54 protein-coding genes (1 of these 54 only partly in view) are annotated in these 55,710 nt (G+C 72.7%); 27 read left to right on the top strand and 27 right to left on the bottom strand.

The features are described from left to right. Positions 1-21: the end of a hypothetical protein gene (locus KIK05_RS38215; protein ID WP_214415752.1), read on the top strand. Its footprint begins 255 nt before the window's first position; 21 of the gene's 276 nt are visible here — the last part of the coding sequence; the start codon falls outside the window, past its left edge; the stop codon is at positions 19-21. A gap of 105 nt (positions 22-126) precedes the next feature. Here KIK05_RS38215 and KIK05_RS38210 read toward each other — a convergent pair whose 3' ends face one another. The 3 genes from KIK05_RS38210 to KIK05_RS38200 form a co-directional block, all read right to left on the bottom strand. Continuing rightward, entirely contained in the window at positions 127-549 is a 423-nt protein-coding gene (locus tag KIK05_RS38210) for a ParB/RepB/Spo0J family partition protein (protein WP_214415751.1), read from the bottom strand. A gap of 133 nt (positions 550-682) precedes the next feature. Next, positions 683-889: a hypothetical protein gene (locus KIK05_RS38205; RefSeq protein ID WP_214415750.1), complete on the bottom strand. Its 207-nt coding sequence runs from the start codon at positions 887-889 to the stop codon at positions 683-685. Further along, complete coding sequence (locus KIK05_RS38200; protein ID WP_214415749.1) at positions 886-1,146, bottom strand: nucleotidyltransferase family protein; 261 nt, start codon at positions 1,144-1,146, stop codon at positions 886-888. The genes KIK05_RS38205 and KIK05_RS38200 overlap by 4 nt, the downstream gene beginning before the upstream one ends. A gap of 31 nt (positions 1,147-1,177) precedes the next feature. Between KIK05_RS38200 and KIK05_RS38195 the strand changes: the two genes are divergently transcribed. Then, positions 1,178-1,669 (top strand): LysE family translocator, encoded by a 492-nt coding sequence (locus KIK05_RS38195; protein WP_308250292.1) that lies wholly within the window; start codon positions 1,178-1,180, stop codon positions 1,667-1,669. Between the two features lie 24 nt (positions 1,670-1,693). On the opposite strand, the gene KIK05_RS38190 is transcribed toward KIK05_RS38195, so the two are convergent. Together KIK05_RS38190 and KIK05_RS38185 are read right to left on the bottom strand one after the other, a co-directional pair. Beyond that, on the bottom strand, positions 1,694-2,617 hold the full coding sequence (locus KIK05_RS38190; RefSeq protein WP_214415747.1) for a sensor histidine kinase: 924 nt from the start codon (positions 2,615-2,617) through the stop codon (positions 1,694-1,696). A 152-nt stretch (positions 2,618-2,769) separates the two neighbouring features. After that, positions 2,770-3,768: a GlxA family transcriptional regulator gene (locus KIK05_RS38185; RefSeq protein ID WP_214415746.1), complete on the bottom strand. Its 999-nt coding sequence runs from the start codon at positions 3,766-3,768 to the stop codon at positions 2,770-2,772. 297 nt (positions 3,769-4,065) lie between these two features. Between KIK05_RS38185 and KIK05_RS38180 the strand changes: the two genes are divergently transcribed. Next, positions 4,066-4,260: a DUF5999 family protein gene (locus tag KIK05_RS38180; protein ID WP_214415813.1), complete on the top strand. Its 195-nt coding sequence runs from the start codon at positions 4,066-4,068 to the stop codon at positions 4,258-4,260. Between the two features lie 12 nt (positions 4,261-4,272). Here KIK05_RS38180 and KIK05_RS38175 read toward each other — a convergent pair whose 3' ends face one another. The 3 genes from KIK05_RS38175 to KIK05_RS38165 are packed head-to-tail and all read right to left on the bottom strand — an operon-like array spanning position 4,273 to position 6,484. Next, a complete protein-coding gene (locus KIK05_RS38175) occupies positions 4,273-5,253 on the bottom strand; it encodes an aldo/keto reductase (protein WP_214415745.1) in 981 nt (326 codons plus the stop codon). Then, a complete protein-coding gene (locus tag KIK05_RS38170; RefSeq protein WP_214415744.1) occupies positions 5,250-5,630 on the bottom strand; it encodes a MerR family transcriptional regulator in 381 nt (126 codons plus the stop codon). The genes KIK05_RS38175 and KIK05_RS38170 overlap by 4 nt, the downstream gene beginning before the upstream one ends. 50 nt (positions 5,631-5,680) lie before the next feature. Beyond that, positions 5,681-6,484 carry an SDR family NAD(P)-dependent oxidoreductase gene (locus tag KIK05_RS38165; protein ID WP_214415743.1) on the bottom strand — a complete coding sequence of 268 codons (804 nt, stop codon included), beginning with the start codon at positions 6,482-6,484 and terminating at the stop codon, positions 5,681-5,683. A gap of 94 nt (positions 6,485-6,578) precedes the next feature. Between KIK05_RS38165 and KIK05_RS38160 the strand changes: the two genes are divergently transcribed. The 3 genes from KIK05_RS38160 to KIK05_RS49195 all read left to right on the top strand — a co-directional run bounded on the left by KIK05_RS38160 (position 6,579) and on the right by KIK05_RS49195 (position 11,979). After that, complete coding sequence (locus tag KIK05_RS38160; RefSeq protein WP_214415742.1) at positions 6,579-9,779, top strand: efflux RND transporter permease subunit; 3,201 nt, start codon at positions 6,579-6,581, stop codon at positions 9,777-9,779. 45 nt (positions 9,780-9,824) lie between these two features. Next, on the top strand, positions 9,825-11,252 hold the full coding sequence (purB, locus tag KIK05_RS38155; protein ID WP_214415741.1) for an adenylosuccinate lyase: 1,428 nt from the start codon (positions 9,825-9,827) through the stop codon (positions 11,250-11,252). A gap of 61 nt (positions 11,253-11,313) precedes the next feature. Continuing rightward, positions 11,314-11,979, top strand: a complete 666-nt coding sequence (locus KIK05_RS49195; protein WP_308250289.1) for a GNAT family N-acetyltransferase — start codon at positions 11,314-11,316, stop codon at positions 11,977-11,979. Between the two features lie 45 nt (positions 11,980-12,024). On the opposite strand, the gene KIK05_RS38145 is transcribed toward KIK05_RS49195, so the two are convergent. Further along, positions 12,025-12,621 (bottom strand): TetR/AcrR family transcriptional regulator, encoded by a 597-nt coding sequence (locus tag KIK05_RS38145; protein ID WP_214415739.1) that lies wholly within the window; start codon positions 12,619-12,621, stop codon positions 12,025-12,027. Between the two features lie 307 nt (positions 12,622-12,928). On the opposite strand from KIK05_RS38145, the gene KIK05_RS38140 reads away from it, so the two are divergent. Next, the gene (locus tag KIK05_RS38140) at positions 12,929-13,975 is read left to right on the top strand and encodes a DUF4037 domain-containing protein (protein WP_308250288.1); all 1,047 of its coding nucleotides are present in this window, start codon (positions 12,929-12,931) and stop codon (positions 13,973-13,975) included. A gap of 45 nt (positions 13,976-14,020) precedes the next feature. On the opposite strand, the gene KIK05_RS38135 is transcribed toward KIK05_RS38140, so the two are convergent. Then, a complete protein-coding gene (locus tag KIK05_RS38135) occupies positions 14,021-14,689 on the bottom strand; it encodes an alpha/beta fold hydrolase (RefSeq protein WP_214415738.1) in 669 nt (222 codons plus the stop codon). 247 nt (positions 14,690-14,936) lie between these two features. Here KIK05_RS38135 and KIK05_RS48490 point away from each other — a divergent pair, with 247 nt between their 5' ends. Beyond that, positions 14,937-15,683 (top strand): AraC family transcriptional regulator, encoded by a 747-nt coding sequence (locus KIK05_RS48490; protein ID WP_214415737.1) that lies wholly within the window; start codon positions 14,937-14,939, stop codon positions 15,681-15,683. A 33-nt stretch (positions 15,684-15,716) separates the two neighbouring features. On the opposite strand, the gene KIK05_RS38125 is transcribed toward KIK05_RS48490, so the two are convergent. From KIK05_RS38125 to KIK05_RS38115, 3 genes are all read right to left on the bottom strand, one after another. Next, entirely contained in the window at positions 15,717-16,850 is a 1,134-nt protein-coding gene (locus KIK05_RS38125) for a HupE/UreJ family protein (protein ID WP_214415736.1), read from the bottom strand. Between the two features lie 62 nt (positions 16,851-16,912). Further along, positions 16,913-20,821, bottom strand: coding sequence for a metallophosphoesterase (locus tag KIK05_RS49190; protein ID WP_214415735.1), 3,909 nt, complete (start codon positions 20,819-20,821; stop codon positions 16,913-16,915). Positions 20,822-21,136: 315 nt separating this feature from the next. Continuing rightward, positions 21,137-22,114 carry an aldo/keto reductase gene (locus tag KIK05_RS38115; protein ID WP_214415734.1) on the bottom strand — a complete coding sequence of 326 codons (978 nt, stop codon included), beginning with the start codon at positions 22,112-22,114 and terminating at the stop codon, positions 21,137-21,139. Positions 22,115-22,136: 22 nt separating this feature from the next. On the opposite strand from KIK05_RS38115, the gene KIK05_RS38110 reads away from it, so the two are divergent. After that, on the top strand, positions 22,137-22,991 hold the full coding sequence (locus tag KIK05_RS38110; protein WP_308250287.1) for a MerR family transcriptional regulator: 855 nt from the start codon (positions 22,137-22,139) through the stop codon (positions 22,989-22,991). Here the strand turns inward: KIK05_RS38110 and KIK05_RS38105 are convergent. Next, positions 22,957-23,163 (bottom strand): hypothetical protein, encoded by a 207-nt coding sequence (locus KIK05_RS38105; RefSeq protein ID WP_372455646.1) that lies wholly within the window; start codon positions 23,161-23,163, stop codon positions 22,957-22,959. The two genes, KIK05_RS38110 and KIK05_RS38105, sit on opposite strands and share 35 nt — an antisense overlap. A 62-nt stretch (positions 23,164-23,225) precedes the next feature. On the opposite strand from KIK05_RS38105, the gene KIK05_RS38100 reads away from it, so the two are divergent. Then, on the top strand, positions 23,226-23,507 hold the full coding sequence (locus KIK05_RS38100; protein WP_214415733.1) for a helix-turn-helix domain-containing protein: 282 nt from the start codon (positions 23,226-23,228) through the stop codon (positions 23,505-23,507). A 261-nt stretch (positions 23,508-23,768) separates the two neighbouring features. On the opposite strand, the gene KIK05_RS38095 is transcribed toward KIK05_RS38100, so the two are convergent. Beyond that, positions 23,769-24,395: a LysE family translocator gene (locus tag KIK05_RS38095; protein ID WP_214415732.1), complete on the bottom strand. Its 627-nt coding sequence runs from the start codon at positions 24,393-24,395 to the stop codon at positions 23,769-23,771. A 199-nt stretch (positions 24,396-24,594) separates the two neighbouring features. Further along, positions 24,595-24,948 (bottom strand): ArsR/SmtB family transcription factor, encoded by a 354-nt coding sequence (locus tag KIK05_RS38090; protein ID WP_214415731.1) that lies wholly within the window; start codon positions 24,946-24,948, stop codon positions 24,595-24,597. Between the two features lie 134 nt (positions 24,949-25,082). Here KIK05_RS38090 and KIK05_RS38085 point away from each other — a divergent pair, with 134 nt between their 5' ends. Continuing rightward, complete coding sequence (locus KIK05_RS38085; protein WP_214415730.1) at positions 25,083-26,552, top strand: MFS transporter; 1,470 nt, start codon at positions 25,083-25,085, stop codon at positions 26,550-26,552. A 79-nt stretch (positions 26,553-26,631) separates the two neighbouring features. Here KIK05_RS38085 and KIK05_RS38080 read toward each other — a convergent pair whose 3' ends face one another. The 4 genes from KIK05_RS38080 to KIK05_RS38065 form a co-directional block, all read right to left on the bottom strand. Further along, a complete protein-coding gene (locus KIK05_RS38080; protein WP_214415729.1) occupies positions 26,632-28,185 on the bottom strand; it encodes a glycosyl hydrolase family 18 protein in 1,554 nt (517 codons plus the stop codon). Between the two features lie 145 nt (positions 28,186-28,330). Beyond that, on the bottom strand, positions 28,331-29,401 hold the full coding sequence (locus tag KIK05_RS38075) for a hypothetical protein (protein ID WP_250564124.1): 1,071 nt from the start codon (positions 29,399-29,401) through the stop codon (positions 28,331-28,333). A 28-nt stretch (positions 29,402-29,429) separates the two neighbouring features. Continuing rightward, the gene (locus KIK05_RS38070; protein WP_214415728.1) at positions 29,430-30,050 is read right to left on the bottom strand and encodes a hypothetical protein; all 621 of its coding nucleotides are present in this window, start codon (positions 30,048-30,050) and stop codon (positions 29,430-29,432) included. Between the two features lie 257 nt (positions 30,051-30,307). Continuing rightward, complete coding sequence (locus tag KIK05_RS38065) at positions 30,308-31,420, bottom strand: TetR/AcrR family transcriptional regulator (protein ID WP_214415727.1); 1,113 nt, start codon at positions 31,418-31,420, stop codon at positions 30,308-30,310. A 102-nt stretch (positions 31,421-31,522) separates the two neighbouring features. On the opposite strand from KIK05_RS38065, the gene KIK05_RS38060 reads away from it, so the two are divergent. Next, complete coding sequence (locus tag KIK05_RS38060; RefSeq protein ID WP_214415726.1) at positions 31,523-32,716, top strand: cytochrome P450 family protein; 1,194 nt, start codon at positions 31,523-31,525, stop codon at positions 32,714-32,716. A gap of 85 nt (positions 32,717-32,801) precedes the next feature. On the opposite strand, the gene KIK05_RS38055 is transcribed toward KIK05_RS38060, so the two are convergent. After that, positions 32,802-33,491 (bottom strand): FadR/GntR family transcriptional regulator, encoded by a 690-nt coding sequence (locus tag KIK05_RS38055; RefSeq protein WP_214415725.1) that lies wholly within the window; start codon positions 33,489-33,491, stop codon positions 32,802-32,804. Positions 33,492-33,702: 211 nt separating this feature from the next. Between KIK05_RS38055 and KIK05_RS38050 the strand changes: the two genes are divergently transcribed. After that, positions 33,703-35,586, top strand: coding sequence for a 2-isopropylmalate synthase (locus KIK05_RS38050; RefSeq protein ID WP_443729135.1), 1,884 nt, complete (start codon positions 33,703-33,705; stop codon positions 35,584-35,586). Positions 35,587-35,606: 20 nt separating this feature from the next. Here the strand turns inward: KIK05_RS38050 and KIK05_RS38045 are convergent, their stop codons facing one another. Then, a complete protein-coding gene (locus tag KIK05_RS38045) occupies positions 35,607-36,269 on the bottom strand; it encodes an SDR family NAD(P)-dependent oxidoreductase (protein WP_214415724.1) in 663 nt (220 codons plus the stop codon). Between the two features lie 91 nt (positions 36,270-36,360). Here KIK05_RS38045 and KIK05_RS38040 point away from each other — a divergent pair, with 91 nt between their 5' ends. From KIK05_RS38040 to KIK05_RS38030, 3 genes are read left to right on the top strand one after another with little or no spacing between them, the layout of a single operon-like run. Then, positions 36,361-36,741, top strand: coding sequence for a MerR family transcriptional regulator (locus KIK05_RS38040; protein WP_214415723.1), 381 nt, complete (start codon positions 36,361-36,363; stop codon positions 36,739-36,741). A gap of 26 nt (positions 36,742-36,767) precedes the next feature. Beyond that, complete coding sequence (locus KIK05_RS38035; protein WP_214415722.1) at positions 36,768-36,905, top strand: Rossmann-fold NAD(P)-binding domain-containing protein; 138 nt, start codon at positions 36,768-36,770, stop codon at positions 36,903-36,905. Next, complete coding sequence (locus tag KIK05_RS38030; RefSeq protein ID WP_214415721.1) at positions 36,905-37,057, top strand: SDR family oxidoreductase; 153 nt, start codon at positions 36,905-36,907, stop codon at positions 37,055-37,057. Before KIK05_RS38035 ends, KIK05_RS38030 begins: the two co-directional genes overlap by 1 nt. Before the next feature lie 58 nt (positions 37,058-37,115). On the opposite strand, the gene KIK05_RS38025 is transcribed toward KIK05_RS38030, so the two are convergent. Beyond that, the gene (locus KIK05_RS38025) at positions 37,116-38,444 is read right to left on the bottom strand and encodes a M64 family metallopeptidase (RefSeq protein ID WP_214415720.1); all 1,329 of its coding nucleotides are present in this window, start codon (positions 38,442-38,444) and stop codon (positions 37,116-37,118) included. A 216-nt stretch (positions 38,445-38,660) separates the two neighbouring features. Here KIK05_RS38025 and KIK05_RS38020 point away from each other — a divergent pair, with 216 nt between their 5' ends. The 7 genes from KIK05_RS38020 to KIK05_RS37990 all read left to right on the top strand — a co-directional run bounded on the left by KIK05_RS38020 (position 38,661) and on the right by KIK05_RS37990 (position 46,846). Then, a complete protein-coding gene (locus KIK05_RS38020) occupies positions 38,661-39,614 on the top strand; it encodes a LysR family transcriptional regulator (RefSeq protein ID WP_214415719.1) in 954 nt (317 codons plus the stop codon). A gap of 367 nt (positions 39,615-39,981) precedes the next feature. Continuing rightward, a complete protein-coding gene (locus tag KIK05_RS38015) occupies positions 39,982-41,541 on the top strand; it encodes an ABC transporter substrate-binding protein (RefSeq protein ID WP_214415718.1) in 1,560 nt (519 codons plus the stop codon). Next, complete coding sequence (locus KIK05_RS38010; protein ID WP_214415717.1) at positions 41,541-42,488, top strand: ABC transporter permease; 948 nt, start codon at positions 41,541-41,543, stop codon at positions 42,486-42,488. The genes KIK05_RS38015 and KIK05_RS38010 overlap by 1 nt, the downstream gene beginning before the upstream one ends. Before the next feature lie 5 nt (positions 42,489-42,493). After that, complete coding sequence (locus KIK05_RS38005; protein WP_214415807.1) at positions 42,494-43,342, top strand: ABC transporter permease; 849 nt, start codon at positions 42,494-42,496, stop codon at positions 43,340-43,342. Continuing rightward, positions 43,335-45,083: an oligopeptide/dipeptide ABC transporter ATP-binding protein gene (locus tag KIK05_RS38000; protein ID WP_214415716.1), complete on the top strand. Its 1,749-nt coding sequence runs from the start codon at positions 43,335-43,337 to the stop codon at positions 45,081-45,083. Before KIK05_RS38005 ends, KIK05_RS38000 begins: the two co-directional genes overlap by 8 nt. Positions 45,084-45,122: 39 nt before the next feature. Next, positions 45,123-46,673, top strand: a complete 1,551-nt coding sequence (locus KIK05_RS37995; RefSeq protein WP_214415715.1) for an N-acyl-D-amino-acid deacylase family protein — start codon at positions 45,123-45,125, stop codon at positions 46,671-46,673. Continuing rightward, the gene (locus tag KIK05_RS37990; protein ID WP_214415714.1) at positions 46,670-46,846 is read left to right on the top strand and encodes a hypothetical protein; all 177 of its coding nucleotides are present in this window, start codon (positions 46,670-46,672) and stop codon (positions 46,844-46,846) included. Before KIK05_RS37995 ends, KIK05_RS37990 begins: the two co-directional genes overlap by 4 nt. 72 nt (positions 46,847-46,918) lie before the next feature. Here KIK05_RS37990 and KIK05_RS37985 read toward each other — a convergent pair whose 3' ends face one another. Next, entirely contained in the window at positions 46,919-47,737 is an 819-nt protein-coding gene (locus KIK05_RS37985; RefSeq protein WP_308250286.1) for a S1 family peptidase, read from the bottom strand. Between the two features lie 232 nt (positions 47,738-47,969). Here KIK05_RS37985 and KIK05_RS37980 point away from each other — a divergent pair, with 232 nt between their 5' ends. Continuing rightward, positions 47,970-49,247: an RNA polymerase sigma factor gene (locus tag KIK05_RS37980; RefSeq protein ID WP_214415713.1), complete on the top strand. Its 1,278-nt coding sequence runs from the start codon at positions 47,970-47,972 to the stop codon at positions 49,245-49,247. A gap of 15 nt (positions 49,248-49,262) precedes the next feature. Here the strand turns inward: KIK05_RS37980 and KIK05_RS37975 are convergent, their stop codons facing one another. After that, on the bottom strand, positions 49,263-49,715 hold the full coding sequence (locus KIK05_RS37975; RefSeq protein WP_214415712.1) for a GNAT family N-acetyltransferase: 453 nt from the start codon (positions 49,713-49,715) through the stop codon (positions 49,263-49,265). 242 nt (positions 49,716-49,957) lie between these two features. Here KIK05_RS37975 and KIK05_RS37970 point away from each other — a divergent pair, with 242 nt between their 5' ends. Then, positions 49,958-50,737: a permease-like cell division protein FtsX gene (locus KIK05_RS37970; RefSeq protein ID WP_214415711.1), complete on the top strand. Its 780-nt coding sequence runs from the start codon at positions 49,958-49,960 to the stop codon at positions 50,735-50,737. Positions 50,738-50,751: 14 nt separating this feature from the next. Here KIK05_RS37970 and KIK05_RS37965 read toward each other — a convergent pair whose 3' ends face one another. Then, positions 50,752-51,450: a B3/B4 domain-containing protein gene (locus KIK05_RS37965; protein ID WP_214415710.1), complete on the bottom strand. Its 699-nt coding sequence runs from the start codon at positions 51,448-51,450 to the stop codon at positions 50,752-50,754. Positions 51,451-51,547: 97 nt separating this feature from the next. On the opposite strand from KIK05_RS37965, the gene pdxR reads away from it, so the two are divergent. Continuing rightward, the gene (pdxR, locus tag KIK05_RS37960) at positions 51,548-53,086 is read left to right on the top strand and encodes a MocR-like pyridoxine biosynthesis transcription factor PdxR (protein WP_214415709.1); all 1,539 of its coding nucleotides are present in this window, start codon (positions 51,548-51,550) and stop codon (positions 53,084-53,086) included. Positions 53,087-53,149: 63 nt separating this feature from the next. On the opposite strand, the gene KIK05_RS37955 is transcribed toward pdxR, so the two are convergent. Next, positions 53,150-53,515 carry an STAS domain-containing protein gene (locus KIK05_RS37955; RefSeq protein WP_214415708.1) on the bottom strand — a complete coding sequence of 122 codons (366 nt, stop codon included), beginning with the start codon at positions 53,513-53,515 and terminating at the stop codon, positions 53,150-53,152. Positions 53,516-53,886: 371 nt separating this feature from the next. On the opposite strand from KIK05_RS37955, the gene KIK05_RS37950 reads away from it, so the two are divergent. Beyond that, the coding region (locus tag KIK05_RS37950) for a ricin-type beta-trefoil lectin domain protein (protein WP_214415707.1) at positions 53,887-55,710 on the top strand (1,824 nt) is incomplete at its 3' end.

Genomic DNA, 55,710 nt, shown 5'->3' with positions numbered 1-55,710 from the left:
GATCGCGGCGGACTCAGATAGGCCGAGACAACATAGGTCCCCCCGTTCGCTTTGCCTGCTCACACCTGCTCGAAGGGTCTCTTCCATCGCTTCAACCAGCCACCGACGCTCGATCCACCCTTGCAACTAACATGTCGCGATCACCGCGTCAGAGCCCGATCCAGGTTCGCGCCGTTGCCGACCGGCTGGGATCACCGCGGCAATTGCGCGATCCGAGAACTGCGGCTTAGACGCAACGATGCGGGCCGCAGCCGCCCGCCGATCGGCTAGCGTGAGCGGCAGGCCATGGGCGATGTTCGCTTCCACGGCGAGTACGAACAGGTCAGCTTCATCGACGCCATCGATGAACAGGACGCGAACCCGCTCGGCTCCGCGTAGCACGGCGGCGCGGAGCCTGTGCATTCCGTCGACCACACGCATCGTCGGTCGGTGGACGACGATCGGTGGAAACTCTTCCTCGGACTCGGCGAGCAGGCGCACGTGATCCGGATTCTCCCCCTCCAATCGCGGGGAATCAGCCGGAAGCAGGTCGGAGACGGCGACCAACATGGTTCGCGCACCGTGCTCGGTCAGAACAGCGTCTCGCCGTGTTCGGGCCCCCTTGCGCCCACTTCCATGGTTTTCGATGCTCACTGTGCGCCTCCCCTAAGGCTTACGGTGGTCTGGTGTGATGGTTCACGCGTCACGCGAGCAGCTTCAAATCCGCGCCCCTGGCGATGTAGTAACGACGGACCGCTTCTTTGTAGAAGTGGGTCAGAGGTCGATGAACTGGTCGACCGGAGCCAGCGTGAAGGTCGGCTCGCCGGACGAGCAGGCGGTCTGTCAGCGACACGTTCCTGTCGTTCTTGTCACGGAAGATGTCCAGCGCGAAGTCCACGGTAAAGGTCACACGGCCTCCCGGCACGAGGCCTTCACGTAGGGCAGCAGGTTCGTGAGGTTCAACCGCCAGAATGCCTGCGTTCTCCGCGCGAATGGCACGAGCTCCTTGCCGTCCACGGACAGCTTTCCCTGCGCGAATCCGAGTGCGCGCATGACCTGGTCGATCCGCACAGCGTCCTCGGGGTGGAGCAGGATGTCGAGGTCGTTGACCGGCCGGAGCGCCTGAAAACCGTACAGGCGCTCCGCGAGGAGCAACCTCTTGCGCATCGCGTAGCCGGACGCCGGCCGCTGTTAGGGGCTGGGCCCGCGGACGAATTCCTCCGCGAGGAGCCTGTTCGGCCTGGCGGTGCTGGTCACCGCCTCGCAGATCGCCTACGAGGCGATCCGGATCGTGGGCGCGATCGTCCTGGTGGCGATGGGCGTCCAGTCGCTGTGGCAGGCCCGACGCGGCCGGGCCGTCGCGGAACGGCAGGAGGCCCCCGCCGTCCCCGGCCTGCGCCGGTCGTACCTGCTGGGTCTCGGCACGGCGGTGGCCAACCCCAAGGCGGCGGTGTTCGCGATGTCGTTCCTGCCGCAGTTCGTGCCGGACGGCGCGGACATCCCGGTCACGCTCATGCTGCTGGCGCTGATCTGGGTCCTGGTGGACACCGTGTGGTACCTCGGGATGATCTGGGTCGTCGGGCGGGCGCGCCTGGTGTTCGAACGCCCGTCGGTGCGACGACGGCTGGAGCAGATCTCCGGCGTGGTGCTCATCGGCCTCGGCCTGCGCATCGTGACCGACGCCCGCTGACGCGGCGTGTGGCCCGCGAGCCGGTCACCTTCGGCGCGCCCGGGGCTCCGCCAGGGGGATGCGCAGGAGGAACTGCGCCCCGCCGGCGGGGGAGACGCCGGCGCACAGCGTGCCGTCATGGGCGGTCGCCACGGCGTAGGCGATGGCCAGGCCGAGACCCGCGCCGCCCTGGTCGCGGCAGCGGGAGGTGTCGAGCCTGCTGAACTCCTGGAAGATCCGCTCCCACTCGCCCTCCGGGATGCCCGGGCCGTCGTCGCCGACCAGCAGCTCGGCGTAGGCGCCGTCCCGCCGCATCTCGACGTCGACCGCGCGCCAGCCGTGCCGCTGGGCGTTGTCGAGCAGGGCGTCCAGCAGCCGGGCGATGTCCAGGCGGACGACGTCGACGATCGCGCCGTACTCCAGCAGCAGCCGCACCGGCAGCCGGTCCACCCGTGCGCGTACCCGCTGCTCCACCAGGGCCGCCAGGTCGAGCGGTTCACATCCGCCCGCCCGGGCGGCCGCCACCTCGGCGAGCGTGAGCATGTCCCCGACGATCTTCTCCAGGCGGCGGACGGCGCCCAGCGCGCTGTCGAGCAGCTCATGCAGGTCGGTCTGCTCGGGGTGGAGCCGGGCCTCCTCCAGCTGGACGCGGAGCGCGGCGAGCGGTGTGCGCAGCTCGTGGGAGGCGTCGGTGGTGAACCGGCGCTGCCGCTCGCAGGCCCACTCGATCGCCTGCTGGGCCTGCTGGATGTGGTGGAGCGCGCGGTGGCCGGGCATGCCGGGCTCTTCGCCGCCCCGGCAGGCGGGCCCCTTGCCGTCGTGGCAGACCCGCACGTCCTCGGTGGGGAGCGGCCGGCCCCGCGGGCCGAGGTAGGACTCCGCGGCCGGCCCCTGCACGGGTACGGCGACCTCTTGCGGGCGGTCGACGGAGCGGGGGGCGCGCGTGCCGGTCGCGAACAGGTCATTCACGGTGTTCTCCCCGGAGCAGATGACGTCGGCGGCCGTGCGGGGAGACGACCTCGCACGGCGGTCGTGTCGGTATCCCCCATTGGTAACCCGCCTTCGTGCCGCCATTGCAGGGAGAAAAGAGACATGTACGCCTCGAATTCGGCCATGGGGCTCTACAGGCCGACGACGCGCGCCTCCCGCCACGGTCGCGTGGTCGTGCGGAACCGGGAGCGGTAGGCGCTCGGGGTGGTGCCGATGGTCCGCACGAACGCCCGGCGGAGGGTCTCCGAGCAGCCGAGCCCCACGCGGTGGGCGACCAGGTCCATGCCGTCGTCGCAGGACTCCAGCAGCGCCTGGGCGGCCTCCACGCGGGCCCGTTCCAGGTAGCGGCCCGGTGTGTCGCCGGTCTCCTGCTGGAACCTGCGGGCGAAGTGGCGGACGCTCAGGGCGGCCCGCTCGGCCATGCTCTCGACCGAGTGGTCGCCCGCGGGGTCGGCGGCCACGGCGTCCAGCACCGCCTTGACGCCGCCGCTGCGCGGGATCGGCACGCGGGCACGGGCGCTGAACTGCGACTGACCGCCGGGCCTCTGCATGAACACCACCAGGTACTTGGCCACGCGCCGGGCGACCTCCGCGCCGTAGTCCTCCTCCAGGAGGGACAGGGCCAGGTCGATCCCGGCCGTGACACCCGCCGAGGTGGCGATCTTGCCGTCCCGGACGAAGAGCGCGTCGGGGGTGACGTCGATCTGGGGGTACTGGCCGGCGAGCTTGGCGCACAGCGCCCAGTGGGTCGTCGCGCGGCGGCCGTCCAGCAGCCCGGCCGCGGCCAGGGCGAAGGCGGCGGTGCACACCGAGGTCACCCGCCGGGCCGACGGCGCGAGCCGGCGGAGCGGCGCTATGAGCTCCTGCTGCGTCGCCCACCCCCGCTTGCCGATCACCATGAGGGTGTCGACCGGCTCGTCGAACTCCTCCAGGGCGTACTGCACCTCCAGCCTGAACCCGCCGAGGGTGCTCGTGGGCAGTCCGCCGGCCGACGCGGTGACCAGGCGATAGCGGGCCCCGGTGCCGTTCGCCGCGCTGAACACCTCCAGGGGGCCGGCCAGGTCGAGAAGTGCGATCTCGTCGGAGACGATGAACAGGACCGTCGGCGCGGGATCGATGCCCACTGCCATACAGCCAGTCTGCGCCGGGTGGCCCTGGGCGGCGAACCCTGCCCCGGCTCCGGAGAGCGGGGGTTTTGCGAAGGCGGGGGCGTGGGATGGGGCGGTCGCGGCGGCGGTGGGCGCGGCGTCACCCACCGCCTGGCGAGTAGGGCCCGGAATTTGCCGTCTTCTACTGATTCTGGTGGAGATATTGAGCGTTTCGCGACCGTCGCGTGGCGCACTGGAAGCTCACCATGGAAGGGATCCGGCTGGTCCGGCTGAGGGTCCGACCGGTGTCCCGCATCGTCGATGATCGAGGTGAACGCGATGTGCCGGCACTCCCCAGCGTGCCCGTCGGCGGACGCTCCCGACCGTGAGGCGGCCCGCCTCGTGGCCTACCACCCCGAACAGGGATGGGGTCTGCTGTGCAACGGCGTGGTGGTCTTCGACGACACCGGCGAGCTCCTGCCCGACGGGCGCAGCGTCCCGCCCCACCAGGTGTGCTGCGCCCATGCCGCTTAGACGGGGCCCGCGTCAGGATCTGATCTTCGGCAGGTTGGCCGGGGCGTAGCGCTCACCGGCGACCGCGTCCCTCGGCGCCGCCTTCTCCAGCGCCGCCAGCTCCTCGGCGGTCAGCGCGATGTCGGTCGCGGCGACGTTCTGCTCCAGGTAGGAGCGGCGCTTGGTGCCCGGGATCGGCACGATGCCCTCGCCCTGGGCGAGCACCCACGCCAGGGCGAGCTGGGCGGGGGTGACGTCCTTGGCCTCGGCGAGCTTCTGGATCTCGGCGACCAGCGCCCGGTTGGCGGCGAAGTTCTCCCCTTGGAAGCGCGGGTTGGTCGCCCGGAAGTCGTCGTCGGCCAGCTGTTCGGGGCTGGTGATCGCCCCGGTCAGGAAGCCCCGGCCGAGCGGGCTGTAGGCCACCAGCCCGATTCCCAGCTCCCAGAAGGTGGCCAGGATCCCGTCCTCGACGTCGCGGGTGAACAACGAGTACTCGTACTGACCCGCGGTGATCGGGTGGACGGCGTGGGCGCGGCGCACCAGGTCCGGCGCGGCCTCGGAGATGCCGAGGTGGCGCACCTTGCCGGCGGCGACCAGCTCGGCGAGCGCGCCCCAGGTCTCCTCGATGGGGACCGACGGGTCGACGCGGTGCTGGTAGTACAGGTCGATGTGGTCGACGCCGAGCCGGCGCAGGGAGGCGTCGCAGGCCTGGCGGAGGTAGTCGGGGCGCCCGTTGATGTTCCTGGAGCCGTCAGGGCCCCGCTCGATGCCGAACTTCGTGGCCAGGACGACCTCGTCGCGGCGGCCCGCGATGGCCCGGCCCACGAGCTGCTCGTTGGTGAACGGCCCGTACATGTCGGCGGTGTCGAGGAAGGTGACGCCGAGGTCGAGGGCGCGGTGGATGGTCGCGGTCGACTCCGCCTCGTCGCCGGGCCCGTAGAACTCGCTCATGCCCATGCAGCCGAGGCCGAGGGCGGAGACGGTGAGACCGCGGCCGAGAGTGCGTTGCTTCATGCCTGATTCTCCTCGATGGCGGTACGGTAGATGTCGATCTTGTGGTCGATCACTGCCAGGTCCTTCCGCAGATGTTCGATGCGGGCCGCGACCTGGGCGCGGTGGGCGAGGAGGAGCTCCAGCCGCTCGGCCACCGACACCGAGCCGCCGGCGGCGAGCTCGGCGTAGCGGCGCATCTCGGCGATCGGCATTCCGGTGGAACGCAGCCGGGTGAGCATGACGACCCAGTCCAGGTCGCGCTTGGTGTAGAGGCGGTGGCCGTTGGACCCGCGCGGAGGCGGGGAGAGCAGCAGCCCGGCCCGCTCGTAGTAGCGCAGGGTGTGGGCCGTGAGCCCGGTACGCCGCGAGACCTCGGCGATCGTCATCCCCTCGTCCATGACGCCAGTCTCGGACTTAGAGCGCGCTCTAAGTCAAATCGGTGCCCGGTCTAGTGGACGGAGAACCCGCCGTCGACGCAGATGATCTGGCCGGTGATGTAGGCCGCGCCGTCGCCGGCCAGCAGGACGGCGGTGGCGGCGAAGTCGGCGGGCAGGCCGTTGCGTCCGGTCATGGTGCGCGCGGCGAGGGCCTCGACCCGGCCCGGGACGGCCTGGGCGGGCTCGGTGAGGGGGGTGAGCACGAATCCGGGGACGACGGTGTTGCTGCACACCCCGTGCCGCGACCAGGCCTCGGCCTGCGACCGGCTGAGCCCGGCGATCGCGGCCTTGCTGACGCCGTAGACGCCGCTGTCGCCGAAGGCGCTGATGGACTGCTGGGAGCCGATGTTGATGATGCGGCCCCAGCCGCGCCCGGCCATGCGGGGGCCGAAGTGCTGCCCAAGGAGGTAGGGGGCGGTCAGGTTGACCCGCATGGTGAGGTCGTGGTCGCCGGGGGTCAGCTCGGCCATGGGGCGGCGGATGTTGTTGCCGGCGGCGTTCACCAGGATGTCGACGTCGCCGAAGAAGGCGGGGGCCTGCTCGCACACGCGGCGGACGGCGTCGGCGTCGGCGAGGTCGGCGCTGATCGCGGCGGCGCGGACGCCGTGACCGCGGAGTTCCGCCACGGCCCCGGCGAGCTCGGGTTCGCGGCGGGCGACGAGGACGACCGCGGCCCCGGCCCGGCCGATGGCCTCGGCCATGGCGTACCCGATGCCCGAGCTGCCTCCGGTCACCAGGGCGGTGCGGCCGGACAGTGAGAACAGCCCTCGCAGGTAGGTGTCGGAGGGCTCCCGCGCCCCGTCGTCGCCGTGCATGTGCCGCAAGCTACCAGCCGACGCCGCACGGCCCACCGCCGGTGCCGGGAGCTAGCATTGCCGCAACTCCCGCTTCCCCCGGAAGGTCCGCGCCATGACCGCTCTGGCCAGGCTCAGTCTCGCCAACCGCAGTCTCGTCATCCTGGTCACGGTGGTGATCAGCGTCTTCGGGGCGCTGGCGATCCCCTCGCTCAAGCAGCAGCTGCTGCCGTCGCTGGCGTTCCCGGGGGCGTTCGTGGTCGCCCCGTACGCCGGCGCCGCGCCGGACATCGTGGAGGAGCAGGTCACCAAGCCGATCGAGAGCGGCTTCCAGGGAATCGCCGGGGTCACGGCGGTGACCTCGACCTCCCGCGAGGGCATGGCGCAGATCCAGGTGTCGTTCGAGTACGGCACCGACATCGAGTCGGCGGTGAGCAAGCTCCAGCAGGCGGTGGGCCGCCTGGGGGCGCGGCTGCCGAACGGGGTCGAGCCGACGGTGGTGGCCGGGAACACCGACGACATCCCGGTCATGGTGCTGGCGATCGACGACGGCGGCGACCGCCTGGCCATGCAGGACAAGCTGGAGCGGATCGCGGTTCCCGAGCTGCAGGGGGTCGAGGGGGTCCGCGAGGTGTCGGTGACCGGCGCGGGCAAGCAGACCGTCGTCATCACACCCGACCTGGGGAAGATGGCGTTCCTGGGGCTGTCCCCCGCGGCGATCCCCGACCTGCTGCGGGCCAACGGCACCCCGGTGCCGGCCGGGAGCCTGGTCCAGGACGGCAAGTCGCTGACGGTGCAGGTGGGGCGCCGCCTGTCGTCCCTCGACGACCTGCGCGATCTGTACCTCACGCCGCAGGCCCCGGCCGCGCAGCCGTCCCGGACCCCGGCGCGCGTCCCGGGTCAGGGGCTGCCACCGGGGGTCGCGGTCCCGAAACCGGCGCCGGTGCGGCTGGGCGATGTGGCGGCGATCGAGCAGAAACCGGCCGACGCCACGACGATCACGCGGACCAACGGCAGGCCGAGCCTCGGCATGTCGATCACGATGACCCCCGACGGGAACGCCGTGCGGATCTCCCGCGACGTCCGGGCCAAGCTGGCGGGGCTGGTGCGGGCGCTGGGGGACGCCTCGGAGATCACCGTGGTGTTCGACCAGGCCCCCTACGTCGAGCGGTCCATCGAGGACCTGTCGACCGAGGGCCTGCTGGGCCTGGTGTTCGCGGTGATCGTGATCCTGCTGTTCCTGCTGTCGCTGCGCTCCACGCTGGTGACGGCGGTGTCGATCCCGCTGTCGGTGGTGATCGCGCTGATCGCGCTGTGGGCGGGCGACTACTCGCTGAACCTCCTGACGCTCGGGGCGCTGACCATCGCGATCGGCCGGGTGGTCGACGACTCGATCGTGGTGCTGGAGAACATCAAGCGGCACCTGGGGTACGGCGAGGGCAAGCGTGAGGCGGTGCTCGCCGCCGTGCGCGAGGTGAGCGGGGCGGTGACGGCCTCGACGCTGACGACGGTGGCGGTGTTCCTGCCGATCGCGTTCGTGGGCGGCATGGTGGGGCAGCTGTTCGCGCCGTTCGCGATCACGGTGACGGTGGCGCTGCTGGCGTCGCTCCTGGTGGCGCTGACGGTGATCCCGGTGCTGGCGTACTGGTTCCTCAAGGCGCCGCGGCTGTCGCCCGCGGAGGCGGCCGAGGTGCGGGCGCGGGCGGAGGCCAAGGAACTGCGCAGCCCCCTTCAGCGGATGTACCTGCCCGTGCTGAGGTTCGCCACCCGGCGGCGGTGGGTGACGTTGCTCGCCGGAGTGCTGGTCTTCGTGGGCACGCTGGCGCTGGCGCCGGGGCTGAAGACCAACTTCATCGACTCCTCGGGCAACGACACGATCTCGGTCACCCAGAAGATGCCGGCGGGCACCGACCTCGCCACCACCGACGCGGCGGCCAAGAAGGTCGAGCAGGTGCTCTCCTCGCTCAAGGAGGTGGCGTCGTACCAGGTGAACGTGGGGTCCGGCGGCACTTTCGCGGGCGGGGTCGGAGGCTCGGCCGACAAGGCGTCGTACTCGCTGACGGTGGCCGACGGGGTGGACGCCCCGGCGCTGGAGAAGACGCTGCGCGACCGGCTGGCGGCGCTGCGCGACGTGGGCGAAGTGACCGTCGGCGGTCAGGACGGCGGCGGGTTCGCCTCCGACCGCGCAGAGGTCGTCCTTCAGGGGCCCGACCTGACGGCGCTGAAGTCCGGCGCGGACACGGTGCTCGCGGCGATGCGCGGGATCGACGGGCTGCGCGACGTGACCTCCAACCTCGAGGCGAGCGCGCCGCGCGTGGAGGTTCGGGTCGACCGAGAGAAGGCCGCGGCCAAGGGGCTGACCGAGACGGGCGTCGGCCAGATCGTGGCGCAGGCGTTCCGCGGGGCGCCGGTCGGTGAGATCACGCTGGACGGGCGGGTGAGCGACATCGTGCTGCGCGCCGGGGGCGACGCGCCCGCCGACCTGGCGGCGGTGCGGGCGCTGCGGCTGCCCACGGCGTCGGGCCTCGTGAAGCTGTCGAGCGTGGCCGAGGTGCGGCAGGTCGCCGGGCCGACGCAGATCACCCGCAAGGACGGCGGGCGGACGGCGTCGGTGTCGGCGGCCGCCACGGCGAGCGACCTGGGCGCCGTCACCGCGAAGATCACCGAGCGGATGAAGTCGCTGACGCTGCCGGCGGGCGTGACCTACAGCATCGGCGGGGTGAGCGCCGACCAGAGCAAGGCCTTCGGGCAGCTGGGCCTGGCGATGCTGGCGGCGATCGCGATCGTGTTCATGATCATGGTGGCGACGTTCCGGAGCTTCGTGCAGCCGCTGATCCTGCTGGTGTCGATCCCGCTCGCGGCGACGGGCGCCATCGGGCTGCTGCGGATGACGGACACGCCGCTGGGGGTCCCCGCGTTGATCGGCATGCTGATGCTGATCGGCATCGTGGTGACCAACGCGATCGTGCTGATCGACCTGATCAACCAGTACCGCGCCCAGGGGCTGGGCGTGGTCGAGGCGGTGATCGAGGGCGGCCGGCGGCGGCTGCGGCCGATCCTGATGACGGCGATCGCGACGATCTGCGCCCTGACGCCGATGGCGGTGGGGCTGACCGGCTCGGGCGGCTTCATCTCCCAGCCGCTGGCCATCGTGGTCATCGGCGGCCTGGTCTCCTCGACGCTGCTGACCCTGGTGCTGGTTCCCGCGCTGTACACCCTGGTGGAGCGGGTGAAGGAGCGGATGGGCGGCCGCGGGCGCCGCTCCGCCGGCACGCCCACCCGGGTGTACGACCGGGAGGCCCTCGGCGCGAAGTAGGGTCCGTGGCGGATCGTGGAGGCGGCCCCCATACACTGGGGCAACGTGACCAAGCCGCGTATCCCGAACGTTCTCGCCGCCCGCTACGCCTCGCCCGAGCTCGCCCAGGTGTGGTCGCCTGAGCACAAGGTGGTCGCCGAGCGGCAGTTGTGGCTGGCCGTGCTGCGCGCACAGGCCGATCTCGGTGTCGAGGTGCCGCCGGGGGTGATCGACGATTACGAGGCGGTGATCGGCAAGGTCGACCTGCCGTCGATCGCCGAGCGGGAGCGGCAGACCCGCCACGACGTGAAGGCGCGCATCGAGGAGTTCAACGACCTGGCGGGCCACGAGCACGTCCACAAGGGCATGACCTCCCGCGACCTCACCGAGAACGTCGAGCAGCTGCAGATCCGCGACAGCCTGCTGCTGGTGCGCGACCGCTGCGTGGCGCTGCTGGCCCGGCTGGGCGAGCTGGCCGTCCAGTACTCCGGGACGGTGATGGCGGGCCGGTCGCACAACGTCGCGGCGCAGGCGACGACGCTCGGCAAGCGGTTCGCCACGGCGGCCGACGAGCTGCTGGTGGCGTACGCCCGGCTGGAGGAGCTGATCGCCCGGTACCCCCTGCGCGGCGTCAAGGGCCCGGTGGGCACCGCGCAGGACATGCTCGACCTCCTCGGCGGCGACCAGGCGAAGCTGGCCGAGCTGGAGGAGCGGGTGGCGCGCCACCTGGGCTTCGCGGCGGGCTTCACCAGCGTCGGGCAGGTGTACCCCCGCTCGCTCGACTACGAGGTCGTGACGGCCCTGGTGCAGCTGGCGGCGGCGCCGTCCAGCCTGGCCAAGACGATCAGGCTGATGGCGGGGCACGAGCTGGTCACCGAGGGGTTCAAGCAGGGGCAGGTCGGCTCCAGCGCGATGCCGCACAAGATGAACACCCGCTCCTGCGAGCGGGTGAACGGCCTGACGGTGGTGCTGCGCGGGTACGCGTCCATGACCGGGGAGCTGGCCGGCGACCAGTGGAACGAGGGCGACGTGTCGTGCTCGGTGGTGCGCCGCGTGGCGCTGCCCGACGCGTTCTTCGCCTTCGACGGCCTGGTGGAGACGATGCTGACCGTGCTGGAGGAGTTCGGCGCGTTCCCGGCGGTGATCGGGGCCGAGCTCGACCGCTACCTGCCGTTCCTGGCGACGACCAAGATGCTCATGGCGGCGGTGCGCGCCGGGGTGGGCCGGGAGACCGCCCACGAGCTGATCAAGGAGCACGCGGTGGCGTCGGCGCTGGCCATGCGCGAGAGCGGCGCGCCGAACCTCCTGCTCGAGCGGCTCGGGGCCGACGAGCGGTTCCCGCTGGACCGGGCGGAGCTGGAGGACCTGCTCGCCGACCCGGCGCCGTTCACCGGCGCGGCCGCGGGACAGGTGGCCGAGGTGTTCTCACGGGTGGACGCCGTGGTGGCGCGGCACCCGGAGGCGGCGGCGTACCGGCCCGGCGCCATTCTGTGATCCGTGAGCTGACCGGCGCCGGCGAGGTGGCCGCGGCATCGGGCGACGACCTCATGGTCGTGTGGGCGGCGCAGGGCATGGCGCCGGGGGTGCGGGTCTTCGCCTCCGGGGAGGCGGTGGCGGTGGCGAGCCCGGATCTGTCCCGGCGCGACCGGCTGGTGGTGGCCGGTCCGCTGGACGAGGCGGTGCCGCTGGTGCGGCACGCGCTGGCGGAGGCGGGCCCCACCTTCCGGCCGATCGGCGAGGAGCCGCTGGTCCGGGGGCTCGCCGAGCGGGTCGAGGGCCTGGAGTTCGCGACGGCCTTCGACTGGATGGAGGTCACGTCCCCGGTGCCGGGCGACGCCGGGAAGGCGCGGTGGCTGGCCGAGGAGGACACCGCCGAGGTCATGGCGCTGCTCGCGGAGGCCAATCCGGACTCCTACGCGGTCCCGGGCCTGCCCGGGGTGACCCGGTGGGCGGGGGGCGCGCCGACGACGGGACGATCGCCTCGGTCGCCGCCGACGCCTGGAGCGCGCCGGGAGCGGGCTTCCTCGCGGGCGTGGCGACCGCCGCGGCCCACCGCGGCAGTGGACACGCCGCCACGGTGTGCCGCTTCGTCGTCAACGCACTGCTGGCCGAGCACGGCCGGGTGGCGCTGATGGTGGACTCCTGGAACCACGCCGCGATCGGCGTGTACGAGCGCCTGGGCATGCGCCGCCGCCGGGTGGCCGCCGCGTACGTCCCCTGACCGCCGCGGCCGCCGTCCGCGGACCCGCGGCGGCGGCCGGTGTGGTCAGGGGGAGGTGCCGGTGCCCCGGCGGACGAGGCTGAGCAGGCGGGTGGCCTGGGCGGGGGTGGCTCCGGTGAGGGCGATGCCGTTGGACAGGGTGAGCAGGTCGGTGACCTCGAGGTCGGGGCGGACGGCGCCGGCGTGCCGGGCGCGGCCGAGCAGCGCCTCGGCGGTGGAGCGCATGGCCCGGTGCCAGCCGTCGAACAGCTCGGAGCGCCGGCCGGAGCGGTCGTCGTTCAGGGACAGGGCGAGTTCGCGTTTGGTGGCGACGTGGGAGATGAAGGCCGCGAGCCAGGCGAACAGCGCGTCGCCGGGGGAGGGGGCGTCGAGCAGCGCCCGCCCGTGGGCGCACAGCTCGGTCACCTCGTCGGCGTACACGGCGATGATCAGTTCGCGGCGGGTGGGGAAGTGGCGGTACATGGTGGCGTTGCCGACCCCGGCGCGGCGGGCGACCTCGTCGAGGGGGGCGTCGGGACCCTGCTCGCCGAAGAGGTCCTTGGCGGCGGCCAGCAGCAGCTCGTAGTTGCGCCGGGCGTCGGCGCGGCGCGGCCGGACGGCGCCAGGACTTCCGCCCGGGACGGGGATGTCGCTGGTCGTCATGCTCTCCTCGCGAGGACGTGGGGTGGTCCCCGGCTCTCCTGGTGCCAGGGTCAGATTACCGGCGGGCACGAAACGGGGGGCCTTCGCGGTCGATCCGCGGGCGCGGCCCCGATCTCCGGGCTCCAGCGCCCGCGTGCCCGGTCGAACCGGCCGGGCCTTCCGGCACCGCCGAGGTCCATCGGCAGCAGGTCAGGGGGCGCCTGGAGGGGGTGAGGCCTGAGGCTGCGACGCCCTTACCCAGTCCGGGCGCGGATCATGCGGCGGAAAACCAGGTGAACGGAAACTCTGCGCCATGCACAGTAATTGAATGATGTCCGATTTCGCTCCGGGTTTCGTTCCCGGCCGTGAGTTGTCGCGCGCGTTCTACGCGGAGGTGGTCCAGCCGCTGATCGGAGAGGTGCCGCACGACGCGGCGCTGGTCGGCCCGGGGTCGGAGGTGCTGGCGTTCGACACCGAACGCTCCACCGACCACGACTGGGGCCCCCGGGTGCTGGTGTTCGTCGAGCCGTCGCGGGTGGCCGGCCTGTCCGCCCGGGTGGAGGCCGGGCTGCCCGAACGGTTCGGGGGGTACCCCACCGCGTTCGGCTCCGACCGCAACCCGGTGCGGCACGGGGTGGTGGTCGCCGGTCTCCGGCCGTGGGCGCGGGCCCGGCTCGGCTTCGACCCGCTCGGTGAGATCACCACGGCCGACTGGCTGGGGGCGTCGTGGCAGCGGCTGGCCGAGGTGACGAGCGGGGAGGTGTTCCACGAAGGGCTCGGCGAGCTCGGCAGGGCCCGGTCCAGCCTGCGCTGGTACCCGGGCGAGGTGTGGCGGTACGTGCTGGCCTGCCAGTGGCGGCGTGTCGCCCAGCTGGAGAGCTTCCCCGGGCGGTGCGGGGAGGTGGGCGACGAGCTGGGGTCGATGGTGGTCACCGCCCGCCTCGTGGAGGAGCTGATGCGGCTGTGCCTGCTGATGCGGCGGCGCTACCCGCCGTACGCCAAGTGGCTGGGCAGCGCGTTCGCCCGGCTGTCGGGGTCGGCGGAGCTGGGGGAGATGTTCTCGGCCGCGCTGGCCGCGCGCGGGTGGCGTGACCGCGAGGAGCACCTGTGCCGGGCCTACGAGCGGATCGCGGCCCTGCACAACCGGCTGGCGCTGACCGAGCCGCTGGAGACATCGGTACGGCCGTTCTTCGACCGCCCGTTCCGAGTGATCGGCGCCGACCGCTTCGCCGAGGCGCTGCTGGGGACCGTGGGCCCCTCGCTGCGCGAGCTGACGCGGGCGGGGTCGGTGGACCAGTTCTGCGACAGCACCGACGTCCTCGGCGACGCCACACGATCGCTGACCCTGACCCACGCCCTCCACCCCACGATCTGACCGCCGTCCCGAAAAGGGCGCCGGTCGCCCGGCGCCGCCTTCCCGTCATTCGGCGAGCAGGAGTGCGGCGACCGCCTCCGGGGCCTCGTGCATCGCGTCGTGGCCGGTCGGGAGGTCGTGGACCTGCCACTCGGGATCGGCTCGGAGCCGGGTGCGGAGTCCGGCGAACGGCGTCCGGTCTTCCCATCCCGAGCAGTAGACGAACTCCCGGCGGGGGACCTGGGCGTGCGCGCCGGTGAGCCGGATCGTCTGCAGGAACGAGGCGAGGGGATGGGGACGGCGGCGGGGATCGCCGCCGTCCGGCGGTCGGACGGCGTAGCCGGTGCTCGCGGCGCCGGCCGCGATCACTTCTCGGAAGTACTCGTTCGCCGACGACCACCACGACTCGCCATCGCGCGGGACGAAGGCGTCGAGATGCACCAGCCGTGAGATCCGCCCGTCGGCGCGATCGGCGGCGGCGGCGATCACCATCCCGCCGTAGCTGTGGCCGACCAGCGTCGCGCCGGTGATGTGGGCGCGATCGAGGAGCCGCAATACGTCGCCGGCGTGTGTGCCGAGGTTGGCGGTCGCGAGCGTCGCGTCGTCGTCGTCTGGCCGCAGACCGGTCAGGGTCAGGGCGTGAACGGTATGACCGGCACGCTCCAGCAGCGGAATCACCGCCTCATACGCCCAGGAGCCCTTCCAACCGCCGGGTACGAGGACGAACGTCGCCACGCGTTTCTCCTTCTCTCAAGCCGTGGCATCGAGGCACGCCGCCTCGATGCCATGGGGTTCGGCCGGGCGCTCCGGGACCGAAGACCACCCGCATGGAGACAATGTCACCAGACCAAGGTGTGGCCGCCCACCGATAAGATGCCAACCGATGCCTGTTCGCCGCCAACCTCGCCGGATCGCCGGAGTGACGTCACATATATGGCCGTCCGGCGGGCGCCACCTCTGGCCGTCCGGCGAATCAAGCGCGGTGCAGTCGCACGCACGGGGACACCTGGTGTACGCGGCCAGCGGCGTGTTGACGGTCCACACCGAGCGTGGCACGTCGATCGTTCCCGCCAACCGGGTCGCCTGGACCCCCGCCGGGTTCACGCACCACCATCGCGCCCACGGCGACACCGACATGCGGATCGTCTTTCTCACGCCATCCCTCGCCCGGCTCATACCGGAGCATCCCGCCGTGTTCCTGGCCTCCGGCCTCGCCCGCGAGGTCCTGCTCGCCCTGACCGGTCCCCGCGACCACGACGAGGCCGCGCCTGGGCACAGCCGCTCCGCGCGCTCTCGTCTCCTTCGAGTGCTCGTCGACGAACTCCGCGAAGCACCGGAACAGCCACTTCACCTGCCGGAGCCACGGGACGACCGGCTGCAGGCCATCGCCCGGATTCTGTACGAGAGGCCGGGGGACAACTCCTCGCTGGCCGAACTCGGGAAGACGATCGGCGCCAGCACCCGCACCCTCAGCCGGCTGTTCCGCAACGAACTGGGCATGACCTTCTACGAGTGGCGCACACAGCTGCGCATCTACCACGCGCTCCTGCTCCTCGCCGACGGCCACGACACCACCCGGACCGCCTACGCCTGCGGATGGGCCAACCCCAGCGGCTTCATCGCAGCGTTCACCGACATCATCGGAACGACCCCGGGCCGCTACCGCGCCGGTCGCCAGACCACCGCCCGCGCGTCTCGGCTCCCGGCGGTGGTCAAGTCCCCGGGGTGATTCGCTTGTGAAGAGCCTTATGTGGCCGCCGCGTCACAGTGGCAGGGGGATGCGGTCGACCAGCCAGTACAGGCTGACCGCCACGATGGGGACGGACGTCGCGACCACGGCCCAGCGGGCCGCGGACGTCCGGCGCAGCAGCGTCAGCAGCGGGAAGAGCACGGCGATGATCACCAGCTGTGTCACCTCGATGCCGACGTTGAAGCTCAGGAGCGACAGCAGCAGCTCCCACGACCATCTCTCGTCGATGTCCAGCGCGCTCGCGAAGCCCAGTCCGTGCAGCAGGCCGAAGGCGAAGACGACCGGCACCCGCCATCCGCCCGGTTTCTCCTCCCCGCGGCCCAGGAGGTTGGCGAGGGCCACGACGATGATCGACGCCGCGATGAGCGGCTCGACGATCCCCGCGGGAACGTCCACGACCCCCATCGCGGCCAGGAGGAACGTGATGCTGTGGGCGGCGGTGAAGGCGGAGGCCGTGATCGCGACGTCGCGGAGACGGCGGGCGCCGATGAGCAGGGCGAGCAGGAAGAAGACGTGGTCGAGGCCGGTTATCAGGTGCTCGGCGCCGAGCAGGAAGAACTCCCCGGCCTGGTGCGAGGCCGGGTGCGCGCCGGTCCGCAGTGTCGGGTTCGGGGTGGTCAGGACCGCGGAGCCCTTGTCGCCGTCGAGCTCGTAGCGGACGATCGTCTCCGTGCTGTGCACGAAGCTCTCGGCGTCGGGGAAAAGCGCGCTCGAGATCGCGTGGGTTCCCCCGCTTCGGTCCTGGCAGGCGTAGTCGAAGGTCAGCACCGCGAAGGCCGTCTCGTCCCGGACGCGCACGTCCGCGTCGCCCTCGAGGGTGGGCGCGCACGGCTTGTCGTCGTAGGTCACGGCGAAGCGGCGCGTGACGTAGCCGGTCACGGCGTCGCGGTTGATCCTGAGCTGGCGGAGCTGCTCGGCTCGTTCCTTCGCGTCATACGCCTCCGCGTACAGCCAGGCCGACTTCATCAGGAGGTCGTACTCGAGGTCGAGCATCACCCTGACGTCCGTTCCCGTGCCGGTCACCTCGGCGTGGGCGGTCGTGGTCGCGTTGTGCGCCGCCGCCGGGGCGGGGCGCAGCAGGACGGCCGGCACAGCGCCGAGGATCATGGTGAGGAGGACGGCGGGCAACCAGCGCCTGCGGGGCATGTCTCGTTTCTCCAGATCAGGGGGAATGCCGCCCCGGACCGGGTCCGGGGCGGCGGTGATCGTCAGCGGTCGAACCAGTGGTACATGGGGGAGTCCGGTCCCCATGTGCCCGGCCGGCCGTGCTCGTCCTTGGTGACGAAGACGCTCGGTTCGGAGGCGGTCACCCCGCCGCCGCCGGAACGTGCCGTGACGAACCAGGCGTACGCGGTGTCGTCCTTGAGACGGTCCCAGGTCACCGAGGCGACCTGACCGGACTCCACCGTGCTCTTGCCGATGGTCCTGGTCGGCTCGTAGAGCGCCAGCGCGTCGGTCTGGAAGCTCGTCGTACGGGTGGTGAGGTCGACCGGCAGCACCATGTTGTCCTCACGCCCGTCGTAGCGGCGCAGCGGGTCGAACTCGCCGGCGCCGAAGTCGTCGAGCAGCGGCGAGTAGGTGTCCACGGTCAGCTCCGCCCGCTTGACGTTGAACTGCAGCAGCCTGAAGAAGCTCGCGCCGAACTGGAGCTGGTCGTCGGGGTTGTACCCGCCGATCCGGGTGAGCCCGAGACGGTCGGCCGACACCGTGTAGAACTGGTAGTCCGCCAGCAGCTCGACGACGCCGTTGCCGACCTGGCCCACCTTCGGCTTCACGTTGGTGCCCACGCCGTGCTCGTGCCCGGCGAGGATGAGGAAGACGTTCGGGTTCTTCTCGACCACCGTCTTGTAGAGCATCGAGCCGTCCGGGGCCGAGAATCCGGCGCCGCGTCCGTCGGGGTCGGCGCTCGGCACGAGGTAGTCGTGCGACAGCAGGATGCCGTTCCGGTTGGGGAACTTCTTGAAGACGGAGTCGGCCCATTCGGCCTCCTCCCGCGTCACGCCGTACGACAGGCCGACCACGACGAAGTCGAGCCCGCCCGCGGAGAACAGGTCGTAGTGGTTCTGGTTGTCGCCTTCCTTCCACGGCCCGCCGTAGGAGGCGTGCCGCCAGCCCTGCGCCGCCGTCCGGTACCGGCTGGGACCGTAGTACTTGTTGTAGATCGCGTCCGGCCCGTTCTCGGTGCCCGACTGGTTGTCGTGGTTGCCGGCGATCACGCCGTTCGGGATGTCGGCCTCGTCCAGCACGCGCTGCTGCTTGGAGGACACCTCGAGCTCACCGACGACCTGCTTCCGCGTGGCCTCGTCCGCGGGCTTGCGGATGTTGTTCTCGATGATGTCCCCGGTGTGCGCGACGTAGGAGATCTTGCGCTGGTCCTTGTTGTCCTTGATCCAGTTGACGATGCCGGCGTAGGCGGACTCCCACACCCCGCGCTCCTCGGGGGTCTCCTGCTCCACCGCGCCCTCGGAGATGTACTGCGTGTCGGTGAAGTGGACGATCGAGAAGTCGTAGGTGGCGGGGTCGGCGAAGCCGTTCGGGTCGCCGGGGTCGATGTCGTCGGCGAACGGGTCCTCGCCCGTCACCATGACGTGCACCTGCTGCTTGTCGACGTACTCGTCGCCGACGACGCCCGTCAGGACGGTCCTGCCCTGGGCGGCGCCACGGGCGCTGGTCAGCAGGTCCCACGACTCGGCCTCGGTGTTCCACACGCGCAGGGACGCCAGGCGCTCGGGGTCGATGACGCCCTCCCAGCGCAGGACCGGAGAGTCCACGTGGCCCTTCACCTGGACGTCGTACCGCTGGTAGACGAGATCCTTCCCGCTGGGCGCCTCGAGCGTCGCGCCGTCGGCCGGCTCCAGCCCCTCGGCCCTGACCTTCTTCTCGCCCGGCACCCGCAGGGTCGTGGGGACGGACCGGGCCGTGCCCTGGAACGCCTGGTTCGGGGTGAGGATCTCGGCCTGGGAGAACGTCGCCGTCACCCGGCCGCCGTCGGGTTCGGCCACCTTCGCCGAGAGCGTGGCCCGCTTCGGCACGTCCGCGGCCCCCGACGCGGGGGTCAGCTCGGCCGGGACGTCGGGGATGCCCGCCGACTCGAACACGATCTCGCGGGTCGCGGTGTTGCCGAGCCCGTCGGCGCCGGTCACGGCCAGGGTGTGCTTCCCGGCCCGCAGGCCCGGGCCCACCTGGGCGCCCGGTTCGATCGGCCGGCCGTCGAGCTTGACGTCCGGCCCGGACACCACGCCGGAGGCGTCCTCGAGCTTGACGTCCAGCACCACCGAGGCGGTGATCCTCTCGTCGGCGGCCGGGACGCTCTTGGCGACCTTGGGCGCCGTGTTGTCGGTGACCAGGGTACGGCTCGCGGTCTCACCGGTGGCCGAGGCGGCGGCGAGGGTGTGCTTGCCGTCCTTGACGGCGGTGGTGTCGAGGTCCGCGCGCAGACCGCCGGCGGGCGCGTCCACGAGGAACTCGAGGTCGATCTCGGTCAGCAGGTTCACGTTGTCGCCGCAGTTGCCGTCGCCCATGCTGTAGGAGTTCTTGAGCATCTGGCCGGTCGCCGCGCCGCGCACCGGGGTGAGGGCGATGTTCGAGATCGCGAAGTCGTCGCGGTTGGCGCCGCACGACGTCGGATAGGTGCCGGCCACGAAGTCGATCGTGTTCCAGCCGGGTACGAGGTACTCGTTCGGGAAGGTGAAGTCGACGCGCCGGCTCACGAAGTCACCGTCGAGCACGACCTTCTGGCCGTTGACGAGCAGGTGGTTCTGGTAGCGCGCCTCGATCGAGTTGCCGCCCACATTGAAGCTGAGGGTGGCGTTCCCCGAACCCAGCGTCTGGACGGCGTGCACCGCCGGGGCGTCGATCGTGTAGTGCAGTTCGGCGTCGCGGAGGGCGCTCTGGCCGCTCCCGCAGGTGCCGTCCCCCATGTCGTACGACGGCTTGACGTCGTGGCCGGTCACGGTGGCGCCGTCGAGGGCGAGGTCGAGGTTCGCGATCCTGAAGTCGTCGCGGTCGACGCCGCAGGACGCCTTGTAGTCGCCGGTCACGACCTTGATCGTGTTGTCGCCGGGCACCAGGAACCGGGCCGGGACCGCGACCGTGACGCGCCGGTCGGCCCAGGAGCCGCCCAGGTCGACGCGCTTGCCGTTGACGAGCAGGAAGTCGTCGTACTTGTCGTCGATCGAGTCCGTGCCCACGTCGAAGCCGAACTTCGCCGCGCCGTTGCCCAGTGTGGCCTTCGTGCGCGGTTCGGCGCCGTCGACGGTGAGGGACGAGACCCCGCCTCCGCCGTCGGCCGGCAGGGTCGCGGAAACCGTCTTGGTGCCCGCCACCAGCGTCCCGTCCGTGGGCAGCAGCCGGGGAGCCCCGGCCGGAGCGTTGTTCACGGTCACGGTGTTCTTGACGGTCACCCCGGCCGCGGTCGTGGCGGTGATGGCGTGCTCGCCGTTGGGCAGCGCCGTGGTGTCCACGTCCGCCGCGAGACCCGTGGTGCCCTGCGGGTCGCCCTGGACGAAGAACTTCAGCGTGGCCCGCTTGAGCAGCGAGGTGTTCGAGCCGCAGTTGCCGTCGCCGAAGGAGAGAGTGTAGGGGTTGTCCTCGCCGTCCGCGACCTCGCCGAGCAGTTCGAGGCCCACGTCGGACAGGACGAAGTCGTCGTAGTTGAGGCCGCAGGAACCGTCGATCGCACCCGCGACGATCTCGATGGTGTTCTCGCCCTTGACGAGGTGTTCGTTGGGGATCTCTACGGTCGCCCGCTCGTTCACGTGGTCGCCGATGTCGCTGCGGTGCACACCGTTGATGAGCACGTAGTTGTGGTACCGCGCCTCGGTGGAGTTCGAGCCGACGTCGAAGCGGAGCTTGGAGACCCCGACCGTCCGGGTGGCGTCGACCGCGGTGCCGTCGAGGGCGAGCTTCGTGACGCTGTCACCGGCGGTGGTGGGGACGGCCGCGATCTTCGCCGTGCCCTCGAGGAAGGAACCGTCGGCGGGGGTGAGGGTCGGAGGGGTCCGGGAACCGGTCGGCGTCGGGCTGGGACGTCCCTGAACCGTCTTCCCCGGTTCCGGGTCGGCGTGCGCCGCTCTCACGACGCCGCTGACGAGCAGCGCCGCGACCACGGTGACCACGGCGAGACGTCCTCGACTCCTCGAGCCTCTCAGCAGCTTTCCGGCTGCTATCGGCTGCATCAGGTGCAGTCCCTTCTATGTCGTTCACAAGTTCCGATCAGGCGGTTCGCCCTCGGGCACCTTGGACGGCGCGAGTGAACGCTGTGCATGGAGAGACTGACGAGGAGAGGAAGCGATCGTCTCATTCTGGTCATACGTCGCGAGACCGGAATAAGTGGGTCGCATCACCCAATAGGGATAAACGGTCTGACAAGCTCCCTTCGTGCGTCGGGGAGCCGCCGGGCCGGAGGGCGCCGGCGGCTCCGCCCGACGCGGTCACCAGCGGTCGTGGACCTGGGGGCGGATCAGGTCGTCGTACACCTCGGCGACGGCGGCCAGGGTCGCCTCGTCCAGCGGCGGCAGGGACGCGGCGGCGGCGTTGGCCCCGGCCTGGGCCCCGTTGCGGGCACCGGGGATGACCACGCTGACGGCCGGCTGGTCGATGATCCAGCGCAGCGCGAACTGGGCGGTGGTCATGCCGTCCGGCACCAGCCGCTTGAGCCGCTCGACGGCCTTCAGGCCGGTCGCGAAGTCGACACCGGAGAAGGTCTCGCCGACGTCGAACGCATCCCCGTGCCGGTTGAAGGTGCGGTGGTCGTCCGGCCCGAAGCTCGTGTGCCGGTCGTAGCGGCCGGACAACAGCCCGCTGGCCAGGGGGACACGGGCGATGACGCCCACCCCCGCCGCGGCGGCGGCCGGCAGCACCCGCTCCAGCGGCTTGAGACGGAAGGCGTTGAGGATGATCTGCACCGTGGCCACGTTGGGCCGGGCGATCGCGGTCAGCGCCTCCTCGCAGGTCTCCACGCTCACCCCGTAGGCGGCGATACGGCCCTCCTCGACCATGGTGTCCAGCGCGTCGTACACCGCCGGGTCGGAGTACACCGAGGTGGGCGGGCAGTGCAGCTGGACCAGGTCGAGGATGTCGACGCCGAGGTTCTCCCGCGAGCGGTCGTTCCAGGCGCGGAAGTTGTCCAAGGTGTAGGCGGAGTGCTCCTGCGGCACGCGGCGGCCCATCTTCGTGGCCACCGTGAGGCCCGGCCGTTCCCTGATCAGACGGCCGACGATCCGCTCGCTGCGGCCGTCGCCGTACACGTCGGCGGTGTCGATGAACGTCACCCCGGCGTCGACGGCCGCGTGCAGCGTGGCCAGTGCCTCGTCCTCGCCGACCTGGCCCCAGTCGGCGCCCAGTTGCCACGCGCCGAGGCCGACCACCCCGACCTGCCTGCCTGTCCTGCCCAATTCACGCTTCTCCACCCGACCGATCGTAGAAGCCCCGGTGAGCCGCCCGGACCGGGGGCCGCTGGAGTCTCCCGCCGGGGGAGGGTCCATGCTGTTCGCCATGCACGAGGAGGACTCCGGCGGGCTGATGCCCATCGGCCGGTTCGCGCGGCTGTGCAGGCTGAGCGTCAAGCAACTGCGCAACTACGACGAGCTCGGCCTGTTGCCCCCGGCTCACGTCGACCCGGACAGCGGTTACCGCTACTACCGCCCCGGCCAGGCACGCACGGCGCTGTCGATCGGGCTGCTGCGCTCGCTGGACGTACCGCTCACCGCGATCGCGGAGGTGCTCTCCGGTGCCTCGCCGGCCGAGGCCCTCGCGCGGGTGCGCGAGAACCTGGAGGCCGAGCTGGCCAGGCGCCGCAGGGCCCTGGCCACCCTTGAGCACGTGCTGACCGACGGCCTGCCCAAGACGCAGGTGAGCGTGGTGCGCGAGCCCGCGCGCAGGGTGGTCGCCGTGCGGGACGTGGCGGCCGGGCCCGAGGACGTGGCCCGCGCGACCAGTGGCTGCGCCGCCCGGCTCCTGGCCCACGGCATGGTGCCGCTGGCCGGGCTGTTCCCCTTGGAGCTGGGCGAGCAGATTCCGGTGACGGTGACGGCGCTCGCGGAAGGGACGCAGGGGCCGCCGCCGGGGACGCGGCCGGACGTGCTGCCCGGCGGTGTGTTCGCCCGCGCGGTGCACATCGGGCCGTACGACCAGATCGGGCTGACCGCGCACGCGCTGCTGGCCTGGTGCGCCGAGCGGGGCCACCAGCCACCGGGGCCGATCCGTGAGGTCTACCTCTCCGACCCGGCCGTCACCCCGCCCGAGCAGCTGATCACCCACCTGCTGGTGCGGCTCGAGGACGGCTGAGGGGCGCGCCGGGAGGTCTCACAGGGGCGCCGGGTGCCCGGATGCCGGCCCGCAAGGCCCGCTCGGCCGCCTCGATGAGCTCGGTGTCCTCCCGGCGGGCCGCCCCGATGGTGAAACTGATCGCCGCGTCGCCGGTCCAGCCGTCGAGGTGCGCCCCGCCGTCGATGCTCACCAGGTCGTCGCACCGCCTCCCGATAACAATACCGGTATTGTTATCTCGGTACTATGGATCGCATGGTGCGAGTTCCCCTGACCGGGTCCGAACGCGAGCGAGGCGAGCTGCTCGGCGCGCTGCTGCGCCAGGCGCGCGGGCAGCGCAGCATGGCCGAGGTGGCCGTGGCGGCGGGCATCTCCGCCGAGACGCTGCGCAAGATCGAGACGGGCCGCATCCCCACGCCGGCCTTCTTCACCGTCTCCGCCCTGGCCGAGGCCCTCGGCGTCTCCCTGGACACCCTGGCCGCCATCTGCGCCGAGCACTCCACGCGGCACGTCGAGACCGGCAAACTGGCCGGCTGACCCGCCGCGCCCTGCGGCCGGGCCGGGGCATGGTGTCCGGGTGGCCGCGCGTGGCAGGGCCGGCGGCGGCCGTCGATCTAGCCGGCAGGATGGTAGGCGCGGCCGGCCGCCTCGATGTGACTCTTCGCGGCCCGCCGGGCGGCCTCGGCGTCCCCGGCGCGGATAATCGTCAGGTACGCCGCCGGTCAGGGCGGCGCGGTGTTCGCCGGCACGGTCAAGGGCGTGCTCAAGCCGTACCGGGCCGCGCGGCCTGAGCGGGGCTCAGTCGCGTGTCAGGGCCAGGCGCAGGCCGAAGCCGATCAGCACGGTCCCGGTGAGCCGGTCGACCACGCGCCGCACCACAGGGCGGCCCAGCCACTCCCGGGCCAGCCCGGCGCCGAGGATCAGCAGCGTGAACCAGGCCATGCCCTCCACGTTGTGCACCAGGGCCAGCAGCACGCCGGTGAGCAGGTGGGGCGCGTCCTGCGGGATGAACTGCGGCAGCAGGGCGACGTAGAAGACGCCGACCTTGGGGTTGAGCAGGTTGGTCGCCATCCCGCGCATCCACGCCCGCCCCGCGCCCGCCGAGGCCGGCTCCTGCCCGTTCTCGGCCTCCTCGCCGCCGCGCCGGGCCCGCCACAGCATCGACGCGCCGAACCACACCATGTACGCGGCACCGGCGAAGCGCAGCACCGTGTACGCGAGCTCGGAGGCGGTCAGCAGCGCCGAGACGCCGACGGCCGCGGCCGCGCCCCACACCAGCACCCCGGTGTTGACGCCCAGGGCCGTCGCGAACGCCTGCCGCCGGCCGCGGCTGACGGCGGAGCGCAGCACCAGGGCGGTGTCCAGGCCGGGGACGATCGTCATCAACCCGGCGACGACCGCGAAAGAGGCGAGCGAGGAGAGCACCGGCCCATCATCCCCTATGTCCCGTTCTGGTGAACGGTGAGACCCCGGCAACCCATCCTGCCGGGGTCTCCTGGTGGGGCACGGTCTGGTCATCCCCGGCCGGCGCTCCGGGCTTCGGCGGCGGCCTTCAGGCCGCGCAGCCATGGTTCCCGACATCCGGTGTCCGGCGGTATGCGACCGGGAGTCCGGCCGGCCTTCGTCAGGCGGCCGAGCCGGTGCGGTCGCGGTGCTGGAGGGCGTCGTCGGCGCCGGCGCCGGTCAGGATGGCGTCGAGCAGCCCGGGATAACGGGCGTCCAGATCCTCGCGCCGCAGGACGAGCAGGTTCTCCCGTCCCGAGGGTCGCTGCCAGATGACGCCGCTGTCCCGCAGCACCCGCCAGTGATGGGTCATGGTCGACTTCGCGGTGATCCCCAGCGTGTTCAGGACGCTGGTGCAGTTGTGCTCGCCGCCGGCGTCGAGCAGGCGTACGGCGGCGAGGCGCACACCGTTCCCCAGCGCCGACAACACGTCTTCGATCCGGATCTGGTCACGGTCGGGATGACGGAAGGCCATGGTGCCACTGTACCGCGATTGTCGAACGGTCTTCCTGGGATGTGGCATAGTACGATCGTACGTAGATACTCGTACGATCGTTCCTGTGGGACGGGCTTCCGCATGCCCGCCACCGGCTCCCCGAAGGGCGTTCCATGTCCACATCATCCGCGCCGCCCGTGCGATCACCGGGCGACGTCAAGCCACGGCTCGGCTGGACCCTGGCGCTACTCGCCCTGGCCCAGCTCATCTACGCGCTCGACCTCAACATCGTGTTCGTCGCGCTCCCCAAGATCGGCAGTGACCTGGGCTTCCCCGGCCAGACCCAGCAACTCGTGGTCAGCGCCTACGTCGTCTTCGCCGGCGGCTTCCTGCTGTTCGGCGGCCGGGCGGCGGACCTGCTCGGCCGCCGCCGCGTCTTCGTGTTCGCCCTGGCCCTGTACGCCGTCTCCTCGCTGGCGGGCGGCCTGGCCACCGGTCCCGTCGTCATCATCGTCGCCCGCGCCGTCCAGGGCGTCGGCGGGGCGCTGCTGCTGCCCTCCACGCTGGCGCTGCTCAACAGCCTCTTCGCCGAAGGCCCGCAGCGTAACCGCGCGCTGGCGGTCTGGGGCGGTGCCGGCGCCAGCGGACTGACCATCGGCGCACTGCTCGGCGGCCTGCTCACCCAGAACTTCGGCTGGCCCGCCGTCTTCTTCGTCAACGTCCCCCTGGCCGGGCTGGTCGCGCTGGCGGCCCTGGCCGTCATCCCGCGCGACCCGGCCAGAGGGGAACGGCGCAGATTCGACGTACCGGGGGCGCTGAGCGTCACCGCCGGATCGACCCTGCTGGTCTTCGCCCTGGTCGAGGGGCCGGAGCTGGGCTGGGGCAGCCTCCCGGTGATCGCCGCCTTCCTGCTGGCCGCCGTACTGCTGGTGATCTTCGCGCTGGTCGAGGCCCGCAGCGCCGACCCGCTCATGCCCTTCCGGCTCTTCCGCAACCGCAGCCTGACCGTCGGCATGCTGGTCACCTTCATCTACATGGCCACCTTCGGCGTCCTGCCGTACTTCCTCACCGTGCTGCTGCAGAGCGTCCATGGCTACAGCGCCCTGCAGACCGGACTGGCCTTCCTCATCCCCTCACTGGCCATCGCCGCCGGCACCCAGAGCGGCGAACGCCTGGCCACCCGGGTCGGCACCCGTGCCACGCTGCTGATCGGCTTCGCCATCGGCGCGCCCGGCACCGCCGTCCTCGCCCTCGGCTTCGACGCCGGGGCCGGGTACGGCCTGCTGGTGCCCGGCCTCATCGTCTCCGGCCTCGGCCAGGGCATCGTCTGGACCGCCATGTGGATCGCCGCCGCCACCGGCACCGCCAGCCACGAACAGGGCGTGGCCAACGGCATCGCCTCCACCGCGCTCAACATCGGCAACGCCATCGGCCTGGCCGTCTTCACCGTCATCGCCGACATCGGCACCGAGGGCAAGGCCGGCCAGGCCCTGAGCGCCGCCACGGCCGACGGCGAGTTCCTCGTCATCCTGCTCACCGCTGCCGCGATGATCGCCGGCCTCCTGGTCGCACTCACCCTGCCGCGCCCGAGCCGCCGGACCGTCGCCACCGGGCAGCGGGACAGGTCCCACGCGGCCGGCTGACCGCACGTCGACGCGCGGGGACCCCTCACCGCCTCGGCGGCGTCCCCCTCCCGGGCCGGGAGGGGGACGTGGGGCGCGTCTAGCGGCCCTGCAGGGACTTGACGTTGTCGCCGAAGGTCCAGCCCTTCGAGCCGTCCCAGTTGACGGACCAGTCCATCAGGCCCTTCAGCTGCCCGTTGAAGCTGTTCCAGCTCTGGGACACCAGGGACGGCGCCATGTAGCCGCCTCCGGCCCCGCTCTGGGCGGGCAGGCCGGGGACCTGCTTGTCATACGGGACCTTGATCGTCGTGCCCTGGATGACCAGGCCGTTGTTCAGGCAGGTGGTCTGGGCGACGAACCCCTGGACGGTGCCGGCGGAGTAGGAGTCGCCGGAGCAGCCGTACATGCTCCCGTTGTAGTACTGCATGTTCAGCCACCACAGGCGCCCGTTGTCGGCGTACTTCTTGACGATCGGCAGGTACGCCCCCCAGATCGAGCCGTAGGTGACGCTGCCGCCGGTGACGTACGCCGTCTCGGGGGCCATGGTGAGGCCGAAGCCGGACGGCATCTGGGCGAGCACGCCGTCGATGATGCGGATGAGGTTGGACTGGGACGCCGACAGCTGGTTGATGTTGCCGCTGCCGGACAGGCCGGTCTCGATGTCGATGTCGATCCCGTCGAAGTTGTACTTCTTGAGGATCGGCACGATGGTGGCGACGAAGCGGTCGGCGACGGTGCTGGAGCTCAGATCGATTCCGGCGGCCGCTCCGCCGATCGACATCAGGATCGTCGCGCCGGCGGCCTTGGCCTGGCACATCTCCGCGGGCGTGGCGACCTTGACGGTGGAGTCCATGCCGTCCTCCCACAGGACGGTCCCGTCGGAGCGGATGACCGGGAAGGCCGCGTTGATCACGTTGTAGCCGTGGGCCTTGATGCGGGAGTCGGTGATGGGGATCCAGCCGAGCGGAGGGTGCACGCCGTTCGACGCGCCGTCCCAGTTCTCCCAGTACCCCTGCAGGACCTTGCCCGCCGGCCTGGGCTTCACCGCGCAGGTGTCGTCCGTCGGCGTGGGAGTGGGAGTGGGAGTCGGGGTGGGGGTCGGCGTCGGCGTGGGGGTCGGGGTGGGAGTGGGAGTCGGCGTGGGGGTGGGGGTGGGCGTGCCGGGTGGGGTGCCCGGCCCGTCGAAGCTGACGTCGTCGGCGTAGTAGGTGCCCTGCCCGTACCAGCCGTGCAGGTAGACCACGGCCGTCGTCTGGGACGCCCCGGTGGTGAAGGCGACCGAGAGCTGTGTGTACGCCGTCGCCGAGGAGGTCCAGGTGGACCCGCCCCCGTTCACGCCGAGGTACACGTAGGCGCCGCGCACCCAGGCGGTCAAGGTGTAGGCGGTGCTCGGCCTGACGCTCACCGACTGGGAGCACTCGGCGGTGTCGGAGTTGCCCGCCGCGCCGGCGAGCGCCTTCACGCCGGAGCGGACCGGGGAGCCGACCACCGAGCCGAGCCCCCCGGTGCACGACCAGGGCGAGAGGGTCCCGGTCTCGAAGCCGGGATTGGCGAGGAGGTTGGCGGCCTGGGCCGACGTCTGTGTGACGAGGACCCCGATGAGCGCCAGCAACAGCGACACTGCCGTCACCAGCAGGCGGGGGGTTCGCTTCATGGGGGACAACCCTTCTGGCGCCCTGGTGGGAGAGGTCACCGGGCGTCGACGGCGCGGCGGGGCGCGGGGCACTTCTTATAGGAAAGTTTCCTAAGAATTAACCGATGGTAGCCCCGCCGCCAACGCCGTACAAGACCCAAACCGGTCAGCTGCCGCAGATCGGACGGGTGCGGGCGGCGTAGGAGCGCGCCCCCGTCAGCAGGGCGAGTCCCAGCCCGCCGAACGCCAGGCCGCCGAACACCGCCATCCAGGTGATCCCGGCGGCGGTGAAACCGTCCGACGGCCCGGCCGCCGGCAGCACGCCGAGCACTGTGAGCGTCACGTACACCATGATGCCGATCCCGTACACCGACAGACCGGCGGAGGTGAGCCAGGCCGGGATCAGCGGCAGCAGCCGGGGAACCCGCGTACCGGACAGGAACGGCACCCATCGCGGGAAGCGCATCCCCCACCGGTACAGCAGGCCGAGGGCCAGGAAGACCCCGAGCATCGCGGCCAGCACGGTGACGTCGATGCCCACCGACGCCAGCGCGTGGGCCGACAGGGGCGCGCCGGCGTTGATCCGCCGCCACTGCTCCGCGGTGAGGCCCAGCGCGTCACCGCCCAGCGTCCAGATGGTCTTGACCCCTGCCCAGGGCAGCAGGCCGCCGAGCAGCGCGAACGCGGCGAGCCGGGCCCGCCGGGAGGCGGTGGAGGGCGTGGGATGGACGAGCGGGCCGCCGCCCGCGCCCGGGTGATCCTGGCCGCAGCGGACGCACCTGCCGCGCGCGCGACGGCGCAGGACGACCGCCGAGAGGGTGAGCAGGGCCGCGCCGGCCGAGTTGAGCAGGATCTGGGCGAGCCCGGTCGCGCTCTCCACTCCCGCGCCGGACGCCAGCGTCACGAATTCGACGGGCAGGGCGACCAGGCCCACCGCGAAGACCGGGATGGTCACGGCCAGGGCCGCCGTCGCCACCGTCCTGCCCGCCCGGCCCGGTGCGCGGGCGCCGAGCAGGCAGGCCCCGGCCGCCGTGACGGCCGCCAGGGCCAGCACGAGCTGGACCGCCGCCGGGTAGGGATCGCCGGGCCTCCAGGGCACCGTGGTGCCCGTCGCCGCCCAGGTCACCTCGACGGCCGCGTACAGCGGCCCCCACACCGCCGCGGCGTACGGCGCCCACACCGGCCCCCGCGAGGACCACGACGGCGGGCGGGGTGCTGCTTCTACGGGAGTGGCCACGACGGCCTCCTGTTCTTGACGGCCCGGGTCAGGCGGCGGCGACGGGAAGGTGGGAGCGGCGCCACGCGTACGCGGCGGTCACGGCGGCCAGCAGCGGTCCCCACAGCACCAGCGGGGCGTAGGCGGCGATGGCGAGCCACCCCTGCCAGGTGGAGGTGTTGAGCGGGAAACCGGCGATGAGCGGACGGCCGCGGATGTCCGTTCCCATGAACATGGTGACCGCCGCCCATGTCCACAGGCAGGTCAGGACGGCGGCGGCGAGGGCGGCGGGGACGACCGCGGCCGCCGGCGGCACCGTCCGGCCGCGCAGGCCCGGGACCCAGCGCGGGAACACCTCGCCCCAGGGGGCGACCAGTCCGACGGCCGCGAACGCCGCGATCTCGGAGATGACCGACAGCAGGACCACGTACAGCTCCCCCGGCAGCCACGAGGGGAGGTCTCCTGGCCCCATGTCGTGGTTGTGGATGACGATCGGCGCGTGGAAGGTCATCGCCGCGACCCGCCAGAGGCCGGACGGCAGCACGGTGAACGGGATGGCGAGGGCGGCGATGCGCGCCCAGCGGGGGACCCCGGGCACGGTGGCGTGCGCGGCGGTCCAGGCGGCGCGCAGCCGGCCGGGTGGGGGCGGCGCTTCGGTAAGCGTGTTCAAGACGACCTCCGGTACGCAGGGCGTCGTTCGCCCGGCGTATGTCGAAGATCGCAGCCCGCCCCCTCGCGGCTCATCACCCCGGGGAGGGAACCGCGTCCCCTGCGCGGGGGAGGCCGTTCTCAGGCCCCCGGGCCGGGTCTTCCCGGGGAGCCGCTGCCGGTGGCGTTCACGCGCCTCGGGCCGGGTCTTCCCACGGAGCGGCGGCCGGTGGCGTTCACGCGCCTCGGGCCGGACGGCAGGTGCGACGAACCGGCCCCCTACCCTCTGATCTTGTCCTCTGGGCCGCCGGTACTCCCGCGATCAAGGTGTGCGGCGGAGGCGGCGGCGTGGCAGGCGCCGCGGTGGTCGGCGCGGGCGACGATGCGGCCGTCCCGGACGCGGACGGCCACCTCGGTGCCGTCCCCGACCGCGGGCACGCCGGCGGCGGCGGCCACGGCCCCGCCGGGATCGTGCACCACGCGCAGGCGCGGCCAGGCGGCGCGCGGGAAGGCCTGGCGCAGGCAGCCGCACACCTCGGCGACGGCCAGGCGCGCCAGCGGCGCGAGCTCGCCGGGGTCGCCGGTGACGACGACGGCGGTCACCCGCGCCCCGGGCGGCGCGGCCCGCACGGCCTCCTCCGCCGCCTCCAGCCGGTGCAGCCCGAGGACCGCCACCACGTCCTCCTCCGCCAGGGCCACCGGTTCGCCGCGGACGGCGTCCAGCGCAGGGGGCGGGGACCACGGCTCGTCGGCCGGCCGCGCCGCCGGGACCTGGGGGACGAGCGGCCATCGGCCGCCGAGGTCGAGGCCCGCCAGCTCCCGGCAGACGGTGACGACGTCGAACGGCTCGAGGAACCCGGGGGCGGCCGCGGCCAGCCGGCTGGCGCCGTGCAGCGTGGTCAGCGCCGCCTCGGCCACGCGGACCAGCCGGGCCGGAGGCGAGCCCGGCGGCCGGAGCCGCTCCAGGGCGAGGCCGAGCAGGATGGCGCCCAGTTTCGTCAGCTGGGCGAACGCCAGGCGGGTGCGCTCGTCGGCGATGATCTCGGGCACCAGGTCGGCCGCGAGCCTCGCCGGGGCGCGCGGATCGTCGGTGGCCAGGGGGAGCCGGGCGACCCAGGCGCGGGCGAACGCGGCGAGCGCATCCTCGGGCCGCGCGTGGAGCGGCGCGGGCGGCTCGGGGGCGTGCTCGGCGAGGTCGGCCAGGACCGAGAAGTACAGGGCCCGCTTGCCCGGGAAGTTGGAGTAGACCGCGCCGCGGGTCAGCCCGGCGCGTTCGGCGATGCCGTCGACCTTGGCGCCGCGGAAGCCGTGCTCGGTGAACTCGTCCCTGGCGGCGGCGAGCACCTGGGCGCGGTTGTGTTCCTGCAGTTGCGCCCTGCTGAGCCGGCCCATCGTCCTCCTGCCCCCGCTTGCCTGATCGCCCGCCCAAAGATACCGTCACGCATTCAGATGATGTCATCATATGATTTCATCATCTGGATTCGAGGAGAAGACATGACGAACGAGGACGTCCCTGAGGTCGAGCTGGGCGACGCCGAGGTGCTGCGCGACCCCTTCGCGGTGTACGGGCGGGCGCGCGAGCGTTCGCCGATCGCCCGGCTGCTCGCCCCGGGGTTCGGGCCGATGTGGGCGCTCACCCGGCACGACGACGCGCGGGCGATGCTCGGCGACCCGCGGTTCGAGCTCGGCGCCGCGAGTTTCATGCCGCCCCAGGTGCCCGAGCACTGCCGCCCGTACATGCGCACCATGGCCGAGATGGAGGGCGCCGAGCACGCGCGGCTGCGCCGTCTGGTGGCCCCGGCGTTCACCCCGCGCCGCGCCGCCGTGTTCCGCCCCCGCGTCGAGCGCGTCGTCGCGCGGCTGCTCGACGAGCTGCCCGAGCACGCCGAGGGCGGCACGGTCGATCTGCTGGCGCACTTCGCCAAGCCCCTGCCGATGGAGGTCATCTGCGAGCTGGTCGGCATCCCGGAGGCCGACCGGCCGCGCTGGCACGCCTACGGCGCCGTCGTGGCGGCCGGTTCGGGCAGCGGGTTCGCCGAGGCCGTGCCGGGGATCGTCGAGGACGCGCTGGGCGCGCTGGAGCGGCGGCGGGCGGAGCCGGGCGACGACGTGCTGTCCGACCTCGTCCGCGTGCGGGACGAGGACGGCGACCGGCTCGCCGACGCCGAGATCGTCACCCTGGTGTGGCACCTGGTCATCGCAGGACAGACCCCCGCCAACCTGATCGCCAACGCCGTGGCCGAGCTGGTCGCCCACCCCGAGCAGCTCGCCGTCCTGCGCGGGGATCCGGGGCTCATGCCGGACGCCGTCGAGGAGCTGCTGCGCTGGTGCGGGCCGCAGCTTCTGACGATCCCGCGCCGCGCCCGGGAGGACGTCGAACTGCACGGCGTCCTCGTGCGGCGCGGCGAGCCGGTCACGGTGGCGATCGCCGCCGCCAACCGCGACCCGCGGGCGTTCACCGACCCCGAGCGGTTCGACGTCCGCCGGGCGCCGGGGGCCGGGCACCTGGCGTTCGCCCACGGGCCGCACTTCTGCCTCGGGGCCGCGCCGGCGCGCGTCCAGACCGAGGTCGCGCTCACGGCGCTGCTGCGCCGCCTCCCCGGAGCGGCGCTCGCGGCGTCCCCGGCGGAGCTCCGCGTCCCCGACCCGGGCGCCTGGCGGCTCTCGTCACTGCCGGTGAGCCTGTGACCCTCCGCCCGCACCAGCCGTTCGGCCGGTCGTGGCGATCCGCGACGGCTGCCGGCGCCTGCGGGCCGAGGCGGCGCCTGCCGCCTCAGCGGGTGCGCAGCCGGGCCAGGGTCTGCTCCAGTTCGGCCTGGATGGTGCGCCCGGCCGCGTCGGCGTCTCCCCGTGCGACCGCCTCGACCAGGGCGGCGTGGCTGTCGTCGCCGGGGTTGGCGTCGGCCGAGCGCAGGCCGAGCAGCCCGACCAGGTCGATGAGCCCGCCGCGCAGCGCGGGGACGAACTCGGTGAACAGCTCGGTGAGGACCGGGTTGTGCGCGGCGGCGACGACGGCGGAGTGCAGGGCGATGTCGGCGTCGACGAACTCGTCGTCCCCGCGCGCGGCGGCGGCGCGGCGGGCCTGGAGCGCGTCGCGCAGCGCAGTGAGGTCCTCCGTCGTGTGGCGCTCGGCGGCCAGGCGCGCGGCCTGCACCTCCAGCAGCATGCGGACCTCGTAGACGTCGGTGACGGCGGCCCGGCGCAGGCGGGCGGGCCAGTCCTCGGCCGGTTCGGTGGCGATGACGAACACGCCCGCGCCCTGCCGGGCCTGCAGGAGGCCGGCTCCGGCCAGCGCGCGCAGGGCTTCGCGCACCGTGGAGCGCCCGACGCCGAGGGTCTTGGCCAGGGTGGTCTCGCCGGGGAGCCTGGTGCCGACCGGCCAGTGGCCCTGGGTGATCTGCTCGCGCAGATGGCGGGTGGCCTGTTCGACCAAGGGGCTGGGGCGGAGCGCGCCGAGCGCCATTCGAGTTTCACCTCTCAGGTTCTCAGCTTGTCTGAGGAGTTGAATTGTGGTTAGTCTACCCGCCATGACGCTGCGCGAGCTTCTTCTCGGCTGCCGCGGCGGGGCCTGAGGCGACCGGCACCCCGCCGCGGGGTGCCGTGCTGCCGGTCGACGAATGGCCGGCCGACCTGGCCGGTCGTCCCACCGGATCGACCGAAGGATCCTCCAGCCCATGAGCGTCACCAGCGACCACGTTCACCACGGCGGCACCTCCGCCGCCGGTCTCGCCGCCACCCGCGGCTTCCCGACCCTGCGCACCCCGAGCGGCCCGGTCCCCCAGGGGGCGCCGGAGTGGAACCCGCAGCGCGCGAGCGCGATGCCCCACCACCGGTACCGGCCGGTGCACGAGAAGGTCACCCTCCCGGCGGCCGAGCGGCTGTGGCCGGGACGCCGCGTCGAGCGGGCGCCGCTGTGGGTGCCGGTGGACCTGCGCGACGGCAACCAGGCCCTGGCCGAGCCGATGGACACCCCGCGCAAGCGGCGCATGTTCGACCTGCTCGTCGCGATGGGCTTCAAGGAGATCGAGATCGGCTACCCCTCGGCCAGCCGGACCGACTTCGACTTCGTCCGGCACCTCGCGGACGGCGACGCCGTCCCCGACGACGTGACGGTGGTGGTCTTCACCCCTGCCCGGCGCGATCTGATCGAGCGGACCTTCGAGGCGATCGAAGGGCTGCCCCGCACGGTCGTGCACCTGTACACCGCGACGGCGCCGGTCTGGCGCGAGGTGGTCCTCGGACGGTCCCGGGCCGAGGTGCACGCCATGATCACCGATGCCGCGGAGCACATGGCCCGGCTGGCGGAGCGGCGCCGGCGGGGGCGGGTACGGTTCCAGTTCTCCCCGGAGGTGTTCAACCAGACCGAGCCCGATTTCGTGCTCTCGGTGTGCGACGGGCTGACCGAGCTCTGGGACGCCTGCCCCGACCGGCCGGTGACCCACAACCTGCCCGCCACCGTCGAGATCGCCACCCCCGACGTGTACGCCGACCAGATCGAGTACATGCACCGCCACCTGGCGCGACGCGACTCGGTGATCCTCTCGGTGCATCCGCACAACGACCGCGGCACCGGGGTCGCCTGCGCCGAGCTGGCCGTGATGGCCGGGGCGCAGCGCGTGGAGGGCTGCCTGTTCGGCAACGGGGAGCGCACCGGGAACGTCGACCTGGTCACTCTCGCCCTCAACCTCCACGCCCAGGGCGTCGACCCGATGATCGACTTCTCGGACATCGACGTCATCCGGGAGACCGCCGAGCACTGCAACCGCCTGCCGGTGCACCCGCGCCACCCCTACGCGGGGGAGCTCGTCTACACCGCCTTCTCCGGGACCCATCAGGACGCCATCGCCAAGGGGCTGGCCCACCACCGCGAGCGGTCCCGCGAGATGGGCGTCCCGGCCGCGCGGGCGCCGTGGGACGTGCCGTACCTGCCGATCGATCCCGCGGACGTGGGGCGCGACTACGAGGCGGTGATCCGGGTCAACAGCCAGTCGGGCAAGGGCGGCGTGGCGTACCTGCTGAACGTCCACCACGGGCTGGAGCTGCCGGGGGCGCTGCGCGCCGACTTCTCCCGCGTCGTCCAGGCCGCCACCGACGGCAGCGGGCAGGAGGCGACGGCCGGGCAGCTGTGGGAACTGTTCTCCGCCACCTACCTCGACCCGGCGCGCGAGGGGACCGTCGGGCTGTCGTCATGGACGAGCGAGGAGACCACACCCGGGAGGCACCGCTTCACCTGCGTCCTGCGCGCGGCCGCCGGCTCCCCGGACGCGGACGGCTCGTGCGAGGGCGGGCACCAGGGCACGGACGGCTCCGGCCGCGACGGTGAGGGCCGGTACGTCGGCGACGGCGACGGGGTGCCGGGCGCCTTCGCGGCGGCGCTGGCCGCCGCGGGGATCGCCGTGGAGGTCCTCGACCACGTCCGGCACCCCGTCCCCGGCGGTGTCGTCGCCTACGTCCGGTGCCGCGTCGGCGAGGAGGTCGTCTGGGGAGCCGGCCGGGACGCCGCCCCCCTCACCGCCTCGGTCCACGCCGTCCTCGCCGCGGTCAACCGCGCCCGCTGACCGCCACCGCCGCGAAGCGGTCACCGTGCCCGGTGCTCACTGTGGAGGACCTCGCGCTCCCACTGGTGCCGTGGCTGGGTGTGCAGCCGCCAGTAGTGTTCGGCGATGTCGTCCGGGTCGAAGGCGGTGCCCGGAGCGACGGGCCCGTCCACGGTGACGCTCGCCACGTGGACGCCGGAGGAACCGTATTCCTGGTCGAGCAGCGTCACCAGGGTTCGCACCCCGGCCTTGCCGAGCGAGAGGCTGACGTACCCGGGCTTCGGCTCGGGCATCCCGCCGGTGACGATGAACGAACCGCTCCCGCGCCGCGCCATGGCGGGCGCGACGTGGGCGGCGGCGGTGAGCGCTCCGACCACGTTGACCGCCCAGGCGTCCAGGTGGGCGCGCGCCGACAGCTGACCGGGCGCGTCCGCCTGGACGATCGCCGCGTTGTAGACGACGACGTCCGGGAGGCCGAACTCGCCGGCCGCCGCGTCGAGGGCCGCGCGCAGCGCCGTCTCGTCGGCGCTGTCGGCGGTCAGCGAGACGACCGGCACGGCGAAGGGGGCGACCGCTTCGGCCGCCTCCGCGAGCGTTCGAGGCGTCCGCGCGACGAGGGCGATCGGCAGGCCCTCTCGCGCGAACCGGCGGGCGACCGACCGGCCGATCCCCGGACCGGCTCCGATGACAACTGCTCCCGGCATCACTGGCTCCTTCACGCTGGATGATGGCCGACAACCAGGACGTTAAGGTGTCACATCGGTGTGAAGGTCAACTCCGGCGTGAGGGAGGCACATGCGCATCGGTGCCCTGGCCCAAAGGACAGGTGTCAGCCGGCGGTTGCTGCGCTACTACGAAGAGCAGGGGCTGCTCCGGCCGCTACGACTCGCCAACGGCTACCGCGAGTACGCCGAATCGGACGTCACGGCGGTGCGCCACATCCGCGCCCTGCTGGCCGCCGGCCTGCCCAGCGCGGTCATCGCCCGGCTGATCGGCTGCGTCCACGACGACGGTGAGCGGCTCGTACCGTCCACCTGCCCCGGGATGGTCACCAGTCTGCGGCGGGAGCGCAGCCGCATCGCCGAGGAGATCACACGGCTGCGATCGTCCCAGCAGGCGCTCGACACCATGCTCGCCGCCGCCCTGGGCCCGGCCGGCCAGGACGGTCCGGCCTGACGGCATCGCTTCAGTCGCTCGCCGACGTGCAGCGGGCGTTCGCCGCCAAGGTCATCGGACCGCTGCTGCTGGCCAAACACCTGGCGGGGCAGGCCGCGACCGGCGGCTCGTTCACCTTCTTCTCCGGCGTGGCCGCCTGGCGCCCGTCCCCCCCCGGACCGTGATGGCCACCACCAACGGCGCGCTGGCCTTCCTGGTCCGGGCGCTCGCGGTGGAGATCGCCCCGGTTCGGGTCAACGCCGTGTTCTACGCCATCGACAACCCCTACGTCACCGGCACGGTGCTGCACGTCGACGGCGGCGGCCGCCTCGCCTGACCCGCCCGGCCCGTGGAGGGGCCGGGCGGAGGGCGGGCGACGCGGGCCGGGAGGTCACCTACTCGGGGCCGTTCCCGCGGTCGACGGTCCAGGTGATCGAGGACGTCATCGTCCGGGCGCGGTAACCGGGGTCACGGACGAGACCCGTGGTGTCGGAGACCGTGACGGTATAGGTGCAGGGCTTCTTCTTGACCCGCAGGTCCTTGCGCCCGCACCAGGCCGGCTCGGCCCGCCCGCCACGCGTCCGTGGTTTCCTGGCGTACACCTCGACCGAGGTGGCGCCGGCCCACTCGGGGATCTCACGGCCGTTGACGAACCAGCGGGTGGAGATCGTCGGGATGCGCACGGGCGTGACGGTCAGCGTGGCCGGCGCGGGCACGGGCGCGTCCGTGCCCGGGGTGGCGCCGTCGACGACGCCGGTCATCCCGTAGAACTTGCGGATCATCTCCTCCTGCCCCACGGAGTTGAACGGCTTGCGCAGGGAACGCATCAGCGAGTCGTCGCTGGGCCGGTAGATGCCGAGGTTGTTGTAGTACGCCCCCTCGAAGGTCCCGATCGTGCCGCCGTCGGGGGTCGGGGCGCCGAGCCATCGCCACCACTTGCTCTTCGACGCCGCCTGCCGCGCGGCGTCCTGGACGGAGACGTTGGCGTACGGCGGCTCCTCGCCCTCGTACCTGCTGCCGTCGTTCGGATAGGCCCAGTACGGGTACTCGTCGGCCAGGTCGCCGAGGGAGTGGCCCAGTTCGTGCGGCAGGATCTCGGGCCCGGCCGGGTGCCCCCCGGAGAAGGTGACCAGGTCGTCCTCGATGTAGCCGGCCCCGCCGTAGGTGTCGCTGTTGACGACGACGGCGATCTGGTCGGCGGCGGGCGCGAGTGCCGCGTAGGCCTTCGCGGCGGGGATGTCGAGGCAGATCAGCCGGGCCAGGTCCTCGCAGTAGTACGTGCTGTCGAGCGCGGTGTCCTTCCGCACGCCCGGCGCCGGGTCGTTGTCGGAGCCGGACTCGCGCGAGACGACGTTGACCTGCCAGACGTTGAACAGCCTGCGGTAGCTCTTGAACGGCTCGCGCTGGGCCAGCAGGTTCCAGCCGGCGGTCACCTGAGCGGTGTAGCGGGCCAGGTCGGACTCGGTGTAGCCGTCGCCCAGGTACACGAGGTCGATGCGTTTGTCGCTGGGGCCGTTCACCTCCACCGGCGTCACCGTCGCCGAGGGGGTGAGCAGGCTCCGCCGGTGGCCGCCGGCGGTTTCGGGGACCTCGGTATAACCCTGGGGGGAGGTCTCGCCGAAGACCTCGACCTTCCGCGTCCCGGGGTCCTGCGCGTGTGCCGGGGTGGCCGGCAGGCACGTCGCGAGGAGGATCCCGCCGACGGCCAAGCTCGATCTGCGCACGTGTTTCTCCTGTTAGGGGGATTTGCGCAGATTCTTGGGGATGCCGAGTCGCGAAACGATAACGCGGTGGTGTCGAGCCGGCGGGGCACGGGAACGCCGGCCGGTCAGCCGCAGCTCACAGGGGGACATAAGACCCGGGTTATATGCGTTCGGGATGGGCGGCGAGACGCATGTGCGGGGGCCGGCCGCCGGATCCCGTCCGGCTAGATTTGCCGCATGCAGTTGGAGCTACGACATCTGCGGGCGTTATGTGAGATCTCCGACGCGGGCAGCCTGAGCAAGGCGGCGGCCGCCCTCGGCGTCTCCCAGCCGGCCCTGACCGCCCAGCTGCAGCGGATCGAGTCCGCGCTCGGCGGGCAGATCTTCCGGCGCAGCCGGCTCGGCGTGACGCCCACGCCGTTCGGCCGGTTCGTGCTCATCCGGGCCAGGTCGGCCGTGCAGATCGTGGACGAGCTGATGACGGGCGCCCCGCAGGCCGCCGGGTACCCGAGCGCCGCCCGCGTCGGCGGCTACGCCAACCCCGTGCTCAGCGGCCTGCTGCGGCGGCTGTTCGAGGTTCCGGGCGTGGCGGTCACCGTGCACACCGAGCATTCGCCCCGCCTGCTGATGGACCTGCTCGCCACCCGCCGGCTGGACGCCGCGACCCTGCTCGACTACCCCGGGCACGAGCTGCCCGTCCCCGCCTCGGTGGGGGTGCACCTGGTGGGCATGGAGCCGGTCTTCGTCGCGATGGCCGCCGGCCACCCGCTGGCCGGTCTGGAGGAGGTGCCGCTGGCGCGGCTGGCCGGCGACCACTGGGTCCTGTCGCCGCCCGACGGCGCGGGCTGGCCGGAGTGCTTCGTCGCCGCCTGCCAGGACGAGGGGTTCACGCCGAAGGTGCGGCACATCATGACCGAGGTGCCGATGATCCGCGTCCTGATCGCGCAAGGGCAGGCCGTGTCGCCCTGCCAGGCCACGTTCACGCCCGGGGACGGCATCGTCGTGCGCCCGCTGGCCGGGGCGCCGCTGTGGACGAGGCACCTGATCGCCTGGCGCAGGGACGGCTCGCTGGCGCACCGTGCCGAGGAGATGGCGACCCTGGCCAGGCAGGCCCACCAGGAGGCGCTGTCCGGCCGCCCGGTCTACACCGCCTGGCGGGCCCGCCACACCGGCCTGCTGCCGCCGGGGTGAGGGGGCCCGCCGATACGCTCGGCCTCCGGTCCTGGCGCGGATGGCCCGAGGGGGTGCTGCGCGTCGGCCTGACGTTCCAGGCCACGGTCACGCGGCGCCCGCCGGGACCTGGCGGGCGGGTCCGTTCACCCTGCGCCTCGGCGCGGACGGCGACCTGCTGCTCAGCGGCTTCGGCCTGTTCGGCCTGCGCTTCGCCGCCCAGCCCGCGGGCACCGCCCCCGCCGGCGACCCACCCGGCCTGGTCTGGGGCCGTGTTGGCCTGCAGCACCAGCCGGGGCCCGCAGAGTTTGGCTGCCTGGTCAGTGAACGAGGGAGGTCGGGCTTCTAGCGTCCGACTATCCCCCCGCTCATTCCCCGAGGTGGTTCCATGACATCCGCATCCGCGCTCGCCAGGCTCGCGACGGGCGTCCTGCTCGTGCTGGCGGCGGGCTGCGCCGGAGCCCCGGGCTCCGGTGCGGCCCCCGACACGCTCCGCTGGGCGATGGGGAACACCCCCAGCAGCCTCGACATCGCCCACGGCTTCAACGACGCCTCCACGACCGTGCAGTTCGCCGTCCTCGACACGATGGTGGCCATCGGCCCGGACGGCCGGGTCGTCCCGCGCATCGCCGCCTCCTGGACCCACCCCGACCCGCGCACGTACGTCTTCACCCTGCGCGAGGGCCCCAGGTTCAGCGACGGCACGCCCGTCACCGCCGAGGACGCCGCCTACTCCCTGACCCGCCACCTCGACCCCGCCGTGACCTCCCAGGCCGCCAGCTACGTCACGCAGGTCAAGAAGGTCGAGGTCACCGGCCCGCGCACGGTGAAGGTCACCCTCCGCAAGCCCAGCCCCACCTTCCTGGCCACCGCCGCGCTGGCCTGGCAGATCGTGCCGAAGAAGCTGGCCGCCGCGCACCCGAAGGACCTCGGCTCGCCCGAGGTCGGCACCCTCGGCTCCGGGCCCTTCAAGGTCACGAAGTTCTCCCTCGCCTCGGGGGTGACGCTGGAGCGCAACGAGCTGTACTGGGGGCCCAAGCCGGCGCTGCGCAGGATCGAGGTCAAGGCGATCTCCGACCCGGAGACGCTGCGCCTGGCCGTCTCCTCCGGCGAAGTGGACGGCACCAACGACATCCAGGTCAGCGAGACGCGCAAGTGGAGCGCCCTGCCCGGCGTCACGACCGTTTTCTACCCGGCCGACCACATCGCCTACCTGTCCCTCGGCGTCCGCGAGGGCCCGCTCAAGGACGTGCACGTACGCCGCGCCATCGCCCACGCCCTCGACCGCGGCGCGCTGGCCACGCTCATGATCGGTGGCCATGGCGGCATCGCCGACCTGATGCTGCCGAAGCCGCAGATCACCGCCCTGTACGGCGGCACGCCGCCGAAACTGCCCACCTACCCCTACGACGTGAACGCCGCCAAGGCCGAGCTGGCCGAATCGGCCTACCCTCAGGGCTTCACCCTGGCCGCGCCGTACGACAGCGGCAGCGACGACGTCAAAGCGCTCCAGGCCATCGCCGCCGACCTGGCCGTGATCGGCGTCAGGCTCGACCTCCAGCCGCTGCCCACCGAGCAGTACCGGCAGCGGATGTTCAGCCACCAGGACACCCCGCTGCAGCTCGTCGACCTGATCTACGGCACCCCCGACCCCGGCGAGGTGCTGCCCGACCTGGTCAGCCGCGCCTCGGCCGGCCCCCAGGGCTTCAACTTCAGCGGCTACGGCTCGCCCGAGATGGACGCCCGGCTCGACGACCTCGGCAAGCACGAGGGCGCGGACCGCGCCGCCGCCGTCACCGAGGTGCTGGCCGAGATCGCCGACCAGGTGCCGTACGTGCCGCTCTACAGCAGGGAGGCCGCCGTCGCGCTGCGCGACAGGTTCACCGGCCGGTTCGGCACCTGGACCGCCGACGTCTTCAGCGGCATCCGCCCGGCGGCCGGTGCCTGATGGCCTTCGTCGCCCGCCGCCTGGCCGCCGCGCTGCTCCTGCTCGGCGTGCTGTCCGTGCTCACCTACGCGCTGCTGGCGCTCGCCCCCGGTGATCCGGAGCAGGTCCTGCTCGGGCCGCGGCCCTCCACCGCGGAGTCGCGCGCCGCCGTCCGCGCGCAGTACCACCTCGACGACCCGCTCCCCGTACGCTACGCCGCCTGGCTCGGCGACGCCGCGCGCGGCGACTTCGGCGCCTCCCTCTACAGCCGCGAGCCCGTCACCAGCGTCATCGCCGACCGCCTGCCGGTCACCGCCGGCCTGGCCGGCTACGCCATCGTCCTCACCCTGGCCGTGGGCCTGCCCGCCGGGCTGACCGCCGCCATGCGCAGGGGCGGCCCGCTGGACCGGGGCATCACGCTCTCCGCCCTGGTCGCCCTCGCGATCCCGCCGTTCGCGATGAGCATCCTGCTGCTGTACGGCTTCGCCGTCACGCTCGGCTGGTTCCCCGTCTTCGGCGCGGGCGAGACGTTCGCCGAGCGGGTCGCGCACCTGACGCTGCCCGTGATCGCGCTGGCCACCGGGCAGGCGGCGGTCGTCGTCCGGCAGATGCGGGCCGCCGCGCTGGACCTGGCCGGCCAGGACTACATGACGTTCGCCCGGGCGCGCGGGGTCGGCCGCGCCCGCTACTGGTTCGGGTACGCGCTGCGCAACACCGCGCTGCCCGTCCTCACCGTCGGCGGACTGCTGCTGGCGGCCAACCTCACCGGCGCGCTGTTCGTCGAACGGGCCTTCGGGCTGCACGGCGTCGGCGAGCTGCTCGTCAGCGCCGTCGGGCAGAAGGACCTGCCCGTCGTCCAGGCGCTCGTCCTGATGGGAGGCGCCGTGGTGGTCGCCGTCAACCTGCTGATCGATCTGGCCTACCTCGCGGTGGACCCGCGGGTGCGCCATGGGGCGGTGGCCGCGTGAGCGTCATGCCGGGGGCCGTGCGCCTCGGCGGGCGGGCGCGGCGGCTGCGCCGGACCAGGCCGGGGCCGGTGACGCTGCTGTCGGGCGGGATCCTCGCCCTGATGGCGGCCGCCGCCCTGTTCGGGACGTGGATCGCGCCCTACGACCCGGCCGCGCAGGACCTCACGCTCGGCGCGACGATGCCCGGCTGGGCGCACTGGGCGGGCACCGACGAATTGGGCCGGGACGTGCTGTCGCGCTGCCTGGCCGGCGCCCGTTCGGCACTGCTGTGGCCGCTCGTCGTCGCACTGTGCACGTGCGCGATGAGCACCTCGCTCGGGCTGCTGGCCGGCTACCGGCGCGGCTGGATCGACGCCGTCATGATGCGCGTGGTCGACCTGCTCATCGCGATGCCCGGCCTGCTCATGCTGATCGTCCTGGTGGGCGTGCTCGGCGGCGGCATCGGCTGGGCGGTGCTGGCGATGGCGGTGCTGTTCACGCCCGGCGACATCCGGGTGGTGCGCAGCCTCACCATGGCCCAGCGCGAGCTGGCCTACGCCGAGGCGGCCCGCACGCTCGGGCTCAGCCGCACCCGGATCATGTTCAGGCACCTGCTGCCCAACATCGCGCCCACGGTTGTGGCGGGCGCGCTGCTCAGCTTCGTCGCCGCGCTGGTCGCGCTGTCCGGTCTGTCCTTCCTGGGCATCGGCCTGCCCGCCGGCACGCCCGGCTGGGGACTGATGATCGAGGAGAACCGCGGCCTGCTCGACCTCAACCCGTGGGCCGCGGTGGTGCCCGCCGCGCTGGTCACCATCGCCGCCACCGCCGCCACCCTGCTGGGCGACCAGCTCTTCGAGAGGCTCTCCGATGCTTGAGACACGCGGGCTGCGGGTCGTCGGCGACCGGGTGCTGGTGGACGGCGTGGACCTGGCGGTCGCCTCGGGCGAGACCGTCGGGCTGGTCGGCGAGTCCGGCAGCGGCAAGTCGCTGACCGCCCGCGCCCTGGTGGGCCTGCTGCCGCGCGGCCTGCGCGCCGAGGGGTCGGTCGAGGTCGGCGGCGCGCAGATCGTGGGCGCCTCCGAGCGGCTGCTGCGCGGCGTGCGCGGGCGGCGGATCTCGCTGCTCATGCAGGACCCCTTCACCATGCTCAACCCGCTGCGCACGGCCGGCGCGCACATCGCCGAGACCCTGCCCGGCCGGACGTCCCGGCAGGAGATCGCCCGCAGGCTGGCCGAGGTCGGCATCGACGACCCCGCCGTGGCCGGGCGCCACCCGTTCCAGCTCTCGGGAGGCATGCGGCAGCGCGTCGCCCTGGCCGCCGCGCTGGCCGGCGACCCCGACCTGCTCGTCGCCGACGAGCCCACCACCGCGCTCGACGCCACCACCCAGCACGAGATCCTGGCGCTGCTGCGCCGCGTGCAGGAGGCCCGCGGCATGGGCGTGCTGCTCATCACGCACGATCTGCGTGTGGCGTTCGCGGTCTGCGACCGGGTCGCCGTGATGTACGCCGGGCGCGTCGTCGAGCAGGGGCCGGGCGCGGAGCTGGCCGCGGCGCCCGCGCACCCGTACACGTCGGGGCTGCTGGGCGCGCTGCCGTCGGTCGAGCGCGCGATGGAGCGCCTGGTGGGCATCCCCGGCGCCGTGCCGCAGGCGGACGAGGTGGCCGGCGTATGCGCGTTCGCCACCCGCTGCGACCGGGTCGCGGCCGCCTGCACCGAGGCCAGGCCGCCGTTGCGCCCGATCGGCCGCGACCGGCTGACCGCCTGCGTCCACGACACCGCCGGGACCGCCCGCCCGCCGCTGCCCGAGACCGTACTCCCCGCCGCGACCCCCACCGTGCTCTCTACCGTGCCCCCCGCCGGCCCGGCCGGCGGCGAGCCGCTGCTGCGCGTCGAGGGGCTGCGCAAGCGGTACGGCGCCCACACCGCCCTGGGCGGCGTCAGCCTGCACGTGAACCCGGGCGAGACCGTCGGCCTGGTGGGGGAGTCCGGCTCGGGCAAGACCACGCTGGCCCGGTCGGTGCTCGGCCTCCTCACCCCCGACGGCGGCCGGATCCGGCTCGCCGGCCTCGACGTCACCGACCGCGCCGCCCTGGAGCCGCGCGAGCGCGCCCGCGTGCACCGGCTCGTCCAGTGCGTCTTCCAGGACCCCTCCACCTCGCTCAACCCCGCCATGACCGTCGGCGCGGCGCTGGCCGAGGCGAGCGCCAGGGCCGCGCCCGGCGACCGGATCGGCGTGGCCGAGCTGCTGGAGCTCGTCGGCCTGCCCGCCGCGTACGCCGCCCGCCGCCCCAAGGCGCTGTCCGGCGGCGAACGCCAGCGCGTCGCCATCGCCCGGGCCCTGGCCGTCCGGCCCGCGCTGCTGATCTGCGACGAGCCCGTCGCCTCCCTGGACGTGTCGGTGCAGGCGCACGTGCTCGAACTGCTGCGCGGCATCGGCCGGGACCTGGGCACCGGGATGTTGTTCATCACCCACGACCTGGCGGTCGTCCGCCAGGTCGCCGCCAGGACCGTCGTGCTGCTGAAGGGCGCGGTCGTGGAGGAGGGGACCACCTCGACGGTCCTGGACGCCCCCGCCCACGACTACACCAGGCGCCTGGTGTCCGCCGTCCGCTGACATGACCCACGAACCTCGTACCGGGAAAGGCACAACTCCATGCACGACCTCATCCTGCGCGGCGGCACCCTGCACGACGGGTTCGGCTCGCCCGGCCGTACCGCGGACGTGGCCGTCGACGGCGGGCGCGTCACCGCGACCGGCCGCCACCTCGGGCGGGCGGCCCGCGTGGTCGACGTGGACGGCCTGGTCGTCGCGCCGGGTTTCATCGACCCGCACAGTCATTCCGACACCGTGCCGTTCATGGCGGGGGCGCAGCCGTTCAAGCTCCGGCAGGGCGTGACCACCGAGATCGTCGGGAACTGCGGCTTCTCCTGCGGACCCGCCGGCGCGGAGTCGGCGGGCCTCACGCCCGAGATCCTCGGCGATCGGAGCTTCGCCACCTTCGGCGGCTACCTCGACGCGGTGGAACAGGAGGGCACGACCAACAACCTCGCCGTGCTCGTGGGCCACAACACGCTGCGGAGCGCCGCCTGCGGCATGGACGCCGGCCTGCCGCCCGGCGCGCTGGAACGGATGACCGAGCTGGCGGAGGAGGCGTTCGCCGCGGGCGCGTGCGGGCTGTCCAGCGGCCTGGAGTACGTGCCCGGCGCCTACGCCGGCACCGCCGAGCTCGTCGCGCTGGCCCGCGCCGCCCGGCGCTGGAACCTCGTCTACGCCACCCACCTGCGCAGCGAGAGCGAAGGGCTGGCCGGCGCGCTGGACGAGGCCGTGGAGGTGGCGGTGGCGGCCGGGGTGCGGCTGCAGATCTCCCACTGCAAGGCGTCGGGCCGGGCCGTGCACGGCTCGTCGGCCATGTTGCTGGACAAGCTGACCGCCGCCCGGGCCAGGGGAGTGGACGTGCGGGCCGACGTCTACCCGTACCGGGCGTTCTCCACCCTACTGGTCGCGCTGCTGCCACCCGCGGCCTGCGAAGGCGGCGAGGAGGAGCTGGTCAAAAGGCTGGCCGACCCGGAAGAACGGCGGGCGCTGCGCGCGCTGGCCGAGGACCCGGAGCGCACGACCGGCGTCGGCCTGTGGCGGGAGGCGCACCCCGAGGACGTGCACCTCCTCCGGCACGCCTCCGCCGCGGTCACCGGCCGCAGGCTCGCCGACCTGCTGGACGGCCGCGACCCCTGGGACGCGCTGTGCGACCTGATCATGGCCGACCCGCGCGCCGACGGTGTCTTCCACACGATGCACGACGACGACGTCACCCGGATCATGCGGCACCCCCTCGTGTCGATCGGCTCCGACGGCGGACCGCCCGCCGGACCGAACCATCCGCGCACGTACGGCACCTTCCCCACCTTCCTCGGCGAGTACGTGCGCGAGCGCGGGGTCGTGCCGATGGCCGAGGCGATCCGCAAGGTCGGCTCGGCCACCGCGGCCCAGTTCGGCCTGGCCGACCGGGGCTGGCTGGGCAGGGGAGCGGTCGCCGACGTGTGCGTGTTCGACCCCGCGGCCATCCGCCACGACGGCACCTACGACGAGCCCGCGACACGGCCGGCCGGCGTCACCCACGTGCTCCTGGGCGGCCGGATGGTGATCGACGGCGGCGAGTTCACCGGCGGCCGGCACGGACGCCTCCTGCGCCGGGGGCAGGAGTGAGCGCCCAGGGCCGGGTGACGCTCGGCGTGCTGCTCGACAGGCTCGGCGCGGAGGCGGTGACCGCGCTGTGCCTGCCGTCCGGCCGCCAGGCCATGGTGGGCGCACCGGTCATCCACGGCTGCGACGAGCCGATGACCGCCTTCCCCGGATCGCTGCTGCCGGTGATGGCCTGATGCCTTCGGCGCTTCGGGTGCCTGCCACCCGTGGGCAGGTACGGCCCGTCACCTGGCGCGCCGGGCCGCGGCTCAGTTGTTCGCGCGGATGGTCTTGTTGATCCAGTCGCTGTAGGCGGGCACGTTGGTGTAGAGGCCGGGACCCACCTCGCAGGAGGGGCTCTTGGCGCCGGGGCCGGAGGTGACGCCGATGAGTTCCCAGCGGCCGCCGCGGCCGCGCTGGATCTGGGGGCCGCCGGAGTCGCCGTTGCAGGCCATGGCCTTGGGCTTCCGGCTGATCGTGCACAGGCGGGTATCGTCGGCGAAGCCGGGGCCGCACTCGGAGACCGTGCCGCGGCGGGTGTCGAGCTGGCGCAGCTTCTCGGACATCTTCCAGTCGGCCGGGTCGGTGCTGGACCTGGTGACGCCGAAGCCGAGGATCCGAGTCGGCGTGCCGGGCCTGCCCGCCCGATCGGCGATCTTGATGGGCTTGATGCCGACCGGGCGGTCCAGGCGGATCAGGGCGATGTCGTTCTTGTTCGGCGAGTTCTGGGCGTAGTCCGGGTGCAGGAACGCCTGGGCGATCTTGCGGACGGTTCCGCCGGACTTCCGCTGGTCGCTGCCGATGCGCACCGTGCCCTTCAGGATCGAGCCGATCTCCATGTCGAGGCAGTGCGCCGCGGTCACGACCCACTGCGGGTTGATCAGGGCCGCGCCGCAGTTGCCGTCCGTGAGGCCCATGAGAGGGGCCGTGATCGGGATGGTCGCCATGAAAGGGTAGGACTCGGTGGGCTTCGAGCCGTTGATGATCGCTCCGGCGCTCCCGGCGGTGACCGCGAGGCAGGCCGCGCCGGCGAGCGCGACGACGGCGGAGCGGGAGACGATACGGCGGAACGAGGTGGTGCCAGACACGGGTGCAGCCCTTCATCGGTTGTTTGCGGTGCTATGAAGGTATATGTCCGTTTTTATCGGGGCGATCATGCCAGCAGGCCACCATATGGTAGGGATAACCCCACCCGACCAGGGCGGATGCGTCCGACGGTGCGTGACTTGGCGGAGCCGGCCAGCGCCACCACCTGGTCGGCCCGCGGTCACCTCGCCTGGGTGTTGCGACCGTGGCGCCGAGGTGCTCTGATGGGGGGCCGTGGCGGCAACGGACACTCATGGCGCGATCGACGCCGTCTGGAGGGGCGAGTCGGCGAGGGTGATCGCCGGTCTGGCGCGGATCGTCCGCGACGTCGGCCTGGCCGAGGAGCTGGCGCAGGACGCCCTGGTGGCGGCGCTGGAGCAGTGGCCCAGGGACGGCGTCCCGCGCAACCCCGGCGCCTGGCTGATGACGATCGCCAAACGCCGTGCCGTCGACCTGATCCGCCGCGAGCAGCGGCTGGAACGCAAGATCGAGGAGCTGGGCCACGAGCTGCGGACCGAGGGCGAGGGCGCCGAGCCCGACCTGGCCGCCGTCGAGGGCGACATCGAGGACGACCTGCTGCGGCTGGTGTTCACCGCCTGCCATCCGGTGCTGTCGACCGAGGCCCGGGTCGCCCTGACGTTGCGGCTGCTCGGCGGGCTGAAGACCGAGGAGATCGCGCGCGCGTTCCTGGTGTCGGAGGCGACCGTCGCCCAGCGCATCGTCCGCGCCAAGCGCACGCTGGCCGAGGCGCGCGTCCCCTTCGAGGTTCCCGCGGGCGGTGAGCTCGCCGAGCGCCTGTCGTCGGTGCTGGAGGTCATCTACCTGATCTTCAACGAGGGGTACACCGCCACCGCCGGGGACGACTGGATGCGGCCGGCGATGTGCGACGAGGCGCTGCGGCTCGGCGGTGTGCTCGCCGGGCTGATGCCGGGCGAGCCGGAGGTGCACGGCCTGCTGGGGCTGATGGAGATCCAGGCGTCGAGGTCGGCGGCGCGGGTCGGCCCGTCGGGGGAGCCGGTGCTGCTGCTCGACCAGGACCGCCGGATGTGGGATCGGCCGGCGATCGAACGCGGCCTGGCGGCCCTGGAGCGCGCCGAGGCCCTGGCCGGTCGGGCGGGGCGCGGGCCGTACACCCTGCAGGCGGCCATCGCCGCCTGCCACGCCCGGGCCGCCACCCCGGAGGAGACCGAATGGCCGGTGATCGCCTCGCTGTACGCGGACCTGGCCGCGCTGGTGCCCTCGCCGGTGGTCGAGCTGAACCGCGCGGTGGCCCTCGGGATGGCCTACGGGCCCGCAGAGGGGCTGCGCCTGGCCGACGAGCTGAGCGCCGAGCCGTCGCTCAAGGGGTACCACCTGCTGCCGAGCGTTCGCGGCGACCTGCTCGCCAAGCTCGGCCGCCTGGCCGAGGCACGCGCGGAGTTCGAGCGCGCGGCGTCGCTGACCCGCAACGAACGGGAGCGCACCTTGCTCCTGGAGCGAGCCGCCTCCTGCGCCACCCCACCCGGGTCCTAGTGGGGCACGGCGCCTCTAGCTGGGGCGCGGCAGTTCGATCTGGTACCTGATGAAGCCGTTGTGGTCGGCGACCTTGTCGTACAGGCGGCGGGCGGTCGCGTTGGACTCGTGGGTGTTCCAGTAGACGCGGTAGCAACCGCGGTCACGGGCCCACTCGGTCACGGCCTCGATCAGCGCCCGGCCCACCCCCTTGCCCCGCACGTCGGACGCGGTGAACAGGTCCTGCAGGTAGCAGACGTCCGTGTCCGGCGCCGACGTGCTGGCGTGGGTGAGGAAATGGGTGATCCCGACCAGCCGGCCGTCCAGCCGCGCCCCGAAGGCGTGCATGCGGCTGTCCGCCTGGAACTCGCGCCAGGCCCGCTCGTACATCTCGTCCGGCTCGGTGCGCCGGTAGAAGTCGATGTACCCGCGGAACAGCTCCTCCCAGACGGCCCTGTCGGACGGAAGGAGCTTGGAAACGCTGATCATATGGCTTCTCCTGGCGGTGCCGGCTGTCCTCCCGTCGATGGCGGGGAGGCCGGGCCACAGCCTAGGGACGAGTGGCCCACCGGGCCACGGCCACTTACGGGGGAAAGCGGGCGACCACATCGCACCGGCGGCGAGTGTGGCGGCCTGAGTTGACCTTGGACCGTTCACTGGACACAGTCGTCCGCATGCCCGTTGAAGAAGTGCTGGAGCATCCCGGTGTGCGCTGGAGGCGGCCGGTCGTCGTGGCGGTCGTGGTGGCCGCGCTGGCCGGGCTCGGCGTGGCGGCGTGGCTCCTCCTCCGGCCACCGGCCGGGCCTCTTCCGCCGCCCGGCATTCCCTGGCCGAAGACGGGGGAGGCGACGATGTTCCTGTGCAAGAGCGACGACCAGTTCAAGAACTGTGGCGAGCGAGAGGCCACCGCCGAGCAGCGTCTGACGATCGAACGCACCCTCCGAGGCCTGCCCGAGGTGTCGGCCGTGCGGTTCGAATCCCGTGTGGAGGCACTCAGAGAGTTCCAGAAGAGCCTGGGTCTGGACTCCCGGCTCCGTTATGCGTTTCGCGAATCGGATATGTCGGAATCGTTCCGTGTGAAGCTGAAGACGACGGCCGACTTTCGGCGAAAGGTGGAGGATCTGCCCGGGGTCTCGAACGTCTTCGTGTACGGGACGAGCTTCTGGGCCGACAAGACCGATGTGGTGGTCGAGCTCTGCCCGCTGGACCCCCTGGAGAGGGACAAGCGGTGTCACGCGCGTGGCGCGGCCGGCGTCTCCGAGAAGACCGCCCTCTACAAGGCACTTCGCGCCGTGGACGGGGTCGACGCGATATATCTGGAGGATCGTGGGCACGCCTGGAAGAACGCGTCATGGAGGGTCTACACCAAGCCGCCGGACACCACGAAGCTTCCCGGGTACATCCCCGAGTCCTTCCACCTGGTCCTCGACGCCCCCGACGCCGCCGACCGCGTCCGGCGCGCGGTCGGCGAGCTTCCCGGTGTCAACACCGTCGAGGATGAGCCCTCCTGACCGGGCCCGGACGGTCAGGACGCGAAGTCGAACCGCGGCGAGGACGGGCCGAGAATCGCGGTACGCGGTGCGGCGTGCCACAGGGCGTCCAGCTCGTCGGCGACGGTGGCGGTGAGCTTGGCGACGTCCTCCTGCGCCGACTCGTGCATCGCCTCCGCGATCACGAAGATCTCGGCCGTGGAGTCGCGCACCGCCGAGTGGCCGCTCTGCCGGTTGGTCCAGCGCCGGGCGTGCGCCCGGCCCGCCGCGTCCGCGAAGATCACCTCGCCCGGTTCGGGATTCTCCTCCTGCCCGGAGAAGGTCAGGTAGACCTCGTCGCCGCGCGCGGGCCGGACCTCCAGGCTCCCGGTGATCTTCGCGACGTCCAGCACCGCCACCGGGACGGCGAACGCCAGCGAGATCGCGTTGCACAGGTCGATGACGGGGTGGATCCGCGGAAGGACGCCGTCCTTCCGGAAGCGCCGCAGCAGGGCCTCCGACGCGCACCGGTACTGGGTGGGTTTGAGGCCCATCGCCGAGAACGTCCGCCGCCAGGCCTGGATCTCGGGGAGTTCCGCCTCGGAGCCGCCCGCGAGCCGCTCGCGGGCGACGGCCTGGAACCTGTCCACCGCGGCGGCCACGTCGGCCTCCGGAGTGATCCCCGTGGCGTACACGGCCCCGGCGGCGAGCTCGGGGTGGGCGGACCAGATCTGCGGTGAGTGCTGGAAATACATCGGGAAATAGGGCTCTCTGTCTCGAATGCTCTCTACAGGCCGGTGACGAGCGGCGTCACCGCCTCCACAGCTGTACTCTGCTGCCACAATGGCCCGCATGAGAAGGGCCAAACCGAGTCAGGACGAGGAGTCCGTAACCTCCGGCTCCGACTTCCTGCAGCTGGACGTCCGCGACGCGCCGCCCGGTGGCCGCGCCGGCTGGCTGGCGGCGCGGTTGCGGCTCGCCATGGCCGACGGCCGCCTGCCGGTGGGCAGCAGGCTGCCGGCCACCCGGGTCCTGGCCGCCGAGCTGCGGGTGTCGCGGGGCGTGGTGACCGAGGCCTACCAGCGTCTCGCAGAGGAGGGGCACCTCGCCGGGCGCGGGCGCGCGGGGACGGTCGTCGTGTCCGTCCCGGTCGCCGTCACCGCGGCGCCGGCATCCGCGCCGTCCGCCGATCGGCCGCCGGGCGGCGAAGTGTTCGCCGTCCAGCCGGGTCCCGAGGTGTTCGAGGCGATGCGGGCGGCCACGGCCCGCGTCGACCTGTCGCCCGGCCGGCCCGACCTGGCCGCCTTCCCCCGGACGGCGTGGCTGCGCGCCGAACGCTCGGTGCTCGGCGAGCTGTCGGCGGCCGACCTCGGGTACGGCGACCCCGGCGGCGCCGAGCCGCTCCGGCTGGCGGTCGCCGCCTGGCTCGCCCGGTACCGGGGGATCAGGGTCGATCCCGGCGAGGTGCTCGTCGTCGCCGGCGTATCGCAGGCGCTCGCGCTGGTCGCGCAGGTCCTCGCCGCCGAGGGGATCGGCGAGGTCGCGGTGGAGGACCCCGGCTCGCTCGGCGTCCGCCAGCACCTGAACAGGTGGGGGATGGCCACCCCGCCGATCCCGGTCGACGCCGAGGGCGTCCGCGTGGAGGAGCTGCGGGCGTCCGGGGCGCCGGCCGTCCTGCTCACCCCGGCCCACCAGTTCCCGACCGGCGTGGTGCTCGGCGGGCGCAGGCGCCGCGAGGTGCTGCGCTGGGCCGGGGAGGGCGGGCTGGTCCTCGAGGACGACTACGACGCCGAGCACCGCTACGACCGGCCGCCGGTGCCCGCGCTGCGCGCGACGCTCGCCGAGGGGGTCTTCTACGCCGGGAGCGTCTCGAAACTGCTGGCCCCGGCGCTGCGCGTCGGCTGGCTGCTCCCTCCGCCCGGGTACCGGGACGCGCTGGTGGCGGCCAAGCGGTACGCCGACCTCGGCAACGCCGTGCTGCCGCAACTGGTGCTGGCCCGGCTGATGGAATCGGGCGACATGGAACGCCACCTGCGTGTCCTTCGCAGGAGGCACCAACGCCGCAGGGACGCGATGATCGCGGCCATCCGGGCCCACCTGCCGGGCGCGGTCGTGCACGGCGCGGCGGCCGGACTGCACCTGATGGTCACCTTCCCGGACGCGGTCGCCGACACCGAACTCGCGGAGGCCTCGTTCGCGCGCGGCGTGAAGGTGCACCCGCTGTCGTGGCACAGCAGCCGCGGGGACCGGCAGGGGCTCGTCCTCGGGTACGCCGCCGTCGCGCCGGGCGTCATCGCCGAAGGGATCGCCCTCGTCGGCCGGGCCCTGCGCGACCTGCGACGACGGCCCTCCGCCGTGCCGCTCCGGCCGATCGCCCCGCCCGCCGGCTGACGGCGTGGACCGCCCGGCCTCCGGACGGGCGGCGGCACCGGCCGTCCGGGGGCGGGCCGGGCGTCAGGAGGCCGGGATGGCGGCGCGGGCCTCGTCGGCGGTGGCATAGGTGGCGAAGGCCTGGGCCAGGCCGGTGAGGCGGAACACCCGCTCCACGCGATGGCTCAGGCCCGCCAGCGCGACGCTGCCGCCCCGCTCGGCCATCGCCCGTCGCGCGTCCAGGAAGACGCTGACCCCGGTCGAGTCGCAGAACGCCAGCCGGGTCACGTCGAACACCACGTGGCGGCACTCCGCGGCGTACACCTCGTCCAGCGCCCGCTGCAGGTGGGGGGCGCTGCCGTGGTCGAGCTCGCCCTGGAGGACGAGGATCCGTACCGGGGAGCGGACGTCGCCGGAGGGGCCGGCGTCGGGGTGCACGGTGAAGTTCATGGGCGACCTATCGACGAGGTGGGCGCTGGTCCAGGGGAGAACGGGCACCGGCCCGCCCCGGTTCCGATCTCCACAACGGATTCTCCACGCCGGTGACGATATGCCAAGCGCCGCCCGCCCACCCACGCCAGGGGAGACCCCTGCCGCCCCGCGGCGTCGAACCCCTGGTTCGGCGAGCTCGCCGAACCTCGCGAGGTGACGCCGGTGCCGGACCGGTGGCTTAGTTCATGGCCAAATTCAAGATTTGAAATTTGTGGCGTCCCAGGCGTTGCCTTCCGCTTTCGCGCGTGTTACGACTGCTTCACGCCAGTGCGATGCCGGGCAGGGCTGTACAGGCAGGTTCCTCACCGACGCCCGTGGGAGACCCGCTCATGTCCTTACGCAGATCACTGTTCCGCCTGCCCGCCGTCCTGCTCCTGGTGGCGGCCGGGCTCGTCACCGCCCCCGCCGCGCAGGCCGCGGGGGAGACCGTGAACATCTGGCTCACCACGACGTTCGACGCGGCGGGGCGGACCGTCACCAGGGGCCTGCAGCAGCAGACGCCGGTGTCCTTCGCCGCCTCGAGCCCTTCGGCGTCCCAGACGATCGACGTCGACGAGAACACCACCTACCAGCAGTTCGAGGGCGGTGGCGCGTCGTTCACCGACACCGCCGCGTGGCTCATGAACAGCAGCGGCGCGCTCACCGCCGCCACCCGCGACGCGGTGATGCGCAAGCTGTTCGACCCCGTGAACGGCATCGGCCTGAGCTTCCTGCGCAATCCGATGGGCTCCTCCGACCTCGCCAGGTACAGCTACTCCTACGACGACAGCTGCTGCGACCTGACGGGGTTCTCGATCGCTCACGACCTCGCCGACGTCGTCCCCCTGACGAAGCAGGCCAAGGCGCTCAACCCGGCGCTGAAGATCATGGCCTCGCCGTGGAGCGCGCCCGCCTGGATGAAGGACAACGGCGCCTGGAGCCAGGGCTGGCTGCAGTCGCAGTACTACGGCCTGTACGGCCAGTACTTCGCCAAGTACGTCCAGGCATACCAGGCCCAGGGGTTGCGCGTCGACTACGTCACGCCGCAGAACGAACCGACCTGCTGCGCCGGCTACCCCTCGATGAACTGGAACACCTCCGGCCTTCAGTACTTCATCAAGAGCGCACTGTGGCCCGCCTTCCGCAGCGCGGGCATCACCACCAGGACCCTCGTGCTCGACTGGAACTGGGACGCCTACGACACCTGGGCCGCCCCGCTGCTCGACGACGCGGCGATCCGCGACGACCCGCTGTTCGGCGGGATCGCCTGGCACGGGTACGGCGGCGACGTGGCCCAGCAGACCACGATCCACAACCGGTACCCGCAGGTCAACGCCTACATGACCGAGCACTCCGGCGGGACGTGGATCGCCGACCAGCACACCGAGGACATGAACAACCTGATCGACTACACCCGCGGCTGGGACCGTAGCTGGATCAAATGGAGCCTCGCGGTCGACCAGGACCACGGCCCGCACAACGGTGGCTGCGGCACCTGCACCGGCCTGATCACCGTGCACAACGGTGACTCCCGCAGCGGCCAGGTGGACTACACGATCGAGTACTACACCATGGGACACCTGACGAAGTTCGTGAAGCCCGGCGCCTACCGCATCGCCTCGACGGCGAACCCGGCGGTGAAGAACGTCGCGTGGCGCAACCCCGACGGGTCCAAGGCGCTCATCGCCCACAACACCACCGGCGGCAGCCAGTCGGTGAAGGTCGGCTGGGGCGGTCAGTCGTTCACCTACACCCTGCCGGCCAGGACCTCGGCCACCTTCACCTGGCAGGGCGGCCAGACCGGCGGCGGTGGCGGCAAGGCCATCACCGGCTACGGCGGCAAGTGCGCCGACGTCGCGGGCGCGAACAGCGCCAACGGCACCCAGGTGCAGCTCTACACCTGCAACGGCTCGGCGGCCCAGCAGTGGACGGCGGGCTCGGACGGCACGCTGCGCGCGCTCGGCAAGTGCCTGGACGTGGCCGCCGCCTCCAGCGCCAACGGCACCAAGGTGCAGATCTACGACTGCAACGGCACCGCCGCCCAGCAGTGGACGGCCGCCGCCGACGGCAGCCTGCGGGCGCTGGGCAAGTGCCTGGACGCCACCGGCCCGAGCTCCGCCGACGGCACTCCGCTGCAGATCTGGGACTGCACCGGCGGCGCCAACCAGAAGTGG

The organism is Sphaerisporangium fuscum, assembly GCF_018531465.1.
GTDB classification, from domain to species: Bacteria; Actinomycetota; Actinomycetes; order Streptosporangiales; family Streptosporangiaceae; genus Sphaerisporangium; species Sphaerisporangium fuscum.
The sequence above is the reverse complement of the archived record's forward strand: the minus strand, read 5'-3'. Positions and strand labels throughout refer to the sequence as shown.

Bases quoted from the DNA above. Each gene is read 5' to 3' on its own strand.
- KIK05_RS38210 (WP_214415751.1), bottom strand. From the start codon at position 549: ATGTTGGTCGCCGTCTCCGACCTGCTTCCGGCTGATTCCCCGCGATTG.
- KIK05_RS38200 (WP_214415749.1), bottom strand. From the start codon at position 1,146: ATGCGCAAGAGGTTGCTCCTCGCGGAGCGCCTGTACGGTTTTCAGGCG.
- KIK05_RS38185 (WP_214415746.1), bottom strand. From the start codon at position 3,768: ATGGCAGTGGGCATCGATCCCGCGCCGACGGTCCTGTTCATCGTCTCC.
- KIK05_RS38180 (WP_214415813.1), top strand. From the start codon at position 4,066: ATGTGCCGGCACTCCCCAGCGTGCCCGTCGGCGGACGCTCCCGACCGT.
- KIK05_RS38175 (WP_214415745.1), bottom strand. From the start codon at position 5,253: ATGAAGCAACGCACTCTCGGCCGCGGTCTCACCGTCTCCGCCCTCGGC.
- KIK05_RS38170 (WP_214415744.1), bottom strand. From the start codon at position 5,630: ATGGACGAGGGGATGACGATCGCCGAGGTCTCGCGGCGTACCGGGCTC.
- KIK05_RS38165 (WP_214415743.1), bottom strand. From the start codon at position 6,484: ATGCACGGCGACGACGGGGCGCGGGAGCCCTCCGACACCTACCTGCGA.
- KIK05_RS38160 (WP_214415742.1), top strand. From the start codon at position 6,579: ATGACCGCTCTGGCCAGGCTCAGTCTCGCCAACCGCAGTCTCGTCATC.
- KIK05_RS38145 (WP_214415739.1), bottom strand. From the start codon at position 12,621: ATGACGACCAGCGACATCCCCGTCCCGGGCGGAAGTCCTGGCGCCGTC.
- KIK05_RS38140 (WP_308250288.1), top strand. From the start codon at position 12,929: ATGATGTCCGATTTCGCTCCGGGTTTCGTTCCCGGCCGTGAGTTGTCG.
- KIK05_RS38125 (WP_214415736.1), bottom strand. From the start codon at position 16,850: ATGCCCCGCAGGCGCTGGTTGCCCGCCGTCCTCCTCACCATGATCCTC.
- KIK05_RS38100 (WP_214415733.1), top strand. From the start codon at position 23,226: ATGGTGCGAGTTCCCCTGACCGGGTCCGAACGCGAGCGAGGCGAGCTG.
- KIK05_RS38090 (WP_214415731.1), bottom strand. From the start codon at position 24,948: ATGGCCTTCCGTCATCCCGACCGTGACCAGATCCGGATCGAAGACGTG.
- KIK05_RS38085 (WP_214415730.1), top strand. From the start codon at position 25,083: ATGTCCACATCATCCGCGCCGCCCGTGCGATCACCGGGCGACGTCAAG.
- KIK05_RS38080 (WP_214415729.1), bottom strand. From the start codon at position 28,185: ATGAAGCGAACCCCCCGCCTGCTGGTGACGGCAGTGTCGCTGTTGCTG.
- KIK05_RS38065 (WP_214415727.1), bottom strand. From the start codon at position 31,420: ATGGGCCGGCTCAGCAGGGCGCAACTGCAGGAACACAACCGCGCCCAG.
- KIK05_RS38060 (WP_214415726.1), top strand. From the start codon at position 31,523: ATGACGAACGAGGACGTCCCTGAGGTCGAGCTGGGCGACGCCGAGGTG.
- KIK05_RS38055 (WP_214415725.1), bottom strand. From the start codon at position 33,491: ATGGCGCTCGGCGCGCTCCGCCCCAGCCCCTTGGTCGAACAGGCCACC.
- KIK05_RS38050 (WP_443729135.1), top strand. From the start codon at position 33,703: ATGAGCGTCACCAGCGACCACGTTCACCACGGCGGCACCTCCGCCGCC.
- KIK05_RS38045 (WP_214415724.1), bottom strand. From the start codon at position 36,269: ATGCCGGGAGCAGTTGTCATCGGAGCCGGTCCGGGGATCGGCCGGTCG.
- KIK05_RS38040 (WP_214415723.1), top strand. From the start codon at position 36,361: ATGCGCATCGGTGCCCTGGCCCAAAGGACAGGTGTCAGCCGGCGGTTG.
- KIK05_RS38030 (WP_214415721.1), top strand. From the start codon at position 36,905: ATGGCCACCACCAACGGCGCGCTGGCCTTCCTGGTCCGGGCGCTCGCG.
- KIK05_RS38020 (WP_214415719.1), top strand. From the start codon at position 38,661: ATGCAGTTGGAGCTACGACATCTGCGGGCGTTATGTGAGATCTCCGAC.
- KIK05_RS38015 (WP_214415718.1), top strand. From the start codon at position 39,982: ATGACATCCGCATCCGCGCTCGCCAGGCTCGCGACGGGCGTCCTGCTC.
- KIK05_RS38010 (WP_214415717.1), top strand. From the start codon at position 41,541: ATGGCCTTCGTCGCCCGCCGCCTGGCCGCCGCGCTGCTCCTGCTCGGC.
- KIK05_RS38005 (WP_214415807.1), top strand. From the start codon at position 42,494: ATGCCGGGGGCCGTGCGCCTCGGCGGGCGGGCGCGGCGGCTGCGCCGG.
- KIK05_RS38000 (WP_214415716.1), top strand. From the start codon at position 43,335: ATGCTTGAGACACGCGGGCTGCGGGTCGTCGGCGACCGGGTGCTGGTG.
- KIK05_RS37995 (WP_214415715.1), top strand. From the start codon at position 45,123: ATGCACGACCTCATCCTGCGCGGCGGCACCCTGCACGACGGGTTCGGC.
- KIK05_RS37975 (WP_214415712.1), bottom strand. From the start codon at position 49,715: ATGATCAGCGTTTCCAAGCTCCTTCCGTCCGACAGGGCCGTCTGGGAG.
- KIK05_RS37965 (WP_214415710.1), bottom strand. From the start codon at position 51,450: ATGTATTTCCAGCACTCACCGCAGATCTGGTCCGCCCACCCCGAGCTC.
- pdxR (WP_214415709.1), top strand. From the start codon at position 51,548: ATGAGAAGGGCCAAACCGAGTCAGGACGAGGAGTCCGTAACCTCCGGC.
- KIK05_RS37955 (WP_214415708.1), bottom strand. From the start codon at position 53,515: ATGAACTTCACCGTGCACCCCGACGCCGGCCCCTCCGGCGACGTCCGC.